Source organism: Shinella curvata (genome assembly GCF_022899935.1).
Classification (GTDB): Bacteria; Pseudomonadota; Alphaproteobacteria; order Rhizobiales; family Rhizobiaceae; genus Shinella; species Shinella curvata.
Genome location: NZ_JALJCJ010000007.1, coordinates 1 through 55,055, shown reverse-complemented (window position 1 = coordinate 55,055; position 55,055 = coordinate 1). Strand labels below are relative to the sequence as shown.

Here is a 55,055-nt window from a genome sequence, read left to right as displayed (position 1 = left end):
CAAGCCTGCTGCTGCCGCTGCCATGCCGGCAGCGCCGGCTGCCGCCAAGCTACTTGCCGAAAACAACCTCTCGGCCGATCAGGTCGATGGCTCCGGCAAGCGTGGCCAGGTGCTGAAGGGCGATGTCATCGCCGCCGTCGCCAAGGGCATCACGGCTTCGACCCCGGCCGCAGCCGCCGAGCCGGTCAAGGTCGCCGCCCGCGCGCCGTCGTCGCAAGCCGACGCGCCGCGCGAAGAGCGCGTGAAGATGACGCGCCTGCGCCAGACCATCGCCAAGCGCCTCAAGGACGCCCAGAACACCGCTGCCATGCTCACCACCTATAACGAGGTGGACATGTCGGCCGTAATGGACCTGCGTAACCGCTACAAGGAGCTGTTCGAGAAGAAGCACGGCGTGAAGCTCGGCTTCATGGGTTTCTTCACCAAGGCCGTCACGCACGCGCTGAAGGAACTTCCGGCTGTCAACGCCGAGATCGACGGCACCGATATCATCTACAAGAACTACTGCCACATCGGCGTCGCCGTCGGCACGGACAAGGGCCTCGTGGTTCCCGTCGTGCGCGATGCCGACCAGATGTCGATCGCCGAGATCGAAAAGGATATCGGCCGCCTCGGCAAGCTCGCCCGTGATGGTGCGCTCTCCATGGCCGACATGCAGGGCGGCACGTTCACCATCTCGAACGGCGGTGTCTACGGCTCGCTGATGTCCTCGCCGATCCTGAATGCCCCGCAGTCGGGCATTCTCGGCATGCACAAGATCCAGGAGCGCCCGGTTGTCGTCGGCGGCCAGATCGTCATCCGCCCGATGATGTATCTCGCGCTTTCCTATGACCACCGCATGGTCGACGGCAAGGAAGCCGTGACCTTCCTGGTCCGCGTCAAGGACAGCCTGGAAGATCCGGAACGTCTGGTTCTCGATCTCTAAGGGAGGCTTTTATGGAAGTGGCGTCTTCGCCTATTCTCGTGCTGCTCGCACTGAGCGTGGCGCTGCTCGTCTTCCATATTTCCCTTCAGGGCATGCTCGCCACGAAGGAACTCGGCTCCCAATGGAATGCCGGTCCGCGCGATGATGCGCGCGAGCCGGTGGGAAAACTTGCCGGACGCGCGGCACGCGCGTCAGCCAATTACCGCGAGACCTATCCCGGCTTCGTGGCGCTCGCGCTGGCGCTTGCCGTCGCGGGCGATCCCTCGGGCTGGGGGCTTGTCGGCGCGTGGCTGTGGTTCGTCGCGCGCCTCGTCTATATCCCGCTCTATCTGGCAGGCATCCCCTATATCCGCTCGCTCGTCTGGCTCGTCGCGCTGGCAGGCCTTGCCATCATGGCAGCCACCGTCATCTTCTAGAGCATTTCCGGTGAACCGGAGATGCTCTAGTGGCTTGTTTTAACCGCATTGTCCGACGCCGAAGCGAAGTTGCTTCGGCTGGAAATGCTCTAGGAGTCCGGCATGGCATTCACCAATGTTCCCCCGCTCCAGCCGCATATCTGCGTGAAGGGCGGCGTCGAAGCGATCGCCTTCTATGAAAAGGCACTCGGCGCCGAAAACACGTTCCATCAGCTGGCCGAAGACGGCAAACGTGTGATGCACGCCAACCTCGCCATCTATGGCGGTGAGGTGATGCTGCATGACGAGTTTCCCGAATTCGAGATGGCTGTCAGCGCGCCGACCACCGTCGGCGGCACATCCTTCGCCATCAGCATCAACCTGCCCGATCCGGCCGCGGTCGATGCCGCTTATGCCAAAGCCGTCGATGCCGGCGCCCATGGCCTGATGCCGCCCGCCGACGTGTTCTGGGGCGCCCGCTACGCCCGTATCACCGATCCCTTCGGCCATATCTGGGCCTTCAACGCCCCGCTGGAGCGCACATGAGCCAATATCTCGTCGAACTCGCCTCGCTGATGGCGATCTTTGCCTTTGCGATCGTCTCGCCCGGCGCCGACCTCGCCATGGTCATGCGCCAGTCGCTCGTGCAGGGCCGCCGCGCTGCCGTGATCACGTCCTTCGGCATCGGCGCGGCGCTGATGCTGCATGTCACCTATACGATCCTCGGCCTTGGGCTGATCATTTCCCAGTCGATCTACCTCTTCAACATCGTGAAGTGGTGCGGCGTCGCCTATCTCGTCTATATCGGCATCAAGGCCTTACGCGCCGGCAAGGCGGACCTCTCCGCCGAGACCGTGAAGGCCGGCGGCGAGGCGAAGGTGGAACAGTCGGCCCTGCGCGCCTTCGGCCTCGGCTTCCTTGCCAATGCGCTGAACCCCAAGGCGGTGTTCTTCTTCCTGTCGATCTTCTCGACGGTCGTCAGCGCGCACACGCCGATCGCCGTCAAGTTCGGCTACGGCCTCGTCATGGCGACCTGCCTCATCGCCTGGTTCGTTGGCGTTTCGCTCTTCATGACGACGCCGCGCATGCGGGCTGCCTTCTCGCGCGCCAGCCAGTGGATCGACCGCACCAGCGGCCTCGTCTTCATCGCGCTCGGCATCAAGCTCGCGACGGAAAAGGCCCACTGAGCCATGCGCGCCGCCCTCGTCCTCGCCGGTTTGCTTGCCGCGACCGCCGCTTCCGCGGCGGAGTGCCGGCAGGACAATGCGATCTATGCGGATCGCGACGGGGGCTATGAGCTGACCTTCGAACCGGTTGGTTCCGATGCGGCGGCGACGAGCCATCATTTCAAGCTGAAGATCCTGGCAAGCGGTCTGGTGCTGGATGGCATCATCATGCCGGGCGATCCCGCCCGCTCGAACGGCATGATCATGCACAATTGCCCCGAGGGTGACGTGACGGGCGAGGAGATCACCGCCTGCACCATCTGGGAAGGTGTGATCTACACGCTTGACGTGGCGGGCGACGCGAACCTCGTGCCTGATCAGGGTGCCAGGGCGGCGCAAAGCCTGCTGTTATCGGGCTTCGGCCCGTCGCTGCGCTATTCGGCGCTGTGGGACCAGGGAAAGGCGAAGGTCGTGCCGCAGGATGTCTTCCGGCAAAAGGGATGCGCGGCATGAAGGAAGCGCCCGTTCTCCTCGTCACCGGCGGCAGCCGCGGCATCGGCGCAAGCGTCTGCCGCATGGCCGGTGCGGCCGGCTGGCAGGTCGCGGTGAACTATGTCGCCAATCTGGAAGCGGCCCAGGCCGTTGTGGCGGATATCCATGCGACGGGCGGCTCGGCGATCCCGGTTCAGGGCGATGTCGGCAGCGAGCTTGGCCTTGCCAACATCTTCTCGACCATCGACGGCACCTTCGGCCGGCTCGACGGTCTCGTGAACAATGCCGGCATCGTCGCCACACCGCAGCGCGTCGACGAAATGTCGTCCGAGCGGCTGGAGCGCATGTTCGCCGTGAACGTCATGGGCTCGATCCGCTGTGCGCAGGAGGCCGTGCGCCGCATGTCGACGCGCCATGGCGGCACGGGCGGTTCGATCGTCAATCTTTCGTCCGTCGCCGCGCAATTGGGTGCGGCCGGGCAATATGTCGATTATGCCGCCAGCAAGGGCGCCATCGAAAGCTTTACCGTCGGTCTCGCGCGTGAAGTTGCGGCGGAGGGCGTGCGCGTCAATCTCGTGCGCCCCGGCATCATCGACACGGACATCCACGCTTCCGGCGGCCTGCCGGACCGTGCGCGCGACATGGCGTCGCTCATCCCGATGCAGCGGCCGGGTACGGCCGATGAAGTCGCGGGGTCCATTCTCTATCTTCTCTCCGATGCGGCATCCTATGTGACGGGTGCCGCCCTCAACGTCAGCGGCGGCCGCTAGGCCCCGCGCAGGAAGGACTTGTCATGGCATATGATCTCATCGTTATCGGTTCCGGTCCCGGCGGCTACGTTTGCGCCATCAAGGCGGCACAGCTTGGCCTGAAGGTCGCGGTCGTCGAAAAGCGCGCCACCTATGGCGGCACCTGCCTCAATGTCGGCTGCATCCCCTCCAAGGCGCTGCTGCATGCCTCGGAAACCTACAGCCACGCGGCCCATGGCATGGATGCGCTCGGCATCGAGGGCGTGAAGCCCACGCTGAACCTCGCCAAGATGATGGCGCACAAGGATGCAACGGTGAAGTCGAATGTCGACGGCGTCGCCTTCCTGTTCAAGAAGAACAAGATCGACGGCATCCAGGGCACCGGCAAGGTGCTGGGTGCAGGCAAGGTCTCCGTCACCAGTGACAAGGGCGAAGAGCAGGTTCTCGAAACGAAGAACATCGTGATCGCCACCGGTTCCGACGTTGCGGGTATTCCCGGCGTTCCGGTCGAGATCGACGAGACGGTCATCGTCTCCTCGACGGGCGGCATCGCGCTTGAGAAGGTGCCGGGCCATCTGGTCGTCGTCGGCGGCGGCGTCATCGGCCTCGAGCTTGGCTCGGTCTGGGCGCGCCTCGGCGCCAAGGTCACGGTCGTCGAATATCTCGACGCCATCCTCGGCGGCATGGACGGCGAGGTTTCCAAGCAGTTCCAGCGCATGCTGGCCAAGCAGGGCATGGACTTCAAGCTCGGCGCCAAGGTGACGGGTGTCGAAAAGTCCGGCGCCGGCGCCAAGGTGACCTTCGAGCCGGTCAAGGGCGGCGCCGCCACCACCATCGACGCCGACGTCGTGCTGATCGCCACCGGCCGCAAGCCCTACACCGAAGGCCTCGGCCTCAAGGAAGCCGGCGTGGCGCTCGACAACCGTGGCCGGGTCGAGATCGACAAGCATTTCCAGACCAATGTCCCCGGCATCTATGCGCTCGGTGACGTCGTGCGCGGCCCGATGCTCGCCCACAAGGCGGAAGACGAGGGTGTTGCCGTCGCCGAAATCCTCGCAGGCCAGGCCGGTCATGTGAACTACGACGTCATCCCCGGCGTCGTCTACACCCAGCCGGAAGTTGCCTCCGTCGGCAAGACCGAGGAAGAGCTGAAGGCCGCGGGCGTCGCCTACAAGGCCGGCAAGTTCCCCTTCACCGCCAACGGCCGCGCCCGCGCCATGCTGGCGACCGACGGTTTCGTGAAGGTTCTTGCCGACAAGGACACCGACCGCGTTCTCGGCGTGCATATCGTCGGCTTCGGCGCCGGCGAGATGATCCACGAGGCAGCCGTGCTGATGGAATTCGGCGGCTCCTCCGAAGACCTTGGCCGCACCTGCCACGCCCATCCGACCATGTCGGAAGCCGTCAAGGAAGCTGCGCTCGCTACCTGCTTCAAGCCGATCCATATGTGATCGGACTCCGACGCGACTTTGCTTCGGCTAAACACTCTCCAGGCGGCTGCGACAACCAGCCGCCTGTTTTCGTTCCGCGAACGGGCGCAGCATGAAGGCCACAAAGGATGGTTTCATGTCTCCGGTATCGCGACCCGTTTCCCTGCCGCACCCGTTGCTCCCCGCCGCCGACTGGGCGGACCGTTTCACGCTCGGCCTGCCGGTGGAGCACCTGACGGCGCGCGAGGCGGCGCGGTTGGCGCTGGAAAATCCGCCGGGCTGGGTGCGCAGACTGATGGTGCTGCGCAACGCCATCGTGGCGCCCTTCGGGCTGAAGGGCGCGGCCGAGGAGGTGAAGACCTCGGAGACGGAGATCGGCGGTTTTCCGGTGGTGAGTGCGACCGATGAGCGCGTCGTGCTCGGCTTCGACGACCGGCATCTCGATTTCCGCATCGTCATCGACGTGATGGCCGACCGGCTCTCCGGCCAGACCCTGAGCGTCATGACGCTCGTCCACCGCAACAATCTGCTCGGCCGGCTCTATCTTGCCGCCGTCATGCCGTTTCACAAGCTGATCGTGCGCACCATGCTGTCGGGCATCGGCCGGCGGGCGATTAAGCTCAGTTCACCGCGGTGACGGTGAAGCCGCTCTTGCGCAGCAGCTCGATCACGCCTTCGGGGCCGGGAAGGTGCAAGGCGCCGACGGCCATGAACACGTTGCCGGCTTCGAGGATCGGTTTCGCACGCTCGGCCATGACGTGGTTGCGGTCGACGATGATCCGCTGCTCGAAATCGGCATAGCCCTTTGCATTGTCGTCTTCGGGGGCAGCGGCGCGCATCATCGGCATGATCATGCCGGTATCACCGGCGAGATAAAGCTGGCTCATCGTCTCGATGACGTCCTTCAGCGTATCGCCGAGTTCCAGCGTCTGCACCAGACCCTGGATCTGCGGTTCGAGCGGCAGGGAATCCAGGGCGGAAATCTGTTCGATCAGCGTTTCCAGCCCCTTCAGCGACTTGCCCTCGGCAAGCGCGTTCTTGGCGAGTTGCTGGTCGAGGAAGGCGGCTCCAGCGGTCTTGCGGGCGATCTCGCAGGCGGGCAGCGCCACGAAGCTCGCGATCATCCACGGTTTCATGCGGCTGACGGCGGCCAGCGCAAGGCCGCGGCTCTTGAGGCCCGCGGCGAGCGTCGCCGCATCCTCCTCGTCGAGGAAATCCGTGATGGATTTTCCGTCGGTGAACATGATGAGGTCGGGGCGGGCCATCATCGCGGCACCCGCCTTCTTCTCGTCCGTGATCTCGTCCGATTCCACGATGACGGTCGCGGCCTGCGCATAGGCGGATTGGGCGGGTGCCGGCATGGCGAGCACGCGCGGGTCCGTCACATGCATGGTGCCGAGCAGCCAGGAAGCCGGCTTCCCATCCTTTTCGATCTTCCAGAAGATGCCCTTGCCGTTCGGTACGGCATCGGCCTCGGCGCGCAGCTTGGCGAAGCCTGCGGGATCGTCCTTTTCGTATTTGGTCAGCAGGTTGTTGCCGCCGCAGGCCGCCGGTTCTTCCGCCCGGACCGGAGAAACACCGGCCAGCACGAAAAGAAAGGAGAGGGCGACCAGCACATGGATCGCTGCCAGGAGCCAGAGGCCCGCATCGGCGAGGCGATCGGCAAACACAAGGCGGCTCTTGTGAAGAAGGACTGTCATGGTCGAACTCCGTCTATTTTCGGCGGACCCTAGCCGGGCCATCCTCACAATCTCTTAACGTGGCCGATACCGCTCAGGCGCGGGGATGCGCCCGGTCGTAAATTTCCAGCAGCCGGGCCGAATCGACACCGGTATAGACCTGCGTCGTCGAGAGGCTGGCATGGCCGAGCAGTTCCTGGATGGTGCGCAGGTCGCCGCCACCGGCCAGAAGATGGGTGGCGAAGGAATGGCGCAGAGCATGCGGTGTGGCGCTGTCCGGCAGGCCCAGCGCGCCGCGCATCTTCTGCATCTCGCGCTGGATGATGGCCGGTTGCAGTGGCCCGCCGCGCGCGCCGCGGAAAAGCGGTTTGTCCGCGCCGAGCGGGAAAGGGCAGAGCTTGATGTAGTCCTCGACGCCTGACAGGGCCGGCGCGATCAGCGGCACGATGCGCGTCTTGTCGCCCTTGCCGGTGATGCGCAAGGATGTGGGGCTGCCGGTGAAATCGGCCGGCGTCAGCGACAGGGCTTCTGAGATGCGCAGGCCGCAGCCGTAGAGAAGGGTGAGCACGGCCGCATTGCGCACGCGGATCCAAGGTTCTTCGGCCAGCTGCTCATGGGCATCGACGACGGCGATGGCCTGGCGGTCGGAGAGCGGTTTCGGCAGGGATTTTGGTTGCTTGGGCGAACGCACGGCCGAGGCCCCGGCGGCATTGGCAAGCCCTTTGCGTTCGAGGTGGCGCAGGAAGGAGCGCAGGCCAGCAAGCCCGCGGCCGAGCGTGCGGGCGCCTGCACCGTCGCGGCGGCGGGCGGCGAGAAAGCCGCGCAGGTCTGCCGGGCGCAAATTGCCGATGTCCTTCAGGCGTGCGGGTGCGGCGAGGTGCTGCGTGAGGAAGGCGAGGAACTGGCGGGTGTCGCGCTCGTAGGCATCAAGCGTGTGGCCGGCGAGACGGCGCTCGTCTGAAAGCGATGCAAGCCAGGCCTGCCGCTCGGCGAGCAGCGCGGGATCGGCGATGATGAGAAGTTCGGTCATGTCCTGCCTTCGCGGTTTGACGCAGGATCGGCGATTTGCGTTAGGGTTTTGCTAACGTTCAGCCAAAAGGCTGGGCAAAGCGGCCCGCCTTCCTCTAGAGTCTGTCAGGTTCATCCTGAACCTGACAGACTCTAGATTTCATTATTTTCGTTTGTCCTTTCGGGAAAACCGGTTCCCACTTTTCCCTGACAAACTCTAGACACGGTGGGCTGTATAGAGAGCGCCTTCGTCACGAAGCCGGGTAAGATCATGCTGCTGCGTTCCATGTCCGCCGAAAACTATCGTTCGCTGCGCTCGATCCGCATGGATCTCGGGCGGGTGAACCTGTTCGTCGGCGAAAATGGTGCGGGCAAATCGAACCTTTACCGCTCGCTGCAACTGGTGCAGGCGGCGGTGCGTGGAACGTTTGCGCAGGAGATCGCGGCGGAGGGTGGCATGGCCTCAGCGCTCTGGACGGGCAGGCGGCGAGCGAACGAGCCGGTGCGCATCCGTCTCGAAACCGAATTGCTTGACGAGGAGCGGGCGATCACGTTCCGCTACCGCGTCGAGGCAGGGTTGCGGCCGCCGATCGATGCGGCGGGTTTTGCCTTCGAGCCGCAGGTCAAGGCGGAGGAACTGACCATTGAGACGGGACGCCGGCCGGTGACGATGATGAAGCGCGGCGGGCCGGGCATCATGGTGCGCAGCGAGGCAGGCCGGATGACGGAATATCCCGAGCAGGCTCTGACATCGGAGACGGCGATCGCGCTGCTCGGCGATGCCGGTCACTATCCGGAAGTCGGCACCTTTCGTCGCGCGCTTTCGCAATGGCGTTTCTTCCATGGCTTCCGTTCGGATCGCGATTCGGCGTTGCGTCAGCCATGCCTTGCCGTCACCGCGCCTCTGCTCGATCAGGACGGGGCGAATATGGCGGCGGTCTTCGCGACGCTGAAATGGACGCGGGGAGACACCGTCGATCTCGACCGGGCCGTGGCGGATGCCTTCGGCGGGGCACGGCTTTCCGTGCCCGAGCCCGAGGAATTCGCCTCCTATGGACTAATCTTTCCGCAGTTTCCGCAGCGTGTCTTCCAGTCGCGCGAGCTGTCCGACGGTCAGATTCGCTTCCTGGCGCTCGCCGCAGCGCTGCTCTCCTACCGAACACCGCCGCTGATCGCGCTCAACGAACCGGAGGCAAGCCTCCATCCCGACATGCTGCCGCCGCTCGCCGACATGATCGCGCGCGCCGCGCAGTCGAGCCAGCTGTGGATCGTCACGCATTCCGAGCGCTTGGCGCAGGAGGTGGAGACGCGCTGCGGCGTCAGGGCGAAACGCGTCGTGCGCAATGACGGCGCGACCTGGATCGACGGCATGCGGCTGACCGGCGCGATGGATGACGATGACGAATAACGGGACCGCCATCTTTGCGGTTTTCTTCCCGCAGCCATGGGGGCATGGTCGCGGTCCATGAGCAGCGATTCGACCAATCTTTTCGGCGACAGGCTTTTTCCGCGCACGGTGCCCGTCATGGTGCCTGTGCCGACGCCTGTGCCCTATTCCTATACAGTGCCCGAGGACATGGCCGTGCAGCCCGGCTCCATCGTGCAGGTGCCGCTCGGACCGCGTCTGGTGCCGGGCGTCGTCTGGGATGGCGGCGATGACGGCAAGGTCGATCCGAAGAAGCTGAGGCCCATCGAGAAGGTGTTTGATTGCCCGCCGCTCTCCAAGGAGATGCGCGATTTCCTCGACTGGGTTTCCGCCTATACGGTGACGCCGCCCGGCCTCGTCGCGCGCATGGCGCTGCGCGCGCCGACCGCGTTCGATCCCGAACCGATGATCGAGGGGCTGCGTTTCACCGGCCATCGGCCGGAGCGTTTGACCAGTGCCCGCGAACGTGTGCTGGAAATGGTCGAGGACGGCATTGCCTGGACCAAGTCGGGCCTTGCCCATGCCGCGGGCACGTCGAGCAGCGTTATCGACGGGCTGATGAAGCAGGGCACGTTCGAAACCGTCTTCCTGCCGCCACCGCCGGTGGTCGCGGCTCCGGATCCCGATTATGCCGCACCCCGGCTCGAAGGACCGCAGACGGACAGTGCGGCGGAGCTGGTCGAGAGCGTGCAGAAGGGCGTCTTCTCCGTTTCGCTGATCGATGGCATCACCGGTTCGGGCAAGACGGAGGTCTATTTCGAGGCGATTGCCGAGACGCTGAGGCGCGGCAGGCAGGTGCTCATCCTGCTGCCTGAGATCGCGCTGACGGCGAGTTTCCTCGAACGGTTCCAGGACCGCTTCGGCGCCAAGCCCGCCGAATGGCATTCCGATCTCGCGCCGCGCACCCGCGAGCGCGTGTGGCGTCAGGTGACGACGGGGGATGTGCGGGTGGTGGCGGGCGCGCGCTCGGCGCTGTTCCTGCCCTTCGAAAACCTCGGTCTCGTCATCGTCGATGAGGAGCACGACCCCGCCTACAAGCAGGAAGACCGCGTCTTCTACAACGCACGCGACATGGCGGTGGTGCGCGCCCGCATCGGCGATTTTCCGGCCGTGCTGGTCTCGGCGACGCCGTCGGTGGAGAGCCGGGTCAACAGCGATGTCGGGCGCTATCGCAAGCTGCACCTGCCGACGCGTTACGGCGATGCGGCGCTGCCGGACCTGCACCTCGTCGACATGCGCCGCCATCCGCCGGCGCGCGGCGGCTTCCTGTCGCCGATCCTGCTGCGCGGCATCCAGCGCACCATCGAGAAGGATGAGCAGGCGCTGCTCTTCCTCAACAGGCGCGGCTATGCGCCGCTGACGCTCTGCCGGGTCTGCGGCCATCGTTTTCAATGCCCGCAATGTTCGAGCTGGCTGGTCGAGCACCGGTTTCGCGGGCAGATCCAGTGCCACCATTGCGGCTATGCCGAGCGCACGCCCGAGGCCTGCCCGGAATGCGGCACCTTCGACCATCTCGCCGCCTGCGGGCCGGGGGTGGAGCGTATCGCCGAGGAGGTGGAGAAGCATTTTCCCGAGGCGCGCACCATCGTGCTCTCCTCGGACCTGATGGGCGTGAAACGGCTCCGGCTGGAACTGGAGGCGATCGCGCGCGGCGAGGCGGATATCGTCATCGGCACGCAGCTCGTCGCAAAGGGGCACAATTTCCCGCTGATGTCGCTGGTCGGCGTCGTCGATGCGGATCTCGGTCTGTCGAATGGCGATCCCCGCGCGGCCGAGCGCACCTTCCAGCTACTTTCGCAGGTCACGGGGCGCGCCGGGCGCTCGGGCCTGAAGAGCCACGGCCTCATCCAGACCTATCAGCCGGCGCACCCGGTCATGCAGGCCATCGTCTCGGGCGATGCGCAGGCCTTTTATGATCGCGAAATCGGCGAGCGCGAAAAGGCGCTGCTGCCGCCGTTCGGGCGGCTCGCCTCGGTCATCGTCTCGGCCGACACGCGCAACGAGGCCGAAGCGCATGCGCGCGGCTTGCGGCAGGCCGCACCCCAGGTCACCGGCATTTCCATTCTCGGACCGGCGGAGGCCCCGCTGGCGCTGGTGCGGGGCCGCCACCGGTTCCGCCTGCTGGTGCACGGCCGGCGCAACAGTGACATGCAGACCTTCCTGCGCGCGATGCTGGCCAATGGGCCGAAGGAGCGCGCCTCTTTGCAGGTGCAGCTCGATATCGATCCGCAGAGTTTCCTGTGAGAGCCTTGGTTAACAAAGACTTGTGCGAACTTTTGCCGTCCGCTTCTGCCCGCCCTGCGGTTGTGCGATAGAGGGCGACGGGCAGTTCTGGAGAGAAGCCGAGATGGAATTCTATATCCCCACCGAAACCGGCGAGTTTCTCGCCTTCTGTGCGGCCATCGCCACGGGGCTCTTTGGCCTCTTCGGCCTTTTCGCTCCCGGCACGGCGCTGAAGCTTGCAGGGCTGCAGCCGAAGGAAACGAGCCGGGAAGGGCTCGCCTTCGTGCGGTCGACCGGCGGCTTCTATGCGGGGCTCGCCATCGTGGCACTGCTGATGGCGCAGAGCTGGATCTATATGGCGATCGGCGGCGGTTTTGCCCTTGCCGCCTTCGGCCGCCTTCTCTCGCTGATGTCGGACGGTTCGTTCAGCGTGAAGAATCTTCTGGTGCTTTTCGTCCAGGCGGTGCTTGCGGCGCTGCCGCTCGGCTATGCTTTCGGCTTCCTCTGAGAGAAAAACGCCATTTTCCGCTCCGCCTGCGCCAGAACATAGTTCGCCCAGTCAACTTTTGCTCCGACTGTGGCCGACTTATGGCGCATTCCTGCGTCCGGCGTGTTGCGAGTCCCGGTTTCCTATGCTAGACGAACCGCGAAATTCAGAAAAAGCGGGCGAAAAAGCCTGTGGGAGCTGAAGATTACAGCAACGATTTCAAGGGTTTAGGACCGTAGCCCCGCTACTGCCCGGCGCCTTGAATGAAAAAAGAGAAGCTTGTGCCCGTGGCAGACACATCCCAGCTCGTTTCCGGTGTTGCAGAAAGATACGCGTCTTCGCTTTTCGACCTCGCGCAGGAAGCTGGCTCCGCTGCCGCTGTCGGCGCCGATCTCGACCGTTTCCAGGCCCTGATCGATGAGAGCGAAGACCTGAAGCGGCTGATCGCCAGCCCCGTCTTCTCCGCCGAAGATCAGACCAAGGCCATTGCCGCCGTTGCCGACAAGGCCGGCATCACGGGCCTCGTGGCAAACTTCCTCAAGGTGGTTGCGTCAAATCGCCGCCTCTTCGCCGTTCCGGGCATGATCAAGGCTTACCGCGTCATCGCGGCCCGCGCCCGCGGCGAAATCACCGCCGATGTTACCTCGGCCCATGCGCTGACCGCAGCGCAGGAAACTGAATTGAAGGCGGCGCTGAAAGGCGTCACCGGCAAAGACGTGGCGATCGCCGTCACCGTCGACCCGTCCATTCTCGGTGGTCTGATCGTCAAGGTGGGATCGCGCCAGATCGACACGTCCCTTCGCACCAAACTCTCTACTCTTAAGCTTGCACTGAAAGAGGTCGGCTGATGGATATCCGCGCCGCGGAAATTTCCGCAATTCTCAAAGATCAGATCAAAAACTTCGGCAAAGAGGCGGAAGTCTCTGAAGTCGGTCAGGTGCTGTCCGTCGGTGACGGTATCGCCCGCGTTTACGGCCTCGACAATGTCCAGGCCGGTGAAATGGTCGAATTCCCGGGTGGCATCCGTGGCATGGCCCTGAACCTGGAAAGCGACAACGTCGGTGTCGTTATTTTCGGTTCCGACCGTGACATCAAGGAAGGCGACACCGTCAAGCGTACCGGCGCCATCGTGGACGTTCCGGTCGGTCCGGAACTGCTCGGCCGCGTTGTCGACGCGCTCGGCAACCCGATCGACGGCAAGGGCCCGATCAATGCCAAGCAGCGCGCCCGCGTTGACGTCAAGGCTCCGGGCATCATCCCGCGCAAGTCGGTTCATGAGCCGATGTCGACCGGCCTCAAGGCCATCGACGCCCTCATCCCGGTCGGCCGCGGCCAGCGCGAGCTCGTTATCGGCGACCGCCAGACCGGCAAGACCGCCATCATTCTGGACACGATCCTGAACCAGAAGGCCATCCACGACAACGGCCCTGACGGCGACAAGCTGTACTGCGTCTATGTCGCTATCGGCCAGAAGCGTTCGACGGTTGCCCAGTTCGTGAAGGTTCTCGAAGAGCGCGGCGCTCTCCAGTACTCGATCATCGTTGCCGCAACGGCTTCCGACCCGGCGCCGATGCAGTACCTCGCACCGTTCGCCGGCTGCGCGATGGGCGAATACTTCCGTGACAACGGCAAGCACGCCCTCATCGGTTACGACGACCTTTCCAAGCAGGCCGTTTCCTACCGTCAGATGTCGCTCCTGCTGCGCCGCCCGCCGGGCCGCGAAGCTTACCCGGGCGACGTTTTCTACCTGCATTCGCGTCTCCTCGAGCGCGCTGCAAAGCTCAACGACGACATGGGCGCTGGCTCGCTGACGGCTCTGCCGGTCATCGAAACCCAGGGTAACGACGTTTCGGCGTTCATCCCGACCAACGTGATCTCGATCACCGACGGCCAGATCTTCCTTGAAACGGACCTGTTCTACCAGGGTATCCGCCCGGCCGTTAACGTCGGTCTGTCGGTTTCCCGCGTGGGCTCGGCCGCTCAGATCAAGGCGATGAAGCAGGTCGCCGGCTCGATCAAGGGTGAACTCGCCCAGTATCGCGAAATGGCAGCTTTCGCCCAGTTCGGCTCGGACCTCGACGCCGCAACGCAGCGCCTGCTGAACCGCGGTGCACGCCTGACCGAACTCCTGAAGCAGCCGCAGTTCTCGCCGCTGAAGACGGAAGAGCAGGTCGCGGTCATCTTCGCGGGCGTCAACGGTTACCTCGACAAGCTGCCGGTCAACCAGGTCGGCAAGTTCGAGCAGGGCCTGCTGGCGTATCTGCGCTCCGAGGGTAAGGCTATCCTCGATGCGATCCGCACCGACAAGTCGATCAGCGACGACACGAAGGGCAAGCTCAAGGCTGCCATCGACGCCTTCGCCAAGAGCTTCGGCTGAGATCGAACGGTTCGTGCCCTGCGCGCCTCCGGCGCGCAGGCAGCCCCGGAACTTTGATTGACGCATGACCTCTCGGGGTCGTGTTACAGGACGGAAAACGGATGCCTTCACTTAAGGATCTGAAAAACCGGATCGCCTCCGTCAAGGCGACGCAGAAGATCACCAAGGCGATGAAAATGGTCGCCGCGGCGAAGCTTCGGCGCGCCCAGGAAGCGGCCGAGGCCGCCCGGCCCTATTCGCAGCGCATGAGCGCCGTTCTCGCCAACATCGCCCAGGCCGTTGGCCAGGACGACTCGGCACCGCGTCTGATGACCGGTACGGGCAAGGACCAGGTTCATCTGCTCGTCGTCTGCACGGCCGAACGCGGTCTGTGCGGCGGCTTCAACTCGCAGATCGCGCGTCTGGCGCGTGACCACACCCGCAAGCTTCTGGCCAGCGGCAAGACGGTCAAGATCGTCTGCGTGGGCAAGAAGGGCTTCGATATCTTGCGCCGCGAATTCGCTTCGCTGATCGTCGACCGCGTCGATCTGCGCGAAGTCAAGCGCGTCGGCTTTGCGAATGCAGACCAGATCGGCCGCAAGGTCATCGGTCTCTTCGAGCAGGGCGAATTCGACGTCTGCACGCTGTTTTATTCTGAGTTCAAGTCGGTCATCTCGCAGATCCCGACCGCGCTCCAGCTTATCCCGGCTTCCGCTCCGGCGGCCGTTGCCGAGACGACGGGTGCGACCGCGATCTACGACTACGAGCCGGATGCCGGCGCTATCCTCGGCGACCTCATTCCGCGCAACATTTCGGTGCAGATCTTCCGGGCCCTGCTCGAGAATGTCGCCGGTGAAATGGGCGCCAAGATGAGCGCAATGGACAACGCGACCCGCAATGCTGGTGAAATGATCAACAAGCTGACGCTGAACTACAACCGTCAGCGCCAGGCTCAGATCACCAAGGAACTCATCGAAATCATCTCGGGCGCTGAAGCGCTCTAAGGACCAGGACAAAGAGGGTAAGACACATGGCTAAGGCAGCTACCCCCAAGGAAACCGTAGCGGAAAAGAAGCCCGCTGCTCGTAAGCCGGCAGCAAAGACCGCCGCTGTAACGAAGGCTGCCGCACCGGCTGCTTTTGTCGCGACCGGTCGTGTCACGCAGGTCATCGGCGCCGTCGTCGACGTTGCTTTTGACGGCGCCCTGCCGCAGATCCTGAACGCGCTGGAAACCGACAACAACGGCAACCGCCTTGTTCTCGAAGTTGCCCAGCACCTCGGCGAAAACACCGTCCGCACGATCGCCATGGACTCGACCGAAGGTCTCGTACGCGGTCAGCCGGTTGCCGACACGGGCGCCCCGATCACCGTTCCGGTCGGTCCGGAAACGCTAGGCCGCATCATGAACGTCATCGGCGAGCCGGTTGACGAAGCCGGTCCGCTCACCACCTCCGGCAAGCGCGCCATCCACCAGGAAGCTCCGGCTTACGTCGAGCAGTCCACGGAAGCGCAGATCCTCGTCACCGGCATCAAGGTCGTCGACCTCTTGGCTCCCTACGCAAAGGGCGGCAAGATCGGCCTCTTCGGCGGTGCAGGCGTCGGCAAGACCGTTCTCATCATGGAACTGATCAACAACGTCGCCAAGGCGCACGGTGGTTACTCGGTGTTCGCAGGCGTGGGTGAACGCACCCGCGAAGGCAACGACCTTTACCACGAAATGATCGAGTCCGGCGTTAACAAGCACGGCGGCGGCGAAGGCTCCAAGGCAGCCCTCGTTTACGGCCAGATGAACGAACCGCCGGGTGCACGCGCTCGCGTCGCTCTGACGGGTCTGACGATCGCTGAAGACTTCCGCGACAAGGGCCAGGACGTTCTGTTCTTCGTCGACAACATCTTCCGCTTCACGCAGGCTGGTTCCGAAGTGTCGGCTCTGCTCGGCCGTATTCCGTCGGCCGTGGGCTATCAGCCGACGCTCGCCACCGACATGGGCCAGATGCAGGAACGCATCACGACCACGACCAAGGGTTCGATCACCTCGGTTCAGGCCATCTACGTTCCCGCCGACGACTTGACCGACCCCGCGCCGGCAACCTCGTTCGCCCACCTGGACGCCACGACGGTTCTGTCGCGTTCGATTGCCGAAAAGGGCATCTACCCGGCCGTTGACCCGCTCGACTCGACCTCGCGCATGCTCGACCCGATCGTTGTCGGCGAAGAACACTACGAAGTCGCCCGTAAGGTCCAGACGACCCTGCAGCGCTACAAGGCTCTCCAGGACATCATCGCCATCCTCGGCATGGACGAACTGTCGGAAGACGACAAGCTGGCCGTTGCCCGCGCCCGCAAGATCGAACGCTTCCTGTCGCAGCCGTTCTTCGTCGCCGAAGTCTTCACCGGTTCGCCGGGCAAGCTGGTTGCGCTCGAAGACACGATCAAGGGCTTCAAGGGCCTGGTCAACGGCGACTACGACCACCTGCCGGAAGCTGCCTTCTACATGGTCGGTTCCATGGAAGAAGCCATCGAAAAGGCCAAGAAGCTGGCTGCTGAAGCCGCTTGATGTTTTGGCGGGCGCCCAATGGGGCGCCCGCTGATCTTACCGGCCGTATGAAATCAGAAGAAGTGAATGGTCATGGCTGACAATTTCAATTTTGAACTCGTCTCCCCCGAGCGCCTGCTGGTTTCCGGCAGCGTCAGCGAAGTCGTCATTCCGGCGACCGAGGGCGAGATGACCGTCATGGCCAACCACGCGCCGACCATGACGACGATCAAGCCGGGTGTCGTCACCGTGAAGTTCACGGATGGCAAGAAGGACCGCTATGTGGTCTTCGGCGGTTTTGCCGACATCATCCCGACCGGCTGCACGCTGCTGGCCGAATCCGCCGTTCCGGCCGATGAGGTCAAGAGCGACGAGATCACTCGCCGCATCGAAGCCGCCCGCGCGGAACTGGCCCATGCCAAGTCCGACGACCAGAAGTTCGGCATCGAGACCTATCTCGCAGAACTCACGACGCTCCAAGGCATCGTCGTTCCGGTCTGATCCTTCGATCGAACCTGCACCCATCGAACCCGCCTTTCCGGCGGGTTTTTTGTTGCCGCTCAAATGCCGGTTTCCGGCTGAAGGTCCTCTTTACCTTATCTCCAGGAAAACGCTTCCCCGCGGCACAACCGGAAGGCGGGATTTGCTGTTTCTTTACGGCGTCGCGGGAGAGTGGCCGTCATATGCCGTCCGCCATGAAGGCGGGCTTTCGCGCGAGGACAGGACCAATGAGCAGCAAGATCGTACCCGTAATCATGGCCGGCGGTAAGGGCACGCGCCTGTGGCCGCTCTCGCGCTCCTCCGCCCCAAAACAGTTCCTCGAGTTCCTGGGTGAGACGACGCTGTTCCAGAAGACGCTGGCGCGGGTCGCCGACAAGGCGCTCTACGACGCGCCGATCGTCGTCACCAACAACGACTTCCGTTTCCTCGTCGCCGAGCAGGCGCGCGCCGCCGGCGTGGCGCTGACCTCGATCCTGCTCGAGCCGGTTGCGCGCAACACAGCCCCCGCGCTTGCCGCCGCCGCAACGCTCATTTCCCGCCTGCATGGCGATCAGGCCATCATGCAGGTGCTCGCCTCCGATCACGAGATTGACGCGGACGCCACCTATTTCGATTGCATCGCCAAGGCGCGCGCGGCTGCGGACGCCGGACGCCTCGTTACGTTCGGCATCAAGCCGCATGAACCAGCCACCGGCTATGGCTATATCGAGATCGGCGAGGACCTCGGCAATGGCGCCAATGCCGTGCGTCGCTTCGTCGAGAAGCCAGACCGCGACAAGGCTGCCGCGATGCTGGAGACCGGCGGTTATCTCTGGAATTCCGGCATGTTCATGCTGCCGGTCGGCCTCTTCCTGCGCGAACTTCGCCAATACGCGCCCGAAGTGCTGGATGCGGCCGCCGAGGCCGTGGCCAAGGCGCAGCACGACCTCGATTTCGAACGGCTCGACGAGGCGGCCTTCGCCCGCGCGCCCGACATTTCCGTCGACTATGCGATCTTCGAGAAGACGCCGATCGCCGCCGTCGTGCCGTCGCCCATCACCTGGTCCGATCTCGGCAGCTGGGATTCCGTCTGGAAGACCGGCAAGCAGGATGACGCCGGCAATGTCGCCGACGGCAGCACCACGGTGCTCGACACGCGCAATTCGCTGGTCATTTCCCGCGACATCCATGTCGCGGTGCAGGGGCTCGACAATATCGCCGTCATCGCCAGCGAGGATGCGGTCTATGTCGGGCGCATGGAAGACAGCCAGAATGTCGGCAAGCTGGTGAAGCATCTGGCGAGCCTGCCGAAGACGGCGAAGCTGACCGAGACGCATCCGACCGCCTACCGTCCGTGGGGCGGCTACACTTCTGTGCTGAACGGCGAGCGCTTCCAGGTGAAGCGCCTGTTCGTGACGCCGGGCAAGCGGCTGTCGCTGCAGAAGCATCATCATCGCTCCGAACACTGGATCGTCGTGCGCGGCACGGCCGAGGTTACGATCGGCGACAGGACGATCCCACTGCGCGAAAACGAGTCGGTCTATATCCCGCAGGGTGAGCTGCATCGCCTCGCCAATCCCGGCAAGATCATGCTCGAGCTGATCGAGGTGCAGACCGGCTCCTATCTCGGCGAGGACGACATCATCCGTATCGAGGACGAGTTCGGCCGCGGCTGAACCGTCGTCACTGGCCGCGCTGCTTCGGCGGCGGGCAGCGGCCGAGTGTCCGGCACTCCGCGTCGAGCCAGATGCCAATCCGCTGCGCCATGGCGGCCTGCTGTTGGTTGACCAGCCGCAGTGTCGCCGCCCAGGCTGCGCCCTTCGTGACAAGTGTCTGTGCGAGATCGGTTTCGGCGACGGCGCAGCGCACGAAGGAGACCGCGCCGAACCGGAAATCCTGCTCGCAGGTCAGCGTGCGGTTCGCGATCAGACGACGGAAATAGATGCGCGCCTGCTGGCCGCAGGCGACGCGACTCTGATCGTCGCCACGGCATAGACGTTTGGGAGAAACCGCAACCGCGTCCGTCAGCACATAAAGCCGTCCGTTGTCCTCAAACGAGGTGCTGTCGAAAACCTTCACACGGGTGTTGGGCTTGAGCGTGAGGGGGGCGATTTTCCGCTCGATCTCCACCCGCTCCAGAGATTGTTTTTTCCGGTCGACACGGACGGGCTTGTCGGTCCAGATCGGTGTGTCGGACAGATCGCCTGATGATTGCAGGCCAGCCGCCGATAATGGAGTGCTGGCCGCAAGGCAGAGAAGCGTCGCGCCGAGAGCGTGCCTGATCCTTATGCGCGCCGTTTCTGAAACCACGGTCATCCTCGTTCACTCGGCTGGAATGTGCGTGCCGGCGCCCGGCACATCAAGGCGTTCGCCGAAATTCTCCCGCAGCGGCATCCAGCGGCTGCGGTCGAAATAGTCTGGCAGGTAGGAGCCTCGATTGCGCGTGCGGTCGGGCGTGACGATGAAATTGTAGCGCGGTGTCTCGCTGAATTCCTTCTTGAGAAGGATGCGGTTGCCGAAGCGGATGATGTCGAACTCTTTCAGCGCGCGGATATCGCCAAAGATTTCCGGTGCGTCCTCCCATCGCACTTCGTCGAGGAAGACGCGGATGGCGGCGATGACGGCATCCGTCACCGCATCCTGCGTCGCTTTGTCCTCGATGTTGAGCTTGATGCGGAAGGAGGAGACACGGGTTTCGGCATTGCCCTTGATCGACAGGAAGGCGGAGGAGGGAACCGCCGTGCCGCCATCTGTGCGGGGAAACTCCCGGTAGGACTGGCACTCCCAGCTGTCCTTGTCGAAGATGCCGGCCTTCCAGCCGAAATTGCCGAAACCGGCACGGCGCAATGCCTCGCAGAGGGCTTCTGGCGCCTTGCGGATGGTGCGGACGAATTTTGTCTGCATGGGCGTGACCGGGACCAGCAGGCGCTCGGAAATGAGACCCTTGGGCCGCGGCATTCGGTTGCCCTTGAGCTCATAGGGGCGCAGCACGCGCTCCTCCGGGGCCGCTTGGATCGGCGCATAGCCGAAGCGGGCGAGCAGCAGGTTGAGATTGCGGTAGTCGTTGGCCAGAAGCACCGTCGCGCCGATTGCCCCCAGCAGCACGGCGGCGAAGAGCCCGAAGACGACCAAGCCGGATCTGCCTTGCTTTCGCTGCGTCATGCCGACCCGCGCCGTTGCCCGTGGCGATGCGGTCGATACCGTGCCTTTGGCAAGGCAGGGCCAAGGCCCGCGGGATCAGCCGATCTCCCGCTCCTGATAGGCTACAACCAGGGTGCCTGCAAGCGCGAGCGGCCAGACAAGGCAGAGGAGAAGTCCAAGCACCCGATCCGCGTCCCATCTGCCGCCACTGTTTTCACCTTCGCGCAGGCTGCAATCGATGAAGCGCAGCGCGATGAAAGTGTAGCCAGCCATGCAAAGGGCAGTCAGCGTCATTGTCCCCGATCCGGTTTCAGGCGAAGCGGCAAGCTTCTCGTCCCCTTTCAGGGACATCCAGCTCCTTTGCGCATCCCCTCGCTCCGGATTCGGTCCTGTCTGGCCCAAAGTGTGACACTATTCGCCGGTCTCGCCAATAGAAACTTGGTGCGGGCGGTCAGGTATTTTCGGCCGCGTGCGGGCGGAAAGCAGGTGTTCGTGCAGCCGCAGCGCGGCAGGGTGCGGGGTGCGGAATTTCGGCAGGCCGAGGTGATAGCCGTAGCCCGTGGACAGGCTGGTGTGGCCAAGCTGCACAAGCGTGCCCTTGTCCAACTGCTCCGCGACGAGGCCGAGGCTGCCGAGCGCCACGCCATCGCCGCTGAGCGCCGCATCGACCGCGAGTGCGTAGGTGGAGAAGGTGAGATGCGGACGCGGCGGTGGCAGGCGTCGAAAAGCCTCCGGTGCCACCCGCTCCAGCCAGGGGCGGAACGATATCCAGTTGGCGTTGAAGCGTTCGTAGTCGATGAGATCGAGACCGGCGAGATCCGCAAGGCTGACCGCCGTCGCATCGAGCCCCTTGCGGGCAATGTAGTCTGGTGAGGCGACCGGCGCCAGCTCTTCCGCTACAAGCAGCGTCAGGTCCCAGCGCGGATGGTCGCCCGCCGAATAGAGGATCACGAGATCGTTGTTCTCCGAGGCGAGGTCGGCGGGACTGTCCGATGTGGTCAGCCGTATGGCGACGTCGGGCGTGTCGCGGGCGAAGTCGCGCAGGCGCTTTCCCAGCCAGAGATGCGAGACCGAACCGCTGGCGGCAAGCGCAATGCTCTGTCCGGCGCCGGTGCGAAAGGGTTCGAGGCTTTCCTCGAGATAGTCGAGCGAGGCCCGCACGCGCTGAAACAGTTTTTCGCCGCGCGGCGTCAGCGCCAGGTTCTTGCCCCGACGGGTGAAAAGGGGTGCGTCGAGATGATCCTCCAGTCCCTTGATGCGACGACTGACGGCCGCTTGGGTAATGTTCAGCTCACGCCCCGCACGGGAAAAGTTCATGTGACGGCAGGCGGCATCGAAGACACGGAAGGCTTCCAGCGGGATGTGAGCGAGCAGATTGTCTTTCATGATTTGAAGTTATCAAAAAGCCCGAAAAATCCAAGGATTTGAAAATCTGAAATCGTGATGCACGGTTGGGAAATTCATCTCCGGGGAATTTTCGTGACATTTTCAACTTCATTCGTGCCCGATATCCGTTTCGGCGAAGGCATTCATGCCACCATCGCCTCCTCCGCCGGCGCGCTGGAAGCCCGGAGCGCGCTCGTCGTCATCGATGGCTTTCTCGCCGCAGGCGGACTTGAAGAGCGGCTCGCCGCCCAGTTCGCCAAGGAAGGGATTGCGGCGGAGTTTTTCTCGCGTTTCGCGGGCGAGCCGAAGCTTGCCCATGTGCAGGCGGCGAGTGATGCGGCGCGCGGCAAGGATCTCGTTGTCGGCATCGGCGGCGGTTCGGCGCTGGATATCGCCAAGATCGCGGCCTGTGTCGCAGCGGCGGACAAGGATCCGATGCACTATGCGCTTGCGGCCAATCCGCTGCCGAAGGCGCCTCTGAAAAAGATCATGGTGCCGACGACGGCGGGCACCGGCTCGGAAACGTCCGCGACGACGATCTTCGCCGGGCCGGAAGGCAAAAAGCTCTGGATCTGGGGGCCCGAGACGAAAGCAGACCTTGTCCTGCTCGACCCCGCGCTGACCGTGACGTTGCCGGCAAGTCTCACAGCCTGGTGCGGCCTCGATGCCTTCGTTCATGCCTTCGAAGCCGCGACCAACCGCAATGCGCATGCCGGCGGAGCGCTCTACGCCCATGCGGCGCTGCGTCTCCTGACGGAGGCGCTTGAAACGGCGGTGAAGCACCCGGTGGATATGGAGGCACGGGGGAACGTGCTGCTCGGTTCCTGCTATGCCGGCGTGGCCATCGACAATTGCGGCACGGCGATCGCCCACAATATCAGCCATGCGCTGGCTGGCCTTGCACCCGTTCACCACGGGCTTGCAACCGCGCTCGGCTTCGAGGCAACGCTGACCTGGCTTGCCGAGGCCGACACGGCCGATCTCGCCGCCGCCGCGCGGGCCTGCGGTCTTTCCGATGCGGCGCTGTTACCCGGCTTCGTCAGTGATCTCATGGACCGATGCGGCGTCGTTCGTGCGCTGCCCAGGGCCTTTGCCGGTTTTTCCGCCGAAGATCTCGCCCGCGAGATGCGCGCGCCGGAAAACCAACCGATGCGCCGCGCGACGATCCGCGAGGTCTCGGACGCCGATATCGACATGATCGCCGCCACGATGATGGCCTTGCCCCGGACGCTTTGAGGATACGCTATGACCGAGCAATATAGCCGCGCCTATTGGCAACAGCGCCTCGATGGCCTGTCGCTCGCGCGCGGGCACTTCATCGACGGCAAGGCCGAGCCGGCCAAATCGGGCCGTACCTTCACGCGCACCCGTCCGATGGATGGGAAGCCGGGCGCCGTGCTTGCGCGGGGCGATGCCACCGATGTCGACCACGCTGTCGCCTCGGCCCGCGCGGCCTTTGCCAGCGGCATCTGGCACGCCAGAGAGCCGCTGGAGAAGAAGAAGATCATGCTGTGCTGGGCAGACCTGATCCGTGCCCATGGTGAGGAACTGGCGCTTCTGGAAACGCTCGATGTCGGCAAGCCGGTGCAGGCGTCGCTCGGTGTCGATGTGCGGCTCTGCGCCGATGGCATCCAGTATTATGGCGAGATGATCGACAAGCTCTATGACGAGATCGCGCCGACCGGACCGAAGGCCCGCGCGCTGGTGCGTAAGGTGCCGCTCGGCGTCGTTGCGGCGATCACGCCGTGGAACTATCCGATGATCATCGATGCCTGGAAGCTCGGGCCGGCGATTGCCGCGGGCAATTCCGTCGTGCTGAAGCCGGCGGAGCAGTCCTCGCTTTCGGCCTTGAAGCTTGCGGAACTCGCGATCGAGGCCGGGCTTCCGGCCGGTGTCTTCAATGTTGTCACCGGCTTTGGCGAAGAGGTCGGCAAGCCGCTGGCGCTGCATGGGGATGTCGACATGGTCGCTTTCACCGGCTCGACGGAGGTCGGCAAGCTGATCATGGGTTATGCGGCGCAATCGAACCTCAAGCGCGTGGCGCTCGAACTCGGCGGCAAGTCGCCGCTCGTCGTCTTCGAGGATGCCGATCTCGATGCGGCGGCGAGTGCCGCCGCCTGGGGCTGCTTCTACAATTCCGGCGAGACCTGCCATGCCGCCACGCGCCTCGTCGTGCAGCGCTCGGTGCAGGATGCCCTCATTGCGAAGATCGAGGCGGTGGTGAAGCGCGAGATCGCGCTGGCGCATCCCTTCGAACCCTCGGCGCAGATCGGCGCGTTGATCGAGGCGGAGCATATGGAGAAGGTGCTTGGGTTGATCGAGGCGGGCGAGAAGGATGGCGGCCGCCGGGCCTTCGGGGCGGAGCGCGTGCTGTCGGAAACGGGCGGCTACTACGTTTCGCCGGGCGTGATCACCGATGTGACGAACGACATGCGCATCGCCCGGCAGGAGATTTTCGGCCCCGTTCTCGCGGCCATCGGTTTCGACACCGAGGAAGAGGCGCTGGCGATCGCCAACGACACGATCTACGGCCTGGCCGGCGCGGTCTTCACCCGCGACATGGACCGCGCGCATCGCTTCTCCGAAGGCATCCATGCCGGCACGGTCTGGATCAACACCTACGACATGTCGAATTTCGCGACCCCCTTCGGCGGCTTCAAGCAATCCGGTTTCGGCCGCGACCGTTCGGTGCATGCGATCGACAAATATTGCGACTACAAGACGATCTGGCAGCAGTTCGGCTGAGATTTAACGGGGAGGGAGCCATATGAGCAAGATCGTTTCCATCGAGATCAGCCATCACCGGCTGCCGCTCGATCCGCCGTTCAAGGCCAGCTGGGATGGCCGCCCGCGCCAGCAATTCGATGCGACGATCGTGCGGGTGCGGGATGACGAAGGGCGCGAGGGCATCGGTTCCGGCGACCTGATGAAGGGGTTCGAGGGTCACGAGGATCTGTTCGTCGGGCAGGATCCGCGCCACCTCGAGCGGCACTATGAGGTGCTGTCGCATATCAACTTCCACTATGGCCGCTGCTGGCCGCTCGATCTGGCGCTGTGGGACCTCGCCGGCAAAGTGACGGGTGAGCCGGTCTGGCGTATGCTGGGCGGACGGGCGGATCGCGTGCGGCTCTACGCCTCCTCCGGCGTGCTGCGCGATCCCGCCGCCATGGCCGATCAGGCCGAGCGCTATATCGCCGAAGGTTTTCCGGCGATGAAGGTGCGCTTCTCGTCCTCCGCCGGCGGGCGCAATGGCTGGCGCGACGACGTCAAGGCGCTTGAGGCGATCCGCGCCCGTGTCGGTGACAAACTGGAACTGATGGTCGATTGCAACCAGGGTTGGCGTATGCCGTGGGACACCACGCTGCCCTGGACCTTCAAGGATGCGCTGGTCGTGGCACGCGAACTGGAACGGCTCGGCATCTACTGGATGGAGGAGCCGTTGCACCGCTCCGACCGCAAGGGCATGAAAGCGCTGAAGGAGGCGACGGATATCCGTATCGCCGGCGGTGAGATGACCCGCGAACTCTACGAATTCCGCGATATCATCGAGGAGCGAGCGTTCGACGTCATCCAGCCTGACGTCGCCCTGGTCGGCGGCATCACCGGCTGCCGACGGCTCGCCTTCCAGGCGCGCGAGGCGGGCGTGACCTTCACCCCGCATTCCTGGACGAACGGCATCGGCGTGCTGGCCAATGCCCATTTGACGGCGGGTGCCGGCGATGCGCCTTTCCTCGAATATCCCTATGACGCGCCGGAATGGAGCGAAGAGCGCCGCGACTATCCGCTCGTCACACCCCTGCGGCACGAGAACGGCTGGCTGCTGCTAGGTGAAGCGCCGGGGCTCGGCATTACGCTCGATGAGGACAGGCTAAAGGCGACGCGCATCGGCTGAGACGCTTCGCCCTCTTGACATCCGCCCCGTGGAGGCCGACTTCACGGGGACACGGACGCGAAGGAGAACGCCATGAGCGAGGCAGCCCGCACGACGATCGACCAGGCGGAAGTCGACCGCTTTTCGGCGATGGCCGCCGAGTGGTGGGATCCGACGGGCAAGTTCCGCCCGCTGCACAAGTTCAATCCTATCAGGCTCACCTATATCCGCGACATGGTCTGCGGCCAGTTCGGGCGAGACCCCAAGGCGCATCGCCCGCTGGAAGGCCTGCGCATCCTCGATATCGGCTGCGGCGGTGGCCTGCTCTCCGAGCCGATGGCGCGCATGGGCGCCGATGTGCTCGGCGCGGATGCCTCCGAAAAGAATATCGGCATCGCCAAGGCGCATGCGGCGGGCAGCGGTGTACCCGTCGATTATCGCGCGGTGACGGCCGAGGCGCTTGCCGAGGCCGGCGAAAGCTTCGACGTTGTGCTCAACATGGAAGTGGTCGAGCATGTCTCCGACGTCGATTTCTTCCTCACCACCTGCGCCTCCATGGTGCGCCCCGGCGGCATGACCTTCGTCGCCACGATCAACCGCACGATGAAGGCGGCGGCACTGGCGATCTTCGCTGCGGAAAACGTTCTGCGCTGGCTGCCGCGCGGCACGCATCAATATGAAAAGCTGGTGCGCCCGGAAGAGATCGAAAAGCCCCTCAACGCTTCCGGCCTGACGGTGACGGACCGCACGGGCGTGTTCTTCAATCCGCTGTTGAACCAGTGGAACCTGTCGAAGGACATGGACGTGAACTACATGCTGGTGGCGCGGCGCGCCTCGGCCTGATCACGCTTTCAGGGTTTTCACCACCGCGAGCAGGTCTTCCTGGCTTGCCGTATTCTGCTGGGCCTTCGCCCTCACGCTGTCGCGATCGATCACAAGGGGATTGCCGTCGGGACAGAAGGGCGTCTTGAAATTGAAGGCGTGGGGCGTCGGGCCATGGTCATGCAACGCCTCCAGCCGTTCGGCGCCATCGGCCCAGGCTGGCCGCGACCGTTCCGGCACCCACCACAAGACGAGCGAGGGCCATGCCTGAGGCTGGTTCCAGTTGCGCGCATGTTTCAGCGCGTCGGCATGCACGCCGTTATAGGTGAATGCCATGAGAGCCTCGATGCTCGCCCAGAGTGACAGCGAGGCGGGCGCGTCGTCAAAGCCGCTGCCTGTGATGAAGCGTGGATGGACCTTTGGCCCCCAGCTTCTCGGTCCAGGTACTCCGACATAACCCGAACGGCCGACAAACCCATCCGCCCGGCGCGCCGCCTCGAAATTGAAGGGCTCGCGCAGGAGAAATCCTTCCACGCGCGGGCTCTCGAAGTCATCGACATGCAGGCCGAAATTGTAGATGGCGAGATGATGGCCGCGCATCAGTTGGTGTCGTCGGGCAGGACGGGCAGGGGGGCGATCTCGACGCCTTCGTCCAGCAGATCACGAACCTCCTCGGCCGAGGCCTTGCCGATCAGGCCGCGTTGTTCGGTCTCGCCGTAGTGGATCTTGCGGGCCTCTTCCGGGAAGCGCTCGCCGACATCTTCGGAATTCGCGCGGATCGTCGTGACGATCTCGCGCAGCTTGCTCATCATTTCCTTCTGGCCGGCCTGCATGACCATCTCCTGCCGCGTCTCCTTCTTGCGCGCGGTGGAAACGGAGGGCGCCATCAGGCGCTTGGCGACATGCGGCGAATTGCAGGTCGGACAGGTGACAAGCGCCATCGTCTGCTGGCGGTCGAAATCATCGGCCGAGCCGAACCAACCTTCGAAAGCATGGCCGTTGTCACAGGAGAGTTCGTAGCGGATCACGCGGCAACGCCTCCCTTCGCGGGCGCGCCCGATACGTCGAGCGTGAAGGCGCGGCCGTTGCGCAGGTTGGGAATCTTGTCATGGGCTGCCTTGACCGCGGCGATATCCACTTCGGCCAGTATGACGGCCTCGCCGGTGCCGCCGGCAGAGGCCAGCACGCGGCCCCAGGGATCGACGATCATGGAGTGGCCGAAGGTTTCACGGCCGTCCTCATGCACACCAGCTTGTGCGGCAGCGATGATATAGACGCCGTTCTCGATGGCGCGGGCCCGCAGCAGGATTTCCCAATGCGCCTCGCCCGTCTGGCGGGTGAAGGCTGCCGGCACGGAGATGATTTCGGCGCCGGCCTGGGCCTGCGTCTTGAAGAGTTCGGGGAAGCGCACGTCGTAGCAGATGGCGAAGCCGAGCTTGGCGAAGGGCAGGTCCGCCATGCGGGCGACCGCGCCGGGCGAATAGACCGCGCTTTCACGCCAGCTCTCGCCATTGTCGAGATCGACATCGAACATGTGGATCTTGTCGTAACTGCAGATCTTCGCGCCGTCGGGGCCGAAGAGGAAGCCGCGGTTGGCGACCTTGCCGTCCGCAAGCGCGATGGCCGTGGAGCCGACATGGACGTGGATGCCGAGTTCTGCGGCAAGCTCTGCGGCTGCGGCGACGACGAGGTCGTCATCCTCACTGCGCAGGATGGCACGCAGGCCCGCGCGGTCACGTTGCAGTGCGCCAGTCATTTCCGGCGTCTGGACATAGATGGCACCCTTGGCGGCTGCCTCGCGCACGAGGCGCCGCATCGTCTCCACGTTGCGGACGGGGTCGGTCCCGGAGCACATCTGGAGGGCGGCGATCGTGACGGTCATCTCAGTCCCCTCAGGCAGCCAGCAGCGCGTCGAGTTCACCCGCGCGCTCCAGCGCGTGCAGGTCGTCGCAGCCGCCGACATGGCGCTCGTTGATGAAGATCTGCGGGAAGGTATTGCGACCATTGGCGCGCTTGATCATTTCCTGGCGCACCTCGGGCGCATAGGTCGCGTCATGCTCCTCGAAGGTTACGCCCTTCGTCTCCAGGAGTTTTTTCGCCGCGCTGCAATAGCCGCAGAACTGACGCGTATAGATCACCACCGAAGACATGTTTTCCGCTCCAAAGCTTGAAAAATCATCTTTTTATATAGGTCCGGCAAGCGCCCTTGCAAAGGTCAAAACCGTAACGTCGGCAACACCCGCACGCTTCAGCACGCGGGTGGCGGCCGAAACGGTAGCGCCCGTCGTGTAGACGTCGTCGACCAGCACGACGCGGCGGCCGAAAAGCTGCTCGCGTCCTTCCGGCGTGATCGAAAAAGCACCGCGCACGTTTTCCTCGCGCGCCCTTGGACCAAGGCCGATCTGGCGGCGGGTGCGCTTCGTGCGGCGTATGGCCTCGACGAGGTGGGGCTTGCCGGAGAGGGTCGAGAGTGCGCGGCCGAGCTCCGCGGATTGGTTGAATTTTCGCCAGACGAGGCGCAAGCGGTGGAGCGGTACCGGCACGATGAGATCGGCCGCCTCGACCGCGCCATCGCTGGCACGCAGCATCCATCCGGCCATCATCGGCGCCAGATCGGTGCGGTCGCGGTACTTCAGGGAATGCACCAGGACACGGGCGAGATCGTCATAGAGCGCGACGGAGCGCAGCCGGTCAAAGGGTGGCGGATTGGCGATGGCGTCGGCGCTAAGAATGCCGGGGCCGAGGTCGTGCGAGAAGGGTGTGCCCAGCACTTCGCAATAGGGTCGCTCGATGAAAGAGAGCATCGACCAGCACTTTGGACAAAGGCTTTCCCTACTGCCGAGCAAGACGCCGCAACCGGCACAGGCGGGCGGATAGACGAGATCGAGCGCCGCGCCCGCAAGGCCGCGCAGCCGGCGGGCGAAAAGCTGCCGGAGCGGGACTGCCGGAACTGTCTCGGCCTCGATTTCGTCCATACGGTTGACATTAGCCGCCCTTAGCGGCCAAAGCGAAGGAAATCCGAAAGGGACCTTTTTCATGGAAACGCTCTTTGACCACAGCCTGATCGACATTAACCGGAGGCGCGCGCTTTCCGCAGGGCCGGCGGATTTCCTGCTCGATGTGGTGGCGCGCGAACTGGCGGAGCGGCTCAGCGTCATCGATCGCCGCTTCGAGCGCGCCGTCGAGCTGCACGGCCATACGGGTGCCACCGCGCGGGCCATTGCCGGGACCGGCAAGATCGATATCCTCGAGCGCGTCGAGAGCGACGAAGGTTTTGCGGCACCCGGCGAAGCGCTGACGGTTTCACCGCTTGAAACGGTGCCGCTCGCGCCGCAGTCGGTCAATCTCCTCGTCTCGCCGCTTTCGCTCCACCTGACCAATGATACACCCGGCGTCTTCGTGCAGATTCGCCGGGCGCTGAAGCCGGACGGGCTGTTTCTCGCCGCCATTCCCGGCAGCGGCACCTTGCAGGAGCTGCGCGAAGTGTTGTTGGCGGCGGAAAGCGAACTGACGGGCGGGGCGAGCCCGCGCGTCATTCCCTTCCCCGATGTGCGCGATGTCGGGGCGCTGCTCCAGCGAGGCGGCTTCGCCCTGCCGGTCACGGACAAGGAAACCTACACGGTCCGCTACGATTCCATCTTTCCGCTGATGAAGGACCTGCGCGCCATGGGCATGGCCAATCCGCTGACGGGCCGCAGCCGGCGGCCGTTGACGCGCGGCATCCTCCTGCGTGCCGCAGAGATTTACGCAGCGCGGTTTTCCGATCCGGACGGGCGTATCCGGGCCAGTTTTTCGATCATCTATGTCTCGGGCTGGGCGCCGCACGAAAGCCAGCAAAAGCCTCTGAAACCGGGTTCGGCGACGATGCGCCTTGCCGATGCGCTGAAGCAGGGCGGCAAGGAATAGGCCGGTCTACTGACGGGCGGCTTCGATGGCGGCGGTAATGGTGTCGAAGGTGGCCTGCAGTCCATCGCTGTAGGCGCCAAGGCCGCCGAGAAGACCAATGGAGATCAGGCCTGCCAGCAGGCCATATTCGACGGCCGTTGCGCCATCGGCGGCGGAGAAGAGGGATTTCAGCAGTCTCGATACCATTCCCGTTCTCCGCGTGCTCCAGACGCTTCACTGCGCCTTGGGGCTCAGCAGCCGCTGCTGCGCCCGTTGTCGTCGATGATGCAGACCGCGCCGGGCATTTCCTGCAGGACGCTGCGGCGAACCGTGTAACGCTTGCCGCTTTCCGAGGGGATCGAGCCTGTCGAGATCATGTCGAACTCGTCAGGCACGTTCGCCATCATGCGCTTGTCGGTCTTCGTCGACAGGATGGGCGTCAGGACGAGCGCAAGGGCGATCACCGCCGTACCGAACAGGAGGGCAAGATTGAGTACACCGGTCCGGGTATCGCCGGCCGGCGTGAAATCCTTCTCCTGAACCGTTTTCCAGAAGTCTTCGTCACGCATAACAGGTCTCGTAAGCATTCATTGCAACGTTAAGCCCAATCTTTGAACGACGGTGCTAAACGATTGCTTAACGGAGGCTGGAAAATTGAGGGTAAATCCCAGCCGACCGGTGCTTTGGCGGTGCTTTTTGGGATGGCGTCGTCCCGAAACGGTCAGAGCAGGTCCATCAGGAAAGGGATCAGCGGTTCGTCGGCCGGCGGCATGGGATAGTCGCGCAGTGCCTTCGGGCGAACCCACTTGACGGCCTGTCCCTCGCGTCCGTGGGCCGTTCCCTCGAAACGGCGGCAGATATACAGCGGCATCAGGAGGTGGAAGTCGTCATAGGTGTGGCTCGCAAAGGTCAGCGGCGCCAGGCAGGGGATCTTCGTGGTGATGCCGAGTTCTTCGTCGAGCTCTCGGATCAGTGTCTCCTCGGGCGTTTCGCCCGCTTCGACCTTGCCGCCCGGAAACTCCCAGAGGCCGGCGAGCGACTTGCCTTCGGGGCGCTGTGCCAGAAGGACCCGGCCATCCGTATCGACCAGCGCGCAGGCGGCGACGAGAAGGATGCGGCGCGACGTCGTGACGGTTTCGGTCATGCGGCTTCCGGTCCCCGGTAAGTGTAGCGGTAGGCGTCGTTGAAGCCGGCGCGGCGGTAGAGCGCGATTGCCGCGGCATTATCCGCTTCCACCTGCACCCAGGCCTGGCGCGCGCCCTTGAGCCTTGCCCAGCGAAGCGCCGCGTGCAGAACGGCCGTTCCGGTGCCCTGGCCGCGGCGCGCTTCGGCGACGCCGAGCTGGAGGATGCCTGCGAGATCGTTATCCTGGACGGCAAGCGTGACCGCGGTCGGGCCGAAGTCCGCTTCCTCGAAAATGAACAAGCCGACCTCCGGCTTGATCGCGTTGATGATCTCGGTGAGGCCCGGCTTGAGGGCCGGATCGTCGCCGGCAACGCGGATGCGCGCATCGACGAAGCGCCCGACATCGCGGCTCGGCAGATGGTCCACGCCCTCTTCGCGTGCGAGATCGGCAAGGTTGGCCGTCATGACGATCGTGTGGCCGACATCGGCCCAGCCGGCGTCGTCCATGAATGCAATCAGCTGCGGCGGCGTCAGCGGCGTCTGGCGCACGAGCAGCGGGCGGCCATAGTCGGAAAAGCGTTTTGCCGCCTTTTCAAGGCGGATTGCGATATCCCTGATGTCGGACGGGTCGAGCGGATTGACGGAGTTCAGCCGGCGCGAAGGATGGCCGGCTGTCAGCCGGCAAAGCCAGCTGCCGTCATACTGGGCGCTGGCCGCAGGCCAGGCGCGAAAACCGACGGCTTCGAGCCGCCGGACCTTGGGGAGATCGTTCATCGTCTTTTGTCCGGAAAGGCTCACGCTGTCCGGCCCTTAGCTGCGGTAGTCGCCGTTGATCTCGACATATTCCTTGGTGAGGTCGCAGGTCCACACGGTCGCGCGGCCGTTGCCCAGGCCGATTTCGACACGTACCGGAATGTCTTCCTGCTTCATCACGGCCGTGGCGGCCGCTTCCGAATAGGTGGGATCGCGTTCGCCGTCGACGGCGACGCGTACATCGCCGAACCAGATGGCGAGGCGGTCGCGGTCGGCCATTTCGCCCGACTTGCCCACAGCCATCACGATGCGGCCCCAGTTGGCGTCTTCGCCGGCCACGGCGGTCTTGACCAGCGGGGAATTGGCGATCGACAGTGCGATGCGCTTGGCGGCTTCGTCGTTTTCGGCGCCTTCGACGGTGACGGCCACCATCTTGCGGGCACCTTCGCCGTCGCGCACGACCTGAAGAGCGAGATCGCGCAGCAGATCGTTGAGTGCCGAGCGGAAGCCATCGAGTGAAGCGTCGTCAGCCGTGACGGTCGCCTGGCCTTCGGCGGCGCCCGTTGCGAAGAGCATCAGCGTGTCGGAGGTCGAGGTGTCGCTGTCGACGGTGACGGAGTTGAAGGTCGGGCCGACGCCGGCCGAGAGCAGCGACTGCAGCACGGATGCGGGAATGGCGGCATCGGTGACGACGAAGGAGAGCATGGTCGCCATGTCGGGCGCGATCATGCCGGCACCCTTGGCGATGCCGTTGATGCGCACGGTGACGCCGCCGAGCTCGGCGGTGCGGGTGGCGACCTTCGGGTAGGTGTCCGTCGTCATGATCGCCTTGGCCGCCTCGAACCAGAAGTCCTCGGTGCCGTTACTGGCCAGGCCGTCGAGCACGCCGGAGAATTTCGTGGCATCCAGCGGCTCGCCGATCACGCCCGTCGATGCGAGGAAGACTTCGCTTTCGGCGCAGCCGATCGCCTTGGCGGCGGCTTCGGCGGTCATCTTCGTCGATTCGCGGCCCTTGCGGCCGGTGAAGGCATTGGCATTGCCGGAATTGACGACGACGGCGCGGGCAATACCGCCGGGCAGATTGGCGCGGCAGAAATCGACCGGGGCCGAGGGGCATTTGGAACGGGTGAAGACGCCCGCCACGGTCGCGGGGCGATCGAAGACCATCATGAGCACGTCGGTGCGGTTCTTGTACTTGATCCCGGCGGCGGCGGTGGCCATGCGCACGCCGCGAACGGGCGGCATTTCGGCATAGGTCTTCGGAGCGAGCGGGGAAATGGAACCGGACATGCGTGCTTTCCTTGAGGAAGAAGGCCCGGCGGGAAGCGCCGGGCCATGATGTGTTACTGCTGGCCTTCCGTTGCCGGGGCAGCTTCGCCTTCACCCGCGGCTTCCGGCTTGTTGACCGCATCGTAAGCGGTCTTCAGCGCGGCGTCCTGGATGTCGATCGGTGCGGCGGCCTTGGCCTTTTCCAGAAGCTCCAGATACTTGTCGCGCATGACGAGCTGACGAACCTGCGGCTCGACCTGGTCGAGTGCCGGAGGCTGCTGCTTGCGCTTGTCTTCGATCTTGATGATGTGGAAGCCGAACTGGGTCTTCACCGGCTCCTTGGAATAGGCGCCCTTTTCCAGCGCGAAGGCAGCGGTCTCGAATTCCGGAACCATGCGGCCCTTGCCGAAATAACCCAGGTCGCCGCCTTCCGACTTGTTCGGATCCGTCGACTTTTCCTTGGCGATCTCGACGAAGTCCTTGCCGGCGTCGAGGTCCTTGATGATGGCCTTCGCCTCTTCCTCGCTCTTGACGAGGATGTGACGCGCGCGGATTTCGTCTTCCGGCGTGATGGCGGCGATTTCCTTTTCGTAGCGCGCCTTCACCTCGTCCGGCGTGACGGCATCGACGACGTGCTTCTTGAAATAGGCATTGTGCAGTTCGCGATCCGTGAGGAAGGCGAGGCGCTGCTTGAATTCGGCATTGTCCTTCAGGCCTTCCTTGTCGGCATCGGCGGCAAGCAGCTTGACGTCGATGATCGAGGAGAGGGCGGCAACGCGCTTCTGCTCGTCGGGCAGGTTGGCAAGCTGCGGGTCGAGGCCGGCGATCGCAAGCTTCAGTTCCGATTCGTGGATCTCGACCGCGCCGACTTTGGCGACGACCGGATCTGCGGCAGCATCTTGCGCGCGGACGCTGGTGCTTGCTGCGGCGATCGCGATGAGGGCGACTGCTGCGAGCTTGCTGTACTTGAACATTCGATGAGACCTTTCACATCCTCGCCGGAATCGGGCCGATATCCGGTGCCAGACGGCTCAACACCACCAGAATGTGGCAGTTGTGCAACCGCCTCAGCCGTTGACATCATTCGACCCCCCTCTTATCTGTCACGCAATCCCGCGTCCAGAACAGTTTCCGGGCGTTTCACGGCTTTGCGCGCAAATAAACGTGCGACCTGTCACGCGCCGGGCGCCACAAAGAAAGGACCATCCTGATGGTCAGCCTCGGCGGCATTGCCCGCAAGTTGTTCGGTTCCTCGAACGATCGCCGCGTCCGTTCCTACAAGCCCCGCGTCGATGCAATCAATGCGCTGGAGCCTGAAATCAAGGCCCTGTCCGACGACGCCCTGCGCGCCAAGACCGTGGAATTCCGCGAACAGCTTGCAGCCGGCAAGACGCTCGACGACATTCTGGTGCCGGCTTTTGCCGTTGCCCGCGAGGCGGCGTTCCGTGCCCTGGGCATGCGGCCCTTCGATGTCCAGTTGATCGGCGGCATGATCCTGCACGAGAAGTCGATCGCCGAAATGAAGACCGGTGAAGGCAAGACGCTCGTCGCGACGCTGCCCGTCTATCTCAACGCGCTCGCCGGCAAGGGCGTGCATGTCGTGACTGTCAACGACTACCTCGCGACCCGCGACAGCGCCCAGATGGGCAAGCTCTACGGTTTCCTCGGCCTGACCACCGGCGTCATCGTGCACGGCCTCGACGACGACCAGCGCCGCGCCGCCTACGCCTCGGACATCACCTACGCGACGAACAACGAACTCGGCTTCGACTATCTGCGCGACAACATGAAGTACGAGCGCGGTCAGATGGTGCAGCGCGGGCACTTCTTCGCCATCGTCGACGAAGTCGACTCGATCCTGGTCGACGAAGCGCGCACGCCGCTGATCATCTCCGGCCCGCTCGACGACCGCTCGGATCTCTACACGACGATCGATGCCTACATCCCCTTGCTGGATGAAGGCGATTACGAAATCGACGAGAAGCAGCGCTCCGCCAACTTCTCCGAAGTCGGCACGGAGAAGCTCGAAAACCTGCTGCGCCAGGCGGGTCTTCTGAAGGGCGAATCGCTTTACGACGTCGAGAACGTCGCCATCGTCCATCACATCAACAACGCGCTGAAGGCCCACAAACTCTTCACCCGCGACAAGGACTACATCGTCCGCAACGACGAAATCGTCATCATCGACGAATTCACCGGCCGCATGATGCCGGGCCGCCGCTATTCGGAAGGCCAGCACCAGGCGCTCGAAGCCAAGGAAAAGGTCACGATCCAGCCGGAAAACCAGACACTGGCCTCGATCACCTTCCAGAACTATTTCCGCATGTATTCCAAGCTCGGCGGCATGACCGGCACGGCTTCCACCGAAGCCGAGGAGTTCGGCAACATCTACGGCCTCGAAGTCGTGGAAGTGCCGACCAACCTGCCGATCCAGCGCCGTGACGAGGACGACGAGGTCTATCGGACGGTCGAGGAGAAGTACAAGGCGATCATCCAGGAGATCAAGGATGCCCGCGAGAAGGGCCAGCCGGTCCTCGTCGGCACGACCTCGATCGAAAAGTCCGAATATCTCGCCGAGCGCCTGCGCATGGCCGGCTTCAAGGATTTCCAGGTCCTGAACGCCCGCTACCACGAGCAGGAAGCCTATATCGTTTCGCAGGCCGGCGTTCCCGGCGCCGTGACGATCGCCACCAACATGGCCGGCCGCGGCACGGACATCCAGCTCGGCGGCAATGTCGACATGCGCCTCGAGCGCGAGCTGGCGGACATGGAGCCGGGCGCCGAGCGTGACGCCAAGCGCGATCAGATCATTGCCGAGGTCAAGCAGCTCAAGGAAAAGGCGCTTGCCGGCGGTGGTCTCTACGTGCTTGCCACCGAGCGCCACGAAAGCCGCCGTATCGACAACCAGCTGCGCGGCCGTTCCGGCCGTCAGGGCGACCCGGGCCGCTCGAAGTTCTTCCTGTCGCTGCAGGACGACCTGATGCGCATCTTCGGCTCCGAGCGCATGGATTCCATGTTGCAGAAGCTGGGTCTCAAGGAAGGCGAGGCGATCGTCCATCCCTGGATCAACAAGGCGCTGGAGCGCGCGCAGAAGAAGGTCGAAGCCCGAAACTTCGACATCCGCAAGAACCTCCTGAAATACGACGACGTGCTGAACGACCAGCGCAAGGTCATCTTCGAGCAGCGCATCGAGCTGATGGACAGCGAAAATCTGTCCGAGATCGTCTCCGACATGCGCAACGAAGTCGTCGAGAACCTCGTTCGCCTGAGTATTCCGGAAAATGCCTATGCCGAACAGTGGGACGTTGCCGGTCTCAAGAAGGGCGTTCTCGAGCAGCTGAACCTCGATTTGCCGATCGAGGCCTGGGCGGCCGAGGAAGGCATCGACGAAAAGGACATCCTGGAGCGCCTGCACAAGGCGGCCGATGCGGCTGCCGCTGATCGTGCGGAACGTTTCGGTCCCGAGATCATGACCTATGTCGAGCGCTCGGTGCTCTTGCAGACGCTGGACCTCTTGTGGCGTGAGCACATCGTCAATCTCGATCACCTGCGTTCCGTCATCGGCTTCCGCGGCTATGCCCAGCGTGACCCGCTGCAGGAATACAAGGCCGAGGCTTTCGAACTGTTCCAGGCGCTGCTCGCCAACCTGCGCCAGACCGTGACGTCGCAGCTGATGCGCGTTGAGCTGGTGCGCCAGGCGGCCGACGCCCCGACGCCGGTGCCGCCGGAAATGGAAGGCCACCACATCGACGGCACGACCGGCGAGGACGATTTCGGCGAAGGTCGCGGTGGCTTCATGGCGGTTGCCGCGGACAATCGCGATCCGAACGATCCGTCGAGCTGGGGCCATGTTGCGCGCAACGAACCCTGCCCCTGTGGTTCGGGCAAGAAATACAAACATTGCCACGGCGCCTTCGAACAGGCGTGATGCGCTTTGGGAAACTCGAAAATGCCGCCCTTGGGGCGGCATTTTCTTTTCGCCCGGCAAGTGCTTCGGCCGTGCGCCGAACCCTTTGTTAACCGTGATCTGACAAGAGTGACGCTGGTAGAGTTCTGCGTGGCGTTCGGGTTCCTGTGTTGATGGCGGTCATTCAATCGGCGGAGAGGTTGCTGCCATCGGGTCTGCGCGGCAAGGCCGAGCCCCTGGTGCGGGCACTTGCGACCATCCTGGCCAGCGACGACCCCCGCAACCTTGCCCAGCGCATGGCGCTGATCGCCTTTGCGATCCGCGTCGCCAGTGCGGCCATCGCCTTCATCTCGCAGATCATCCTTGCCCGCGTGATGGGCGAGTTCGAATACGGCATCTTCGTCTTCGTCTGGGCGCTCGTCGTCATCTTCGGCGATATGTCCTGTCTCGGTTTCCACACCACGGTCGTGCGCTTCCTGCCCGACTATGTCGGCCGCAGCGCCTATGCGGAAATCCGCGGCCTCACCGCGACGGCGCGCGTCTTCGCCATCCTGTCCTCGACGGCGCTCGCGACAGCAGGCCTTCTTGCGCTCTGGTTCTTCCACGACCGGGTTGCGGACTACTATGTCGTGCCGCTGTTCATCGGTCTTTTCTGCATGCCGATGATCGCGCTCGGCGATGTGCTGGAAAGCACCGCCCGTGCCCACAGCTGGGCGGTGGTGGCGCTCAGTCCCACTTATATCATCCGGCCGCTGCTGATCCTCGTCTTCATGGTTCTGGCCGTGTGGCTGGGGGAGCCGCATACGGCACTGACGGCGATGGTCGCTGCGCTCGCGGCCACCTACCTCACGACCGTCGCCCAGTTCTTCAACATCGTGCGTCGGCTCGGCAAGCGCTATGTCGCGGGGCCGCGCAAGATCGAGTTCTCTCTCTGGATTAAGGCGGCGCTGCCGATCTTCCTGATCGAGGGGTTTGGTTTCCTGCTGACCAATTCGGACGTCATCGTCGTCGGCCTCTTCCTCGATCCGGAAAGCGTCGCCGTTTATTTCGCTGCGGCCAAGACGATGGCGCTGGTGCATTTCGTGTTCTTTTCGGTGAAGGCCGCCGCCGCGCCGCGGTTTTCCGCCATGTTCGCTGCCGGCGACCGCGTGGCGCTTGCGCGTTTTGCCGGCGAAACGGTGCGCTGGAGTTTCTGGCCGTCGCTTGCCGTGGGGCTCGGCGTTCTGGCGCTCGGCCATCTCCTGCTGTCCCTGTTCGGTCCGGCATTCACGGCCGGTTGGAGCCTGATGTTCATTCTTTTTATCGGCATTCTTGCCAAGGCGCTCGTCGGCCCGGGCGAGGTGCTGTTGACCATGTGTGGCGAGCAGAAGCTCTGCGTGGCCGTCTATGCCGTCGCGCTGGCCGCCAACATCGCCTTCAACGTCACGCTCATTCCGCTCTTCGGCCTCGTCGGAGCGGCCTTTGCCACCGCCGGGGCCATGGTCGTCGAAGCCGTGCTGCTGCATCTCGCCGTGCGCGGAAAACTCAACATCATTCTCTTCGCCTTTGCCGACCCGGTAACGGTGAAACTGACCAATGGGACGGATCACGATGACCGATAGTCACGGCTTCGACCACACGATTGCTGCGGGACGGGCCCAGGCGGCGCTTCCGCCCGCTGCGCCGCTAGCACAGCCGCCGGCGGACCAGCGTTTCGTCGTCGGCCGACCCGGCCGCTCGCTCGCCCTCTATCCGGCGACGGCCGGCTATGAACTGCAGCAGGAGCTCGACTTCCTGTCCAATCGCGTGATGGAGCCGAACGTCTTCTTCACCGGTCGGTTCCTCGCGCCGGCCATGCCGCGGCTCGAAGATCGCACCGTTCGCCTTTCCGTCATCCGCGACGAGGCGGGAGGGCGAAGCCGCATGCGTTTCCTCATGCCGTTCTCGATCGAAAAGCCCGGCTTCTCCATCGGCTCCAGCATCCTGCGCGCCTGGTCGAACCCCTTCGGCCCGCTCGGCACGCCGCTGGTCGATGCCGAGGATGCGGCCGAGACCCTCGACAATTTCCTGGAGGCACTCGGCGGACCGGGCACGGGCCTTCCGGCCATCCTCGTCCTGCCGGACCTGCGCCTCAATGGCGCCTTCGCACAGCTGATGCGCGCCGTCGCGATCGGCCGGAACCTGCCGGTGACCGTCACGGATACCTATCGCCGCCCGATGCTGGACAGCCTGTTCGATGGTCAGACCTATCTGCAGAAGGCGATCACGCCGGAACATTTCCGCGAGTTGCGCCGGCAGTGGCGTAAACTCGATGCCATGGGCGATCTCAGCTACAACGTTGCCCGCCAACCCGCCGACATACGTTTGCGCATGGAGGAGTTCCTGCTGCTCGAGGCTGCGGGCTGGAAGGGTCGCGGTCGCACGGCGATGATCAACGATCGCTATCGCGCCGCCTTCGCCCGCGAGGCGATCAGCAATCTTGCCGAGACCGACGGCGTGCGCATCCATACGCTCGACCTCGATGGCCGCGCCATCGCCTCCCTGGTCGTCTTCATGATGGGCGGCGAAGCCTATACGTGGAAGACGGCCTATGACGAGGCGTTCGCAAAATATTCGCCAGGCAAGCTGCTGGTCGCCGAGCTCACCGAATGGCATCTCGACGACGCCAATATCGCCCGTTCGGATTCCTGTGCTGTGCCGGATCACCCGGTCATGAGCCGGTTCTGGGAGGAGCGCGAGGACATGGGCACGCTTGTCGTGGGCCTTCAGCAGAACCGCGACCGCGATGTGCGCCAGGTGGCGGCTCAGCTCCACCTCTACCGCAACACCCGCAACGTGGCGCGCCTGCTGCGCGACAAGATCCGGTCGCTCGCCCGCCGTTAAGGCGAAACCTCAGGCGGCGAAGGGTGTTTCCTCGGCCGCGCGCTTGCGCAGGAGATGGCGGATGACCTTGCCGGATGTCGTGAGTGGCAGGGTGTCGACGAAGTCCACCTCGCGAGGATATTCGTGCATGGACAGTCGCGATTTCACCCATTCGCGGATTTCCACCGCCAGCGCGGGCGAGGGCGTGTAGCCGGGACGCAGCATCACATAGGCCTTGACGATTTCCGTGCGCACCGGATCGGGCTTGCCGACGGCGGCGGCGAGCTGCACGGCGGGGTGGCCGGCCAGGCAGTCCTCGATCTCGCTCGGCCCGATACGATAGCCCGAGGAGGTAATGACGTCGTCGTCGCGGCCGAAGAAAGTGACATAACCTTCGTCGTCCATGCGCCCGAGATCACCCGTCATCATCCAGTCGCCGATGAATTTTTCGGCCGTCGCCTTCTCGTTCTTCCAATAGCCCAGGAACATGACGGGGTCGGGCCGCCTTACGGCGACCTGGCCTACGGTGCCGCGCGGCACTTCCTTGCCGTCCGTATCGATGATTGCGACGACATGGCCGGGGACGGCCTTGCCGATCGGCCCCGGGCGGGAGACGCCGAGCTTGCCGATCGAGCCGAGCACGATGTTGCACTCGGTTTGGCCGTAGAATTCGTTGATGGTGATGCCCAGCGTGTCGCGCACCCATTCCCAGGTTTCGCGGCCGAGCGATTCACCCGCCGACCCGATCGTACGCAGGTTCAGCCGGTATTTTTCGCGTGGATTGGCGACCGTTTTCATCAGCCTCAGCGCCGTCGGCGGAATGAAGGCATTGCGCACATCCATGTCCTGCATGATGCGATAGGCCATGGCGGGATCGAATTTCTGGCCCGGCGAGGAGACGACGGGCACGCCGAGCAGCAGCGCCGGCAAGAGCACGTTGAGAAGACCGCCCGCCCAGGCCCAGTCCGACGGCGTCCAGATGCGGTCGCCCGGCTGCGGCAGGAATTCATGGTGCATCTGGAAGCCCGGCACATGGCCGAGCAGCACGCGGTGGCCATGCAGCGCGCCCTTCGGCGGGCCGGTCGTCCCCGACGTGTAGATCATCATGGCCGGATCGTCCGGGCCGCTATCGACGGCGGCATAGGGGCCGACATGTTTTTCGACGAGATCCTGGAAGGATTTTGCCGACGGATCATTCACGCGTTCCGTCGTCACCAAGAGATCGAGGGTCGGCAATTCCTGGCGGATCGGCCCGAGCCGGTCGGCGCCGAACCGGTTCGTCACGATCGCCTTGGCTTCGGCGTTCTTCAGCCGGAACAGCAGCGCATCGGCACCGAAAAGCAGCGCCAGCGGTAATGCGATGGCGCCGAGCTTGTAGGTCGCGACATGGGCAATGACGGTTTCGAAACCCTGCGGCAAAAGGATCGCAACACGGTCACCCCTTTGAACACCTTCCGCCGCAAGCGCTGCCGCAAAGGCATCGGAACGGGCGGCAAGTTCGCCATAGGTCATCGCGAGAGCCGGAGCGTCCGGAAGGAAGTGCTGCAGACAGACGCGACCCGGCTCACGGGTCGCCCAGCTGTTCGAGACGGCGGTACCGATGTTGAACCGGTCGGGGATTTGCCAATGGAAATCCCCGTACAGCGCGTCATAGGTCGATCTCTGCAAGAGCATCCGCACCACTCCAGTTTGCTGCACTGCAACTAGCATTCCGGAGGGGGCGCCGGCAATGGCGGCTTTTTGGGGGCTCAGGGCCAGGCGAGGCGGTTGTCCACTTGCTCGACGTCTTTGATCGATGAAGCCAGGGCGACGGCGCGTTCGGCCTCATCGGCGGACCCGACGCTGCCGGAGAGGATGATCCGTCGCCCCTTGCAGGTCACGGTGACGTCGGAGGCATCCACGTCGCCGGCGACCGACAGTGCATCCGCTACCTGTGTTTCAAGCCAGGCGGGATGCGGTGGTTCGATATGTTCGGGCTGTTTGCCCTTGAAGGTCGCTTCCTTGAAAACCATGACGCGCTCCTTTGGCCGGTTAACGGAAGGAAACGCGGAATGAACGGTTTTGTTCGTCGCGCTTTAAGGGATGGTTAGGAGTGTTCCGAAGTCGGACAGATCCGCCCCGGAATGGTCGTTGCCGCCAGGCGCAAAGAGCGGTTACACCTCGGTCATCGCAACCGAGGATAGCATATGAGCACCATCAATATTAGCGGATTCACTTCGAATTCGGGCGCCAATTTCAAAGAGTTCATTTCCGAAAAGCTTGATTCAATTCTGGATTTCGACAAGGAAAAGTTCACATCGACCTACATTAAGCTCTGGGATGTCGGCGAGGACACGTCGATGACCTTCCGCGGGACGGGCCTCGCCTACAAATTTCAAGGCAAGGAAGTCGTCGGCATCACCTCGGGCATGCTGACGTCCTTCAATGTGATCGCCGAGGGCGCGAAGGTGCTGGATATCACCGGCCTTTCTCTTACCGGCCGCGTCCTGACCAAGGCCATCGACAGCGGCAGCACGAGCAAGTTCCTCAACGCCCTTCTCGCGGGCGACGACGTCATCAAGGCGACTAAGTATGCCGACGTCTTCTGGGGCGGTGACGGCAAGGACCGGCTCTATGGTGGCAACGGCAATGACAACATCTCCGGCGGCAACGGAAACGACCGGCTCTACGGCCAGAATGGCAACGACACCCTGAAGGGCGATGCCGGCAACGATCGTCTGGAAGGCGGTGCGGGGGCAGACAAGCTCTATGGCGGTGCGGGCGCGGACACTTTCGTCTTCCGTTCCAAGACGGATTCGACGACGAGCGCGCCTGACAAGATCTACGATTTCAGCCGGGCGGAGAAAGACAAGATCGACCTCAGCGCTTTCGATGCCAACACGCTGAAGGCGGGCGATCAGGACTTCGCCTTCATCGGTACGCAGAAATTCCACAAGATCGCAGGCGAGCTGCGCTACCAGAAATCGGGTGGCGACACGCTGGTCTACGGGGATATCGACGGGAACGGCAAGGCGGACTTCAAAATCGTTCTCGACACTCTGGTGGATCTTCAGAAGGGCGACTTCATCCTCTGAAGAGAGTGCCGGCATCCCGCTTCTCCAAGCGGGGTGCCCCCGATTGGTTGAGACCCAAGAGCGTGCACATCGCTCTCGGGTCCCCCTCACAACCGCATCCGGGGGTGTCTGCAGTTGCCCACGAGAAATGCGGCTCCGCAAAATTTGTTCCCGCTAAAAAACGAATTTTTGTAAGACCGGGCGATCTGACAATACCCGGATAGGCCATGAGCGCTTTCGCACAGCGAAAAAGCCTCGCCCAAGCCCTCGATAGGGTGGTTTTCTGCTGCGCCCTGACCCAAGTAGTCTATAGACTTCGCGGTTAGGACAGCAGAAACCATGTCTTTAGGGTTGGGCGTTGTGCACGAGGATTTTGTCGATCGCATCTATGAAGCGTCCGTCGTTCCGGAATTGTGGTCCGATGTACTGCGCCTTTTTGCCGAAGTCGCCGAATGCAAGGAAAGTGTGCTGGTCGCAACGAACGGCGACAGTTATCGTTGGATCGGGTCATCACCGATCGCAGAAAAACTTGCCTCGGATCACTATTCCTACGAGGGCGGAGCCGAGCGTTCCAGGCGCCTCATGAAGTTGAACCGTCCCGGGTTTGTTTCCGACTTCGACGTTTTCTCGGATGAAGAGATGGCCGACATCCCGCTGTTCCGGGACTTGCTCTCGCCAGGAGGATTCGGCAGAGGTATTGCGACGGCGATCTGCGTCCCCAACGGGGAAACGATCATTCTCCATGCCGAAGGCGATCTGAAACGCGGGAAGTTCAGTCGCAGCCTTATCGACCAGCTTGATGGAATGCGTCCGCACTTTGCGCGGTCGGCGATGGTTTCCTCTCGGCTTGCCTTCGAGCGCGCCAGTACCGCCGTGGAAACCTTGACCGGGCTGGGACTGGCGGCCTGCGCGGTTGGACCAAACGGCAAGGTATTGGTTGCAAACGCCCAGTTCGATCGTGCCATGGGCCAGATGTCGACCCGTGCGGGGGACCGGATCGTACTTGTGGACAGCCGCGCCGACAAGCAGCTCTCCTCGGCCTTGCGTGCCATGACGTCGAACAAGGCCGTGCTCTCCATCGCCTTGGCCCGGACCGAGAGCACGCAGCCGGCAATATTGCATATGGTTCCTGTCCGACGGTCTGCACAGGATCTGTTCTCGCGCGCTTCGGCTATTCTGGTATTGACCACCGCATCGAATTCCGTGAACGAAGAGCCCGTCCTGTTTCAGGCTCTTTTCGATCTGACACCCGCAGAGGCTTCCATTGCCGCGCGTGTGGCAGCCGGCCATACATTGCAGAGGATCGCGCTGTCCGATGCCAAGAGCGTCGAAACCGTGCGGAAGCAGCTGAAGAGCGTCCTGGCCAAGACGGGATGCCGCCGGCAGGCCGACCTTTCGCGATTGCTGACCAGCCTTGTACCTCCCCATGCACGATAGCGGGCAAAGGCTGAACCTAGAAAGTGGCCTGTAATGATCGTCGTGGCGATTTGTTCCTCGAGTGGATCGTGAGGCAGCGTGAGCCGAGCCCTACAGGATGAAATCGCCCTTGACGAGATCGATGGTCTTGTCAAGGCGAAGCGCGAAGTCGGCCTTGCCGTCGCCATCCACGTCGCCGTAGACGAAGGTGCCGCCGCTCTTGTGGAAGTAGCGCAGCTCGCCGGCCTTCTCGGAAAACGCCTTCTCGCCGATGAAGGTGAAGGCATCGTTCTTGCTCGTGGCATCGCGGGCATCGATACCGGACAGGTGGATCCGGTCGCCCTGCTTCTGCGAGAAGTCATAGATCATGTCGCGGGAGCTCGCCGTGCTGTCCTTGGTGCTGGTGAAGACGAACAAATCCGCGCCCGCGCCACCGTAGAGCTTGTCGGCACCGGTCCCGCCGTAGAGCTTGTCGTCGCCAGCTCCTCCCTTCAAAACGTTGGTGTCCGCATCACCTTCAAGCCGATCCGAGAACCGCGAGCCGGTCAGATTTTCGATCGAGTTGTAGCTGTCGCCCTTCGCTTCTCCGGTATTGGTTGACGGTCGATCCAGGCTGGCCTTAACGGCTCGCGTTGCCTGTTCGTATGAAGCGGTATCACTGCCATTTCCGCCAATGAGCTTGTCTGCGCCGGTGCCGCCGAGCAGCTTATCATTGCCGTCACCGCCCTTCAGGATGTCATTGCCCGACCCACCCTTCAGCGTATCGGCGCCACCCTTGCCGTCCAGCGTGTCATTCCCGAGTCCGCCATTCAGCTTGTCTGCCTTGGATGTACCGACGAGTACTTCCCCTTTGACATCCGTGATCTTCACCTTAATCGTTTGGGTGTCGGTGAGTTTGCCATCAGTCGCTCGCACCGTCACTTCGTAGATGTTGTCTCTGTTCTTGTCCGCCGTAACTTCGAAGTCCGGGGCCTTAATGAATGACAGAGCCCCCGTCTTTGCGTCGATCTTGAAGAGGGCTTTATCCGCACCGCCGGAAATGGCGTATGTGACAGCCTTGCCATCTGGATCTGCCGCCTTGATTGTCATCACCGTCGTCTTGTTTTCTGCCACCTTCACCGTGGCTGACGAGGCCCCCTTGTTCGAGGAAATGACTGGCGCATCGTCTATTCCGGAGACGGTGACCGTGACGTTAGCTTTTGCTGTGCCGCCATACTCATCAGACACCACATATGCGATGACAACCTTGCGTGTCTCAGCTTCGGCTATGCCTTGGTTTTTCTTCGTTTTAGGATTGAAAACGATGTTTCCATTTTTGTCGATGGAAGCGGTGCCGAACCCGGAAATGACATTTGCCGAAGACACCCTCAGCTTATCACCATCGAGATCGTGGGCGAAGGGAAGAACATTTATCGAAACCGTTCGATTCTCCTCAGTGGTCGCCGTACGATCCGATGAGGTAGGCTTTTCGTTCATTCTGTATTGTGTTTGGTACTTGCTGTCAGACGTATCCCACAGCACCAGCCAACTTCCGTCCGGGACCGCGATTACCTGCCTGACTATTTCCCCATAGTGGCCATTCTCGTTCCGACCATTGCTTCCTCCAATCATGACCTCGGTGCCGTTTCGGCTACCGTCGGAATTATATGCCTGCTGGAAGTAGGTGGACTCTGTGTACCCTTTAGCATTTGTGGTGAACGTGCCCCACGTCACCACCCATCCGCCATCGGCAAGACCCGTCACAGCGGAAAGCTCTTGGTCGTACTCCACCGCCTTATTTACTCGGACTTCCCCGCCCTGGCGGGTGCCCTCGGCGTTGTAGGCTTGCTGGAAAACGTCTTTGCCGGGATGAGCTTGATCCCCGGATTCCCAAACAACCACCCAGCCGCCGTCTGCCAGTGCGGTGATTTCATGGTTGGTTTGATTGCCCTCGGTGAACGAGTTCACCCGCACGTCGCCCCCGTGAGCCGTACCGTCAGAATTAAACTTCCGCTGGAAAATCCCATAGCTTTGGAAGCCGGTTTGAGGGCGGTCCGAGTTGGACATCCATGTCACAAGCCAGCCTCCGTCCGCGAGGGCGACGATTTCCTGTCCGCCCAAGCTGGTGTCGGGGGCGACATTCACGCGGATCTTGTCCCCAAGCTCGGTCCCGTTGGCTTTGAAAGCCTGCTGAAAGGTATTGTCGTCCTCAGACCAGGTGGTAACCCATTTCCCACCCTTCACCGCCTGGACCACGGGTTCGATCTCACTGTCATACAGTTTTATGGCGTTACTTCGGGCGCTTCCATCCGCATTGTACGCCCTTTGGAAGGTTGCCTCCCAATTAGACCATGTAACGACCCATCCTCCATCGGAGAGTGCGACGTTGCGTGTCCCGACGTAGAAGCTGCCCGAAGTGGCGTCGCTGGTGACTTGAGAAGGCCCACCCTGTGGTTCGCCATTCGCATCAAATACTTGCTGCGTCACGATATTGCGTTTTTCGAAACCGGTGAAATAGGTCACCACCCACCCCCCTTTTGCAAGGGAAGTTACGAAAGGGTCATTGCCATTACCATTTCGCGTGTCGAGGGTAATCCGCGTCTCGGCCTCGCGCACTGTGCCATCCGAGTTGAAGACTTGCTGGTAAACACCGTGGCCCCATATGGTATCCTCGGTAGAAGCCCACACTGTAACCCACCCGCCATCCGATAGCACAGCGGTTTGATGGTTACCTGTGCCGCCCAAGAATACTGGTTTCTTGCTTCCGATCGCCGGCATCGTCATCTCCCGAAATATGGATCTTGGCATGCCTAAAACAGCTAACTCCGAATTGCAAGCGATTGAAATTTCGCGTCATGGCGGTGAATTTAGGTATTGATTAAGTATCAGTTGGAGAAGCGACACCGACGCCTTGGTGTCCATATTCTCGGGCCAGTATGCGCAAGGGAAAACGGTGATTCTGGAGTATAGTCGGCCATTAAAAACGGGGTGTTCGACATGGGCAGCAGCAACGCGCCTGACCAACAACGGTGCCACCGAACACCAGATCATGTCGGTAACCGGCAATTCAACTTCGAAGGACATCACGCGATACACGAAGGCCGCAAAACAAAAACGACTCGCGAAGAGCGTAATGGCGTTCATGCATCGGCCGGAAAGCGATGGAGCCGGGCCGAACGAAACCGAGAACAAAAGTCTCCAGGAATAATTGCGCTTCGAGTCTTTTGGACTTCAAGCGCGAAAAAATGAAGGAAAAACAACGCGAATTTCGTGTTGGTGCCCCATGCCGGAATCGAACCAGCACTCCTTTCGGAACTCGATTTTGAGTCGAGCGCGTCTACCAGTTCCGCCAATGGGGCACGGCACCGAAGCAATCGCCGTTTACACGATGCGTTGGCGGGCGGCAACCGGCAAATCGAGCCGAGAGCGATGATCACTTATCCGTGCGGTGATTTACAAAGGTGCGACACCTGATAGAACTCGGCGCCGTTTCGCCGGCATCTCCGCCGGCCCGATTGGACGATGCTCATGACGGCTTCCCTCGATCTTTCCCGCAAGGCCTCCGCCGGGCTGCTTTCGCTTGGCATGGCGGCCACCGTTGGCGGTGCGCTCGCCTTCGAGCATATCGGCGGCTACATTCCCTGTGCGCTTTGCCTGCTGCAGCGCGACCCCTACTATTACGGCATTCCGGTCGCGGTCGCGGCGCTGCTGTCCGCTCTGTTTAACGGCCCGGCCTGGCTGACGCGGCTGCTGCTCGCCATTGCCGGCATCATGATGCTCGTGGGTGCGGGCATGGGCGTCTATCATGCGGGCGTCGAATGGGGCTTCTGGGAAGGACCGGCGACCTGTGCGACCTCCGCACAGGGTGTGACGCAGAATGCCGGCGACCTCCTGTCCGACATCAACACCAAGCACGGCCCGTCCTGCACGGAAGCATCGTTCCGGCTGCTTGGCCTGTCCTTTGCCGGATGGAATGTGATCGCAAGCCTCATCCTCGCCGCGATCGCCTTCAAGGGCGCGCGGTCGGCGAAAGCGTGATGGCCACAACCTGTTTCGAACACATGCCGTCGCCGCAAAACCGTCCCCCGGTTTTGCGCGGACTGTGTCAGGGTTGCAGTTCGACGTCCCAGTAGAGATAGTCCATCCAGCTTTCATGCAGATAGTTGGGTGGAAACAGTCGCCCGTTGTTGTGCAGATCCTGAACCGTCGGCTGGTAGGGCTTCTGATGCGGGTGCATGCCCGCCTGCTTCGGCAGCTTGCTGCCTTTTCTCAAATTGCACGGGGAGCAGGCCGCGACCACGTTCTGCCAGGTCGTCTCGCCGCCATGGGCGCGCGGGATGACATGGTCGAAGGTCAGGTCGTCGGGTGTCCCGCAGTACTGGCATTCGAACTTGTCGCGCAGGAACACGTTGAACCGGGTGAAGGCCGGATGGCGCGAGGGCTGCACGTAGGTTTTCAGGCACACGACGCTCGGCAGGCGCATCGTGAAACTCGGCGAAGACACCGAATGGTCGTATTCGGCGATGATGTTTACGCGGTCAAGAAATACGGCCTTGATCGCGTCCTGCCAGGACCAAAGCGACAAGGGATAATAACTCAGCGGCCTGTAGTCAGCATTCAGTACAAGGGCTGGCAGGGCCTGTGGTGAAACAGAAATCGTCAAGGGCTTCTCCTGATCGATTCGGCATCTGCCCTTCTATATTAGGCCCGTTGTTACAGCATTGTGAAGCCGGAATGGAAAAGCGGAAACAAGGGATTTTCGCGGGTTCATCCTTCCAGCACCGGTGCGACCTCGCGGCGCATTTCCCGGGCGTAATAGGCCCAGAAAAGCCGCGCCGAAACGCCGCGCCAGGGCGACCAGCGTTCCGCAATCGTGTCCAGTTCCCGAGGGCTTGGACGGACGGCGAGACTGAGCGCATGCGCAACGGCATTCTGCAGGGCGATATCGCCGGAGGGGAAGATGTCGGGATGGCCGCCGCAGAACAGCAGGTAAACGTCGGCCGTCCAGCGGCCGATACCCTTGATGGCCGTCAGGTTTCGCGTCGCGGCCGATGCATCGAGCCGGCAGATGGCGTCCAGGTCGAGTTCGCCGCGATCGACGCTCTCGGCCGCGCGACGCAGCGTATCGGCTTTTGCGCGCGACAGGCCGATTGTCCGGCAGGCCTCGTCGGAGAGCGCGAGGATGTGGTGGGGCGTGATGTCGCCGGCCGTCTCTTCCAGCCGTTGCCAGATGGCATTGGCGCTCGCCCGTGAAACCATCTGGGCCACGATGATGCCGGCCAGGCCGCGATAGCCGGGCGGGAGGCGGCGCAGCGGCACGGGGCCGGCCTTGTCGATCACGGTGAAAAGGCGCACGTCGAGAAGAGCGAGATCGACAAGACCCGCTGCGACGTCCGCATCCGTTCTGATCATGTGCAGTTGCATCTTTTCAAGCGGCCTCGACCCTCGAGACGACGATCGCCTTTGCGCGTCGTCGGTGACGTGCGGCGCGGTAGTGACGCGACACGTCTCTTCGTGCCAGAAGACCTCATGCAAAGTGCTTTGTCAAAAACGCGTGTCTTCCGCTTCGCGCCGAGCCCGAACGGGTTGCTGCATCTCGGTCATGCGCTCTCCGCCATCCTCAACCATGACCTTGCCGCAGCCTGCGGTGGCCGCTTCCTTCTGCGCATCGAAGACATCGACCCCGCCCGTTCGCGCCCTCAGTTCGAAGAGGCGATCTACCGGGATCTCGCCTGGCTTGGCCTCGGCTGGGAAAAGCCGGTGCGCCGCCAGTCGGAGCATCTCGCCTTCTATGGAGTGGCCCTGGAGCGGCTCAAGTCGATGGGCGTGCTTTATCCGGGTTTCCTGAGCCGCGGCGAGGTGAAGGCGCAGGTGCAGGCCCATGAGGCGGCAGGCGGTGTCTGGCCACGCGATCCTGACGGCGCGCCGCTTTATCCGACGGAGGAGCGCGGCCTCCATCGCGAGCAGGCGCTTGGCTGGATTGTCGAGGGACGCCAGCACGCCTGGCGGCTCGACATGGACAAGGCGCGGGCGCTCTTGCCTGCCGGGCTCGACTGGTCGGAAGCGGGTTCGGGACCGGAAGGGGAGACGGGCACCGTTGTCGCCAGGCCGGAGCGCTGGGGCGATGTCATTCTGTCGCGGCCGGATGCGCCGGCAAGCTATCATCTCGCGGTGGTGCTCGACGATGCCGAGCAGGGCATCACGGATGTCGTGCGCGGCCAGGACCTCTTCCATGCGACCTCGGTGCACCGTCTGCTGCAGAGCCTGCTTGACCTGCCTGCACCGACCTATCGCCATCATGGACTGGTGCCGGGCCCGGATGGGCGAAAGCTTTCGAAGAGCAATCAGGATACCGGCATTGCGGCCTACCGGGAAAAGGGCGCGTCACCGGCCGGCCTTCGCGCCCTGCTCGCGGGCTATGGCTTCATCCTCCATTGAATCGTCGGCAACCGGCGGCGGTTTCTTCACACCCCTGATCTTGTCGAGGATGAGGCGCTTCACGCGGTATTTCATGAGGGCGGCATTGATCTCTGCGCCGAGAATGAAGATCACGCCGATGATGTAGAGAAACACCAGCGCGATCATGATCGAGGCAAGGCCGGCATAGGTCGAGACGTAGTTGGCGAAGGTCGCGAGATAGGAGGCGAATGTATAGGCGCCGACGCCCCACGCAATCAGCGTCAGCAGGATGCCCGGCAGCACATCGGCGATCTTGCGACGGCCGGCCGGCATCCAGAGATGGGCGATCAGAAGGCCGACGAACAGCACCAGGATAGTGCCGAAAAGGCCCCAGCTTTCCACCCAGGAATAGACGTAGGTGAGCCAGGGCAGCCAATCGCCGGTAGCGCGCACCGCAAGCGGCGCTGCGACGAGCACGATGCTGATGACGGCAAGCGCCAGAACGCCGGCAATGACGAAGCCCAGGCTGGCAAGTCGCGTAACATACCAGTAGCGCGTTTCAGCCACCCTGTAGGCGCGGTTGAGCGAAATGCGCAACGCCTCCACACCGTTCGACGCGAAATAGGCGGCGGCGAGCACGGAGACTGTCAGAAGGCCGCCGCGCGGAATGGTGAGCACGGCGACGACCTCGCGGGAAATAGGGGCCGCGATCGATTCCGGCCACGTGTCGAAGATGAGGTGCACGGCCGTTTCAGCGAACTGGTCGGCGCCGAGGAACGAGCCGAGCGCGGTGCCGAAGATCAGGAAGGGGAAGATCGCCAGCAGCGTCGAAAGCGCGACATGGCTTGCCATGGCCCAGCCGTCGTCTTCGGAAAAATGCCAGATCGCATCGAAGACGACCCTGTAGGCAAGGCGGATGGCGGTCGGCATCTGCAAAATCCAGTCCCTTCGCGGTCGTTGCCCGGCCGCTTTCATTGTCTGTTGCAGTTGAATATGGGAAACGAAGGCAAATTTGTACAGGAAATGACCATGTCTTCTCCACGGATTGCAGACCAGCCGAGCATCATCGTCACCGGTTGCTCCTCGGGGATCGGCGCCTATTGCGCCCGCGCGCTGAAGGCCGAGGGCTGGCGCGTCTTCGCGACCGTGCGGCGGGAGGAGGATCTCGCAAGCCTGGAGGCCGACGGAATCGAGGCCTTGCTGATGGACTACACCCGGCCTGAAACGATCGCCGATCTCGTCGAGGCGGTTTTTTCCCGCACGGGCGGAGGGCTCCATGCACTCTTCAACAACGGCGCCTACGGGCAGGCCGGCGCCGTCGAGGACCTGCCGGTCGAGGTGCTGCGGCAGCAGTTCGAGACGAATGTCTTCGGCTGGCACGACCTGACGCGGCGGGTGATCCCCGCCATGCGCCGGCAGGGTCACGGGCGCATCGTGCAGTGCTCGTCCATTCTCGGCATCGTGCCCTATCGCTGGCGCGGCGCCTACAATGCCTCGAAGTTCGCGCTGGAGGGCCTGTCCCTCACCTTGCGCATGGAGCTGGAGGGCTCGGGCGTGCATGTCAGCCTCATCGAACCGGGGCCGATCGCCTCGCGCTTCACCGCCAATGCCTTGCATCACATCGAAAAGAACATCGACCTCGAAAACTCGGTCCATGCGGAAGAATATCGTCGACAGCTTCAGCGTCTGCGCGGCGAATCAAGGCCGGCGCGCGGAAAACTCGGACCGGAGGCGGTGCATGCGGTGTTGCGCCATGCGCTGACGGCGAAGGCACCGCGGGCGCACTATATCGTCACCACGCCGGCAAAGCAGGGCGTGCTGCTCAAAAAGCTGCTGCCGGCGGGGCTTTTCTACCGGATCATCGGCAAGCTTGGCTGACGCGGCGCGGCGTCGCAGGCTTTTTGCAGCAAAAGACGTGCACTTTGCGCGAAATGTCCTATGTGAATAGGGCTGACAGAAATCAAACCGGATCGTTGGCATGTCTTCCTTCCTTACCTTTCTGACCCTGCTCGTCATGGGCCTCGTCGCCATCGTGCTGGTGCGCGGCCTCGTCAACATGGCCAAGGGCGGCAGCGGCAACACGTCCAACAAGCTGATGCAGGCGCGCGTGCTCCTGCAGGCCATCGCCATCATCCTGATCATGCTGACCCTCTGGGTCACCGGCGGCGGGCGCGGCTGATGGTCAAGCTCAACAAGATCTACACCCGTACCGGCGATGACGGCACGACGGGTCTCGTTGCCGGTCCGCGCCGCAAGAAGCACGATCTGCGCGTCGAATCCTACGGTGAGGTCGACGAGGCCAATTCCTGCATCGGCCTCGTGCGCCAGCATCTCGCCGGACATCCCGATCTCGACGGCATGCTCGTGCGCATCCAAAACGACCTTTTCGATCTCGGCGCCGATCTTGCGACGCCCGACACCGGCAAGGCATACGATTACGAACCGCTGCGCATCGTGCAGGCGCAGGTCGACCGGCTTGAGCGTGAAATCGATGTGCTGAACGCCGATCTCGAGCCGCTGCGCTCCTTCGTGTTGCCGGGCGGTACGCCTGCCGCTGCGGCGCTGCATCTGGCGCGCACCGTAGCGCGCCGCGCCGAGCGCCGCATCGTCGCCCTGCAGGAAAATGAGGGCGAGTCGGTGTCCGCCGCCGCGGTCGCCTATATCAACCGGCTCTCCGATTTTCTGTTTGTCGCGGCACGCTGGGTGAACGACAAGGGGCGCACGGACATATTGTGGGTTCCAGGGCAGAACAGATAAGGTCCCTGACGAACGAGGTTGGGGAAGGGGATCCATGTTCATACCGCTGCATGACGCGAACTCCCTGAAATACATCAAGGTGCAGTATGTCACGATCAGCCTGATCGTGATTGATGTCCTGGTATGGCTGGTGACGGGTGTTGTCTCCACCCGGTCGTTTTCCGACGCGGCGGTGGTCGGTCTCGGCTACATCCCGGCCGTCGTCTTCGACTTCGCCGATCTCGAGCCGAGCCTCGTGCTCGTGCCGGAGGACGCGACCTATGTCACCTATGCGTTCCTGCATGGCGATTTCATGCATCTCGCCTCCAACATGTTGTTCCTCTGGGTGTTCGGCGACAATGTCGAGGACGCGCTGGGGCATTTCCGCTTTCTGGTTTTCTATCTCCTGTGTGCCGCTGCCGGTGCGCTGGTGCATGGTCTGGTGCAGCCCGATTCCGAGGCGCCGCTGATTGGCGCTTCGGGTGCGATCTCGGGTGTGGTGGCGGCCTATTTCCTGCTGCATCCCAAGGTGCGGGTCTGGGTTCTGGTGTTCTTCCGTATCCCGCTGCCGCTGCCTGCGGTCATTCCGCTCGCCTTTTGGATCGCCCAGCAGTTTTACATGCTGGTCGTGGATGGCGACAGCGGCGTCTCCTGGGGGGCGCATGTCGGTGGTATCGTAGCGGGGGCCCTCCTCGTCCTCGTGCTGCGGCGGCGCGGCGTGCCGCTCTTCGACCGCACGATTGTCACGCCCAAGGCGGTGCGCCATGTGGAGGCCGTGCCTGCAGCGGTGGAAGACGCCGCTGCCCGCCCTTCTGTTCCACCGACGCACTGGGGGCGATAGTGCAGGATAAATTGACGTGAACGTAAAGGTAATTTATAACGCCCTCGTTTTCCCGCGGGGAGGGTCCGTGATGCATTGTATTTGGGGAAAAAACACGTATCGATGTCGCCAACCGACAATCAGGCCGCCCCTTAAAGGCGCATTTTCCCTCGCGGGCATATGAAGGAAGGAAGCCATGAAGATCTTGGTCCCAGTGAAGCGTGTCGTCGACTACAACGTAAAGATCCGCGTGAAATCGGATGGTTCGGGTGTCGAACTTGCGAATGTGAAGATGTCGAT

At 63.2% G+C, this 55,055-nt stretch carries 56 protein-coding genes, 1 tRNA gene and 2 pseudogenes (1 of these 59 running past the window's edge); 35 read left to right on the top strand and 24 right to left on the bottom strand.

The window, feature by feature from the left end:
- The 8 genes from odhB to MUU55_RS23370 form a co-directional block, all read left to right on the top strand.
- On the top strand, window positions 1–925 hold the 3' portion of the coding sequence (odhB, locus tag MUU55_RS23405; protein WP_244763202.1) for a 2-oxoglutarate dehydrogenase complex dihydrolipoyllysine-residue succinyltransferase. 305 nt of this gene lie to the left of the window's left edge; the window shows 925 of its 1,230 coding nt (coding positions 306–1,230); its start codon lies beyond the left edge, outside the window; the stop codon is at window positions 923–925.
- 11 nt (window positions 926–936) lie between these two features.
- The gene (locus MUU55_RS23400; protein WP_244763201.1) at window positions 937–1,341 is read left to right on the top strand and encodes an MAPEG family protein; all 405 of its coding nucleotides are present in this window, start codon (window positions 937–939) and stop codon (window positions 1,339–1,341) included.
- A gap of 102 nt (window positions 1,342–1,443) precedes the next feature.
- A complete protein-coding gene (locus tag MUU55_RS23395; protein WP_244763200.1) occupies window positions 1,444–1,866 on the top strand; it encodes a VOC family protein in 423 nt (140 codons plus the stop codon).
- On the top strand, window positions 1,863–2,507 hold the full coding sequence (locus MUU55_RS23390; RefSeq protein WP_244763199.1) for a LysE family translocator: 645 nt from the start codon (window positions 1,863–1,865) through the stop codon (window positions 2,505–2,507). The genes MUU55_RS23395 and MUU55_RS23390 overlap by 4 nt, the downstream gene beginning before the upstream one ends.
- Before the next feature lie 3 nt (window positions 2,508–2,510).
- Window positions 2,511–2,999 (top strand): hypothetical protein, encoded by a 489-nt coding sequence (locus tag MUU55_RS23385; RefSeq protein ID WP_244763198.1) that lies wholly within the window; start codon window positions 2,511–2,513, stop codon window positions 2,997–2,999.
- Window positions 2,996–3,748, top strand: coding sequence for an SDR family oxidoreductase (locus tag MUU55_RS23380; protein WP_244763197.1), 753 nt, complete (start codon window positions 2,996–2,998; stop codon window positions 3,746–3,748). The genes MUU55_RS23385 and MUU55_RS23380 overlap by 4 nt, the downstream gene beginning before the upstream one ends.
- A gap of 23 nt (window positions 3,749–3,771) precedes the next feature.
- Entirely contained in the window at window positions 3,772–5,178 is a 1,407-nt protein-coding gene (gene lpdA, locus MUU55_RS23375; protein WP_244763196.1) for a dihydrolipoyl dehydrogenase, read from the top strand.
- Between the two features lie 115 nt (window positions 5,179–5,293).
- Entirely contained in the window at window positions 5,294–5,794 is a 501-nt protein-coding gene (locus MUU55_RS23370; RefSeq protein ID WP_244763195.1) for a DUF2867 domain-containing protein, read from the top strand.
- Here MUU55_RS23370 and MUU55_RS23365 read toward each other — a convergent pair.
- Both MUU55_RS23365 and MUU55_RS23360 read right to left on the bottom strand, forming a co-directional pair.
- A complete protein-coding gene (locus MUU55_RS23365; RefSeq protein ID WP_244763194.1) occupies window positions 5,778–6,857 on the bottom strand; it encodes a TraB/GumN family protein in 1,080 nt (359 codons plus the stop codon). The genes MUU55_RS23370 and MUU55_RS23365 overlap by 17 nt on opposite strands.
- A gap of 73 nt (window positions 6,858–6,930) precedes the next feature.
- Complete coding sequence (locus tag MUU55_RS23360) at window positions 6,931–7,866, bottom strand: tyrosine recombinase XerC (RefSeq protein ID WP_244763193.1); 936 nt, start codon at window positions 7,864–7,866, stop codon at window positions 6,931–6,933.
- Between the two features lie 249 nt (window positions 7,867–8,115).
- On the opposite strand from MUU55_RS23360, the gene MUU55_RS23355 reads away from it, so the two are divergent.
- The 10 genes and pseudogenes from MUU55_RS23355 to MUU55_RS23315 all read left to right on the top strand — a co-directional run bounded on the left by MUU55_RS23355 (window position 8,116) and on the right by MUU55_RS23315 (window position 19,028).
- Window positions 8,116–9,252 (top strand): AAA family ATPase, encoded by a 1,137-nt coding sequence (locus MUU55_RS23355; RefSeq protein ID WP_244763192.1) that lies wholly within the window; start codon window positions 8,116–8,118, stop codon window positions 9,250–9,252.
- Window positions 9,253–9,309: 57 nt separating this feature from the next.
- Window positions 9,310–11,514 (top strand): primosomal protein N', encoded by a 2,205-nt coding sequence (locus MUU55_RS23350; RefSeq protein WP_244763191.1) that lies wholly within the window; start codon window positions 9,310–9,312, stop codon window positions 11,512–11,514.
- Window positions 11,515–11,617: 103 nt separating this feature from the next.
- Entirely contained in the window at window positions 11,618–12,001 is a 384-nt protein-coding gene (locus MUU55_RS23345; RefSeq protein ID WP_244763190.1) for an AGROH133_08824 family phage infection protein, read from the top strand.
- Window positions 12,002–12,261: 260 nt separating this feature from the next.
- Complete coding sequence (locus tag MUU55_RS23340) at window positions 12,262–12,828, top strand: F0F1 ATP synthase subunit delta (protein WP_244763491.1); 567 nt, start codon at window positions 12,262–12,264, stop codon at window positions 12,826–12,828.
- Window positions 12,828–14,357 carry a F0F1 ATP synthase subunit alpha gene (atpA, locus tag MUU55_RS23335; RefSeq protein ID WP_244763189.1) on the top strand — a complete coding sequence of 510 codons (1,530 nt, stop codon included), beginning with the start codon at window positions 12,828–12,830 and terminating at the stop codon, window positions 14,355–14,357. The genes MUU55_RS23340 and atpA overlap by 1 nt, the downstream gene beginning before the upstream one ends.
- A 101-nt stretch (window positions 14,358–14,458) precedes the next feature.
- Window positions 14,459–15,340: a F0F1 ATP synthase subunit gamma gene (locus MUU55_RS23330; RefSeq protein ID WP_244763188.1), complete on the top strand. Its 882-nt coding sequence runs from the start codon at window positions 14,459–14,461 to the stop codon at window positions 15,338–15,340.
- Window positions 15,341–15,366: 26 nt separating this feature from the next.
- The gene (gene atpD / locus MUU55_RS23325; RefSeq protein WP_244763187.1) at window positions 15,367–16,893 is read left to right on the top strand and encodes a F0F1 ATP synthase subunit beta; all 1,527 of its coding nucleotides are present in this window, start codon (window positions 15,367–15,369) and stop codon (window positions 16,891–16,893) included.
- Between the two features lie 72 nt (window positions 16,894–16,965).
- A complete protein-coding gene (locus MUU55_RS23320) occupies window positions 16,966–17,373 on the top strand; it encodes a F0F1 ATP synthase subunit epsilon (protein ID WP_244763186.1) in 408 nt (135 codons plus the stop codon).
- Window positions 17,285–17,641, top strand: a pseudogene (locus tag MUU55_RS29395) (hypothetical protein); the annotation flags it as partial. The gene MUU55_RS23320 and the pseudogene MUU55_RS29395, both read left to right, overlap by 89 nt.
- Window positions 17,601–19,028: a mannose-1-phosphate guanylyltransferase/mannose-6-phosphate isomerase gene (locus tag MUU55_RS23315; RefSeq protein ID WP_244763185.1), complete on the top strand. Its 1,428-nt coding sequence runs from the start codon at window positions 17,601–17,603 to the stop codon at window positions 19,026–19,028. The pseudogene MUU55_RS29395 and the gene MUU55_RS23315, both read left to right, overlap by 41 nt.
- A gap of 7 nt (window positions 19,029–19,035) precedes the next feature.
- On the opposite strand, the gene MUU55_RS23310 is transcribed toward MUU55_RS23315, so the two are convergent.
- From MUU55_RS23310 to MUU55_RS23295, 4 genes are all read right to left on the bottom strand, one after another.
- A complete protein-coding gene (locus tag MUU55_RS23310; protein WP_244763184.1) occupies window positions 19,036–19,662 on the bottom strand; it encodes a thermonuclease family protein in 627 nt (208 codons plus the stop codon).
- A gap of 12 nt (window positions 19,663–19,674) precedes the next feature.
- Window positions 19,675–20,514 carry a DUF6030 family protein gene (locus MUU55_RS23305; protein WP_244763183.1) on the bottom strand — a complete coding sequence of 280 codons (840 nt, stop codon included), beginning with the start codon at window positions 20,512–20,514 and terminating at the stop codon, window positions 19,675–19,677.
- A gap of 75 nt (window positions 20,515–20,589) precedes the next feature.
- Window positions 20,590–20,787, bottom strand: a complete 198-nt coding sequence (locus MUU55_RS23300; RefSeq protein ID WP_244763182.1) for a hypothetical protein — start codon at window positions 20,785–20,787, stop codon at window positions 20,590–20,592.
- A 117-nt stretch (window positions 20,788–20,904) separates the two neighbouring features.
- Window positions 20,905–21,879 (bottom strand): LysR substrate-binding domain-containing protein, encoded by a 975-nt coding sequence (locus MUU55_RS23295; protein ID WP_244763181.1) that lies wholly within the window; start codon window positions 21,877–21,879, stop codon window positions 20,905–20,907.
- A gap of 93 nt (window positions 21,880–21,972) precedes the next feature.
- On the opposite strand from MUU55_RS23295, the gene MUU55_RS23290 reads away from it, so the two are divergent.
- The 4 genes from MUU55_RS23290 to ubiG all read left to right on the top strand — a co-directional run bounded on the left by MUU55_RS23290 (window position 21,973) and on the right by ubiG (window position 26,593).
- Window positions 21,973–23,115, top strand: coding sequence for an iron-containing alcohol dehydrogenase (locus MUU55_RS23290; RefSeq protein ID WP_244763180.1), 1,143 nt, complete (start codon window positions 21,973–21,975; stop codon window positions 23,113–23,115).
- A gap of 9 nt (window positions 23,116–23,124) precedes the next feature.
- Complete coding sequence (locus MUU55_RS23285) at window positions 23,125–24,624, top strand: aldehyde dehydrogenase family protein (protein ID WP_244763179.1); 1,500 nt, start codon at window positions 23,125–23,127, stop codon at window positions 24,622–24,624.
- A 22-nt stretch (window positions 24,625–24,646) separates the two neighbouring features.
- Entirely contained in the window at window positions 24,647–25,771 is a 1,125-nt protein-coding gene (locus MUU55_RS23280; RefSeq protein WP_244763178.1) for a mandelate racemase/muconate lactonizing enzyme family protein, read from the top strand.
- Window positions 25,772–25,843: 72 nt separating this feature from the next.
- The gene (gene ubiG / locus MUU55_RS23275; RefSeq protein WP_244763177.1) at window positions 25,844–26,593 is read left to right on the top strand and encodes a bifunctional 2-polyprenyl-6-hydroxyphenol methylase/3-demethylubiquinol 3-O-methyltransferase UbiG; all 750 of its coding nucleotides are present in this window, start codon (window positions 25,844–25,846) and stop codon (window positions 26,591–26,593) included.
- On the opposite strand, the gene MUU55_RS23270 is transcribed toward ubiG, so the two are convergent.
- From MUU55_RS23270 to MUU55_RS23250, 5 genes are read right to left on the bottom strand one after another with little or no spacing between them, the layout of a single operon-like run.
- Entirely contained in the window at window positions 26,594–27,172 is a 579-nt protein-coding gene (locus MUU55_RS23270; protein WP_244763176.1) for a DUF3291 domain-containing protein, read from the bottom strand.
- The gene (locus MUU55_RS23265) at window positions 27,172–27,600 is read right to left on the bottom strand and encodes a DUF1178 family protein (RefSeq protein WP_244763175.1); all 429 of its coding nucleotides are present in this window, start codon (window positions 27,598–27,600) and stop codon (window positions 27,172–27,174) included. The genes MUU55_RS23270 and MUU55_RS23265 overlap by 1 nt, the downstream gene beginning before the upstream one ends.
- Window positions 27,597–28,454 (bottom strand): carbon-nitrogen hydrolase family protein, encoded by an 858-nt coding sequence (locus MUU55_RS23260; RefSeq protein ID WP_244763174.1) that lies wholly within the window; start codon window positions 28,452–28,454, stop codon window positions 27,597–27,599. Before MUU55_RS23260 ends, MUU55_RS23265 begins: the two co-directional genes overlap by 4 nt.
- Before the next feature lie 10 nt (window positions 28,455–28,464).
- On the bottom strand, window positions 28,465–28,722 hold the full coding sequence (gene grxC / locus MUU55_RS23255) for a glutaredoxin 3 (RefSeq protein ID WP_244763173.1): 258 nt from the start codon (window positions 28,720–28,722) through the stop codon (window positions 28,465–28,467).
- A 33-nt stretch (window positions 28,723–28,755) separates the two neighbouring features.
- A complete protein-coding gene (locus MUU55_RS23250) occupies window positions 28,756–29,547 on the bottom strand; it encodes a ComF family protein (RefSeq protein WP_244763172.1) in 792 nt (263 codons plus the stop codon).
- A 61-nt stretch (window positions 29,548–29,608) separates the two neighbouring features.
- Here MUU55_RS23250 and MUU55_RS23245 point away from each other — a divergent pair, with 61 nt between their 5' ends.
- A complete protein-coding gene (locus MUU55_RS23245; RefSeq protein ID WP_244763171.1) occupies window positions 29,609–30,478 on the top strand; it encodes a methyltransferase domain-containing protein in 870 nt (289 codons plus the stop codon).
- A 6-nt stretch (window positions 30,479–30,484) separates the two neighbouring features.
- Here MUU55_RS23245 and MUU55_RS23240 read toward each other — a convergent pair whose 3' ends face one another.
- The 6 genes from MUU55_RS23240 to MUU55_RS23215 form a co-directional block, all read right to left on the bottom strand.
- Complete coding sequence (locus tag MUU55_RS23240; protein WP_244763170.1) at window positions 30,485–30,664, bottom strand: Flp family type IVb pilin; 180 nt, start codon at window positions 30,662–30,664, stop codon at window positions 30,485–30,487.
- 44 nt (window positions 30,665–30,708) lie between these two features.
- Entirely contained in the window at window positions 30,709–31,026 is a 318-nt protein-coding gene (locus MUU55_RS23235; RefSeq protein ID WP_244763169.1) for a hypothetical protein, read from the bottom strand.
- Window positions 31,027–31,178: 152 nt separating this feature from the next.
- The gene (mutT, locus tag MUU55_RS23230; RefSeq protein ID WP_244763168.1) at window positions 31,179–31,601 is read right to left on the bottom strand and encodes an 8-oxo-dGTP diphosphatase MutT; all 423 of its coding nucleotides are present in this window, start codon (window positions 31,599–31,601) and stop codon (window positions 31,179–31,181) included.
- Window positions 31,598–32,356 (bottom strand): GNAT family N-acetyltransferase, encoded by a 759-nt coding sequence (locus MUU55_RS23225; RefSeq protein ID WP_244763167.1) that lies wholly within the window; start codon window positions 32,354–32,356, stop codon window positions 31,598–31,600. The genes mutT and MUU55_RS23225 overlap by 4 nt, the downstream gene beginning before the upstream one ends.
- Before the next feature lie 36 nt (window positions 32,357–32,392).
- On the bottom strand, window positions 32,393–33,625 hold the full coding sequence (argJ, locus tag MUU55_RS23220; RefSeq protein ID WP_244763166.1) for a bifunctional glutamate N-acetyltransferase/amino-acid acetyltransferase ArgJ: 1,233 nt from the start codon (window positions 33,623–33,625) through the stop codon (window positions 32,393–32,395).
- A 53-nt stretch (window positions 33,626–33,678) separates the two neighbouring features.
- Window positions 33,679–34,578: a peptidylprolyl isomerase gene (locus MUU55_RS23215; RefSeq protein ID WP_244763165.1), complete on the bottom strand. Its 900-nt coding sequence runs from the start codon at window positions 34,576–34,578 to the stop codon at window positions 33,679–33,681.
- A gap of 236 nt (window positions 34,579–34,814) precedes the next feature.
- Between MUU55_RS23215 and secA the strand changes: the two genes are divergently transcribed.
- From secA to MUU55_RS23200, 3 genes are all read left to right on the top strand, one after another.
- Entirely contained in the window at window positions 34,815–37,532 is a 2,718-nt protein-coding gene (gene secA / locus MUU55_RS23210) for a preprotein translocase subunit SecA (RefSeq protein WP_244763164.1), read from the top strand.
- A gap of 152 nt (window positions 37,533–37,684) precedes the next feature.
- Complete coding sequence (locus MUU55_RS23205; protein ID WP_244763163.1) at window positions 37,685–39,112, top strand: lipopolysaccharide biosynthesis protein; 1,428 nt, start codon at window positions 37,685–37,687, stop codon at window positions 39,110–39,112.
- Window positions 39,102–40,373: a GNAT family N-acetyltransferase gene (locus tag MUU55_RS23200; RefSeq protein WP_244763162.1), complete on the top strand. Its 1,272-nt coding sequence runs from the start codon at window positions 39,102–39,104 to the stop codon at window positions 40,371–40,373. Before MUU55_RS23205 ends, MUU55_RS23200 begins: the two co-directional genes overlap by 11 nt.
- Window positions 40,374–40,382: 9 nt before the next feature.
- On the opposite strand, the gene MUU55_RS23195 is transcribed toward MUU55_RS23200, so the two are convergent.
- Together MUU55_RS23195 and MUU55_RS23190 are read right to left on the bottom strand one after the other, a co-directional pair.
- Window positions 40,383–42,026: an AMP-binding protein gene (locus MUU55_RS23195; protein ID WP_244763161.1), complete on the bottom strand. Its 1,644-nt coding sequence runs from the start codon at window positions 42,024–42,026 to the stop codon at window positions 40,383–40,385.
- Window positions 42,027–42,100: 74 nt separating this feature from the next.
- Entirely contained in the window at window positions 42,101–42,364 is a 264-nt protein-coding gene (locus MUU55_RS23190) for a BON domain-containing protein (protein WP_244763160.1), read from the bottom strand.
- A 174-nt stretch (window positions 42,365–42,538) separates the two neighbouring features.
- Here MUU55_RS23190 and MUU55_RS29175 point away from each other — a divergent pair, with 174 nt between their 5' ends.
- Together MUU55_RS29175 and MUU55_RS23180 are read left to right on the top strand one after the other, a co-directional pair.
- Window positions 42,539–43,426 carry a calcium-binding protein gene (locus MUU55_RS29175; protein WP_280519097.1) on the top strand — a complete coding sequence of 296 codons (888 nt, stop codon included), beginning with the start codon at window positions 42,539–42,541 and terminating at the stop codon, window positions 43,424–43,426.
- Window positions 43,427–43,744: 318 nt separating this feature from the next.
- Window positions 43,745–44,842: a helix-turn-helix transcriptional regulator gene (locus MUU55_RS23180; RefSeq protein ID WP_244763159.1), complete on the top strand. Its 1,098-nt coding sequence runs from the start codon at window positions 43,745–43,747 to the stop codon at window positions 44,840–44,842.
- Between the two features lie 90 nt (window positions 44,843–44,932).
- Here MUU55_RS23180 and MUU55_RS29170 read toward each other — a convergent pair whose 3' ends face one another.
- A complete protein-coding gene (locus tag MUU55_RS29170) occupies window positions 44,933–47,578 on the bottom strand; it encodes an Ig-like domain-containing protein (protein WP_280519096.1) in 2,646 nt (881 codons plus the stop codon).
- Between the two features lie 496 nt (window positions 47,579–48,074).
- Window positions 48,075–48,159: transfer RNA gene (locus MUU55_RS23160), tRNA-Leu, on the bottom strand.
- Window positions 48,160–48,322: 163 nt separating this feature from the next.
- On the opposite strand from MUU55_RS23160, the gene MUU55_RS23155 reads away from it, so the two are divergent.
- Complete coding sequence (locus MUU55_RS23155; RefSeq protein ID WP_425314222.1) at window positions 48,323–48,838, top strand: disulfide bond formation protein B; 516 nt, start codon at window positions 48,323–48,325, stop codon at window positions 48,836–48,838.
- Window positions 48,839–48,905: 67 nt separating this feature from the next.
- Here the strand turns inward: MUU55_RS23155 and MUU55_RS23150 are convergent, their stop codons facing one another.
- Window positions 48,906–49,463, bottom strand: coding sequence for an HNH endonuclease (locus tag MUU55_RS23150; RefSeq protein ID WP_244763157.1), 558 nt, complete (start codon window positions 49,461–49,463; stop codon window positions 48,906–48,908).
- A 104-nt stretch (window positions 49,464–49,567) separates the two neighbouring features.
- Window positions 49,568–50,218 (bottom strand): DNA-3-methyladenine glycosylase family protein, encoded by a 651-nt coding sequence (locus MUU55_RS23145; RefSeq protein WP_244763489.1) that lies wholly within the window; start codon window positions 50,216–50,218, stop codon window positions 49,568–49,570.
- 111 nt (window positions 50,219–50,329) lie between these two features.
- Here MUU55_RS23145 and gluQRS point away from each other — a divergent pair, with 111 nt between their 5' ends.
- Window positions 50,330–51,238 carry a tRNA glutamyl-Q(34) synthetase GluQRS gene (gluQRS, locus tag MUU55_RS23140; protein ID WP_244763156.1) on the top strand — a complete coding sequence of 303 codons (909 nt, stop codon included), beginning with the start codon at window positions 50,330–50,332 and terminating at the stop codon, window positions 51,236–51,238.
- On the opposite strand, the gene MUU55_RS23135 is transcribed toward gluQRS, so the two are convergent.
- The gene (locus MUU55_RS23135; protein ID WP_244763155.1) at window positions 51,185–52,129 is read right to left on the bottom strand and encodes a YihY/virulence factor BrkB family protein; all 945 of its coding nucleotides are present in this window, start codon (window positions 52,127–52,129) and stop codon (window positions 51,185–51,187) included. The genes gluQRS and MUU55_RS23135 overlap by 54 nt on opposite strands.
- Window positions 52,130–52,228: 99 nt before the next feature.
- Here MUU55_RS23135 and MUU55_RS23130 point away from each other — a divergent pair, with 99 nt between their 5' ends.
- The 5 genes and pseudogenes from MUU55_RS23130 to MUU55_RS23110 all read left to right on the top strand — a co-directional run.
- Window positions 52,229–53,077, top strand: coding sequence for an SDR family oxidoreductase (locus MUU55_RS23130; protein WP_425314221.1), 849 nt, complete (start codon window positions 52,229–52,231; stop codon window positions 53,075–53,077).
- 100 nt (window positions 53,078–53,177) lie between these two features.
- The gene (locus tag MUU55_RS23125) at window positions 53,178–53,378 is read left to right on the top strand and encodes a twin transmembrane helix small protein (RefSeq protein WP_244763154.1); all 201 of its coding nucleotides are present in this window, start codon (window positions 53,178–53,180) and stop codon (window positions 53,376–53,378) included.
- Window positions 53,378–53,956 (top strand): cob(I)yrinic acid a,c-diamide adenosyltransferase, encoded by a 579-nt coding sequence (locus tag MUU55_RS23120; protein WP_244763153.1) that lies wholly within the window; start codon window positions 53,378–53,380, stop codon window positions 53,954–53,956. The genes MUU55_RS23125 and MUU55_RS23120 overlap by 1 nt, the downstream gene beginning before the upstream one ends.
- Before the next feature lie 34 nt (window positions 53,957–53,990).
- Complete coding sequence (locus MUU55_RS23115) at window positions 53,991–54,776, top strand: rhomboid family intramembrane serine protease (protein ID WP_244763152.1); 786 nt, start codon at window positions 53,991–53,993, stop codon at window positions 54,774–54,776.
- A gap of 175 nt (window positions 54,777–54,951) precedes the next feature.
- Window positions 54,952–55,055, top strand: a pseudogene (locus MUU55_RS23110) (electron transfer flavoprotein subunit beta/FixA family protein); the annotation flags it as partial.

Excerpts from the sequence above, each read along its gene's own strand:
- gluQRS (WP_244763156.1), top strand. The coding sequence starts at position 50,330 with ATGCAAAGTGCTTTGTCAAAAACGCGTGTCTTCCGCTTCGCGCCGAGC.
- MUU55_RS23250 (WP_244763172.1), bottom strand. The coding sequence starts at position 29,547 with ATGGACGAAATCGAGGCCGAGACAGTTCCGGCAGTCCCGCTCCGGCAG.
- MUU55_RS29170 (WP_280519096.1), bottom strand. The coding sequence starts at position 47,578 with ATGCCGGCGATCGGAAGCAAGAAACCAGTATTCTTGGGCGGCACAGGT.
- atpA (WP_244763189.1), top strand. The coding sequence starts at position 12,828 with ATGGATATCCGCGCCGCGGAAATTTCCGCAATTCTCAAAGATCAGATC.
- MUU55_RS23125 (WP_244763154.1), top strand. The coding sequence starts at position 53,178 with ATGTCTTCCTTCCTTACCTTTCTGACCCTGCTCGTCATGGGCCTCGTC.
- MUU55_RS23350 (WP_244763191.1), top strand. The coding sequence starts at position 9,310 with ATGAGCAGCGATTCGACCAATCTTTTCGGCGACAGGCTTTTTCCGCGC.
- MUU55_RS23240 (WP_244763170.1), bottom strand. The coding sequence starts at position 30,664 with ATGGTATCGAGACTGCTGAAATCCCTCTTCTCCGCCGCCGATGGCGCA.
- MUU55_RS23280 (WP_244763178.1), top strand. The coding sequence starts at position 24,647 with ATGAGCAAGATCGTTTCCATCGAGATCAGCCATCACCGGCTGCCGCTC.
- MUU55_RS23200 (WP_244763162.1), top strand. The coding sequence starts at position 39,102 with ATGACCGATAGTCACGGCTTCGACCACACGATTGCTGCGGGACGGGCC.
- ubiG (WP_244763177.1), top strand. The coding sequence starts at position 25,844 with ATGAGCGAGGCAGCCCGCACGACGATCGACCAGGCGGAAGTCGACCGC.
- MUU55_RS23190 (WP_244763160.1), bottom strand. The coding sequence starts at position 42,364 with ATGGTTTTCAAGGAAGCGACCTTCAAGGGCAAACAGCCCGAACATATC.
- MUU55_RS23225 (WP_244763167.1), bottom strand. The coding sequence starts at position 32,356 with ATGAACGATCTCCCCAAGGTCCGGCGGCTCGAAGCCGTCGGTTTTCGC.
- MUU55_RS23195 (WP_244763161.1), bottom strand. The coding sequence starts at position 42,026 with ATGCTCTTGCAGAGATCGACCTATGACGCGCTGTACGGGGATTTCCAT.
- MUU55_RS23380 (WP_244763197.1), top strand. The coding sequence starts at position 2,996 with ATGAAGGAAGCGCCCGTTCTCCTCGTCACCGGCGGCAGCCGCGGCATC.
- MUU55_RS23370 (WP_244763195.1), top strand. The coding sequence starts at position 5,294 with ATGTCTCCGGTATCGCGACCCGTTTCCCTGCCGCACCCGTTGCTCCCC.
- mutT (WP_244763168.1), bottom strand. The coding sequence starts at position 31,601 with ATGACCGAAACCGTCACGACGTCGCGCCGCATCCTTCTCGTCGCCGCC.
- MUU55_RS23300 (WP_244763182.1), bottom strand. The coding sequence starts at position 20,787 with ATGACGCTGACTGCCCTTTGCATGGCTGGCTACACTTTCATCGCGCTG.
- MUU55_RS23120 (WP_244763153.1), top strand. The coding sequence starts at position 53,378 with ATGGTCAAGCTCAACAAGATCTACACCCGTACCGGCGATGACGGCACG.
- MUU55_RS23365 (WP_244763194.1), bottom strand. The coding sequence starts at position 6,857 with ATGACAGTCCTTCTTCACAAGAGCCGCCTTGTGTTTGCCGATCGCCTC.
- MUU55_RS23305 (WP_244763183.1), bottom strand. The coding sequence starts at position 20,514 with ATGACGCAGCGAAAGCAAGGCAGATCCGGCTTGGTCGTCTTCGGGCTC.
- MUU55_RS23235 (WP_244763169.1), bottom strand. The coding sequence starts at position 31,026 with ATGCGTGACGAAGACTTCTGGAAAACGGTTCAGGAGAAGGATTTCACG.
- secA (WP_244763164.1), top strand. The coding sequence starts at position 34,815 with ATGGTCAGCCTCGGCGGCATTGCCCGCAAGTTGTTCGGTTCCTCGAAC.
- MUU55_RS23330 (WP_244763188.1), top strand. The coding sequence starts at position 14,459 with ATGCCTTCACTTAAGGATCTGAAAAACCGGATCGCCTCCGTCAAGGCG.
- lpdA (WP_244763196.1), top strand. The coding sequence starts at position 3,772 with ATGGCATATGATCTCATCGTTATCGGTTCCGGTCCCGGCGGCTACGTT.
- MUU55_RS23215 (WP_244763165.1), bottom strand. The coding sequence starts at position 34,578 with ATGTTCAAGTACAGCAAGCTCGCAGCAGTCGCCCTCATCGCGATCGCC.
- MUU55_RS23155 (WP_425314222.1), top strand. The coding sequence starts at position 48,323 with ATGCTCATGACGGCTTCCCTCGATCTTTCCCGCAAGGCCTCCGCCGGG.
- grxC (WP_244763173.1), bottom strand. The coding sequence starts at position 28,722 with ATGTCTTCGGTGGTGATCTATACGCGTCAGTTCTGCGGCTATTGCAGC.
- MUU55_RS23180 (WP_244763159.1), top strand. The coding sequence starts at position 43,745 with ATGTCTTTAGGGTTGGGCGTTGTGCACGAGGATTTTGTCGATCGCATC.
- MUU55_RS23285 (WP_244763179.1), top strand. The coding sequence starts at position 23,125 with ATGACCGAGCAATATAGCCGCGCCTATTGGCAACAGCGCCTCGATGGC.
- MUU55_RS23260 (WP_244763174.1), bottom strand. The coding sequence starts at position 28,454 with ATGACCGTCACGATCGCCGCCCTCCAGATGTGCTCCGGGACCGACCCC.
- MUU55_RS23395 (WP_244763200.1), top strand. The coding sequence starts at position 1,444 with ATGGCATTCACCAATGTTCCCCCGCTCCAGCCGCATATCTGCGTGAAG.
- MUU55_RS23390 (WP_244763199.1), top strand. The coding sequence starts at position 1,863 with ATGAGCCAATATCTCGTCGAACTCGCCTCGCTGATGGCGATCTTTGCC.
- atpD (WP_244763187.1), top strand. The coding sequence starts at position 15,367 with ATGGCTAAGGCAGCTACCCCCAAGGAAACCGTAGCGGAAAAGAAGCCC.
- MUU55_RS23315 (WP_244763185.1), top strand. The coding sequence starts at position 17,601 with ATGAGCAGCAAGATCGTACCCGTAATCATGGCCGGCGGTAAGGGCACG.
- MUU55_RS23345 (WP_244763190.1), top strand. The coding sequence starts at position 11,618 with ATGGAATTCTATATCCCCACCGAAACCGGCGAGTTTCTCGCCTTCTGT.
- MUU55_RS23130 (WP_425314221.1), top strand. The coding sequence starts at position 52,229 with ATGTCTTCTCCACGGATTGCAGACCAGCCGAGCATCATCGTCACCGGT.
- MUU55_RS23135 (WP_244763155.1), bottom strand. The coding sequence starts at position 52,129 with ATGCCGACCGCCATCCGCCTTGCCTACAGGGTCGTCTTCGATGCGATC.
- MUU55_RS23360 (WP_244763193.1), bottom strand. The coding sequence starts at position 7,866 with ATGACCGAACTTCTCATCATCGCCGATCCCGCGCTGCTCGCCGAGCGG.
- MUU55_RS23270 (WP_244763176.1), bottom strand. The coding sequence starts at position 27,172 with ATGCGCGGCCATCATCTCGCCATCTACAATTTCGGCCTGCATGTCGAT.
- argJ (WP_244763166.1), bottom strand. The coding sequence starts at position 33,625 with ATGTCCGGTTCCATTTCCCCGCTCGCTCCGAAGACCTATGCCGAAATG.
- MUU55_RS23320 (WP_244763186.1), top strand. The coding sequence starts at position 16,966 with ATGGCTGACAATTTCAATTTTGAACTCGTCTCCCCCGAGCGCCTGCTG.
- MUU55_RS23355 (WP_244763192.1), top strand. The coding sequence starts at position 8,116 with ATGCTGCTGCGTTCCATGTCCGCCGAAAACTATCGTTCGCTGCGCTCG.
- MUU55_RS23385 (WP_244763198.1), top strand. The coding sequence starts at position 2,511 with ATGCGCGCCGCCCTCGTCCTCGCCGGTTTGCTTGCCGCGACCGCCGCT.
- MUU55_RS23115 (WP_244763152.1), top strand. The coding sequence starts at position 53,991 with ATGTTCATACCGCTGCATGACGCGAACTCCCTGAAATACATCAAGGTG.
- MUU55_RS23205 (WP_244763163.1), top strand. The coding sequence starts at position 37,685 with ATGGCGGTCATTCAATCGGCGGAGAGGTTGCTGCCATCGGGTCTGCGC.
- MUU55_RS29175 (WP_280519097.1), top strand. The coding sequence starts at position 42,539 with ATGAGCACCATCAATATTAGCGGATTCACTTCGAATTCGGGCGCCAAT.
- MUU55_RS23400 (WP_244763201.1), top strand. The coding sequence starts at position 937 with ATGGAAGTGGCGTCTTCGCCTATTCTCGTGCTGCTCGCACTGAGCGTG.
- MUU55_RS23245 (WP_244763171.1), top strand. The coding sequence starts at position 29,609 with ATGGAAACGCTCTTTGACCACAGCCTGATCGACATTAACCGGAGGCGC.
- MUU55_RS23295 (WP_244763181.1), bottom strand. The coding sequence starts at position 21,879 with ATGAAAGACAATCTGCTCGCTCACATCCCGCTGGAAGCCTTCCGTGTC.